The organism is Roseimarinus sediminis, from assembly GCF_050433125.1.
In the GTDB taxonomy this organism is placed as follows: domain Bacteria; phylum Bacteroidota; class Bacteroidia; order Bacteroidales; family Prolixibacteraceae; genus Roseimarinus; species Roseimarinus sediminis.
Window position 1 is genome coordinate 403,701 of the sequence record NZ_JBNPXV010000001.1, and the last position, 57,671, is coordinate 461,371.

At 41.2% G+C, this 57,671-nt stretch carries 44 protein-coding genes (2 of these 44 cut by a window edge); 19 read left to right on the top strand and 25 right to left on the bottom strand.

Features of this window, described 5'->3' with window-relative positions; all coding sequences use genetic code 11:
• Positions 1-1,195: the final stretch of a TlpA family protein disulfide reductase gene (locus tag FHS86_RS01640; protein ID WP_429410443.1), read on the top strand. 1,361 nt of this gene lie to the left of the window's left edge; 1,195 of the gene's 2,556 nt are visible here — the last part of the coding sequence; the start codon falls outside the window, past its left edge; its stop codon occupies positions 1,193-1,195.
• A gap of 547 nt (positions 1,196-1,742) precedes the next feature.
• Here the strand turns inward: FHS86_RS01640 and FHS86_RS01645 are convergent.
• Both FHS86_RS01645 and FHS86_RS01650 read right to left on the bottom strand, forming a co-directional pair.
• Complete coding sequence (locus tag FHS86_RS01645) at positions 1,743-2,837, bottom strand: chorismate mutase (protein WP_429410445.1); 1,095 nt, start codon at positions 2,835-2,837, stop codon at positions 1,743-1,745.
• Between the two features lie 33 nt (positions 2,838-2,870).
• Positions 2,871-3,767 (bottom strand): prephenate dehydrogenase, encoded by an 897-nt coding sequence (locus FHS86_RS01650; RefSeq protein WP_429410447.1) that lies wholly within the window; start codon positions 3,765-3,767, stop codon positions 2,871-2,873.
• 451 nt (positions 3,768-4,218) lie between these two features.
• Between FHS86_RS01650 and FHS86_RS01655 the strand changes: the two genes are divergently transcribed.
• Complete coding sequence (locus FHS86_RS01655) at positions 4,219-4,668, top strand: Hsp20/alpha crystallin family protein (RefSeq protein ID WP_429410450.1); 450 nt, start codon at positions 4,219-4,221, stop codon at positions 4,666-4,668.
• A gap of 46 nt (positions 4,669-4,714) precedes the next feature.
• Here FHS86_RS01655 and FHS86_RS01660 read toward each other — a convergent pair whose 3' ends face one another.
• On the bottom strand, positions 4,715-5,092 hold the full coding sequence (locus FHS86_RS01660) for a hypothetical protein (RefSeq protein ID WP_429410452.1): 378 nt from the start codon (positions 5,090-5,092) through the stop codon (positions 4,715-4,717).
• Between the two features lie 461 nt (positions 5,093-5,553).
• On the opposite strand from FHS86_RS01660, the gene FHS86_RS01665 reads away from it, so the two are divergent.
• Genes FHS86_RS01665 through FHS86_RS01685 form a run of 5 tightly spaced genes read left to right on the top strand, consistent with a single transcriptional unit; the run spans position 5,554 to position 12,563 of the window.
• On the top strand, positions 5,554-8,499 hold the full coding sequence (locus FHS86_RS01665) for an ATP-binding protein (protein WP_429410454.1): 2,946 nt from the start codon (positions 5,554-5,556) through the stop codon (positions 8,497-8,499).
• 6 nt (positions 8,500-8,505) lie between these two features.
• Positions 8,506-9,084: a response regulator gene (locus tag FHS86_RS01670; protein WP_429410456.1), complete on the top strand. Its 579-nt coding sequence runs from the start codon at positions 8,506-8,508 to the stop codon at positions 9,082-9,084.
• A 31-nt stretch (positions 9,085-9,115) separates the two neighbouring features.
• Positions 9,116-10,453, top strand: coding sequence for a UDP-glucose dehydrogenase family protein (locus tag FHS86_RS01675; protein WP_429410458.1), 1,338 nt, complete (start codon positions 9,116-9,118; stop codon positions 10,451-10,453).
• Positions 10,450-11,397 (top strand): UDP-glucuronic acid decarboxylase family protein, encoded by a 948-nt coding sequence (locus FHS86_RS01680; protein WP_429410460.1) that lies wholly within the window; start codon positions 10,450-10,452, stop codon positions 11,395-11,397. The genes FHS86_RS01675 and FHS86_RS01680 overlap by 4 nt, the downstream gene beginning before the upstream one ends.
• A gap of 29 nt (positions 11,398-11,426) precedes the next feature.
• Entirely contained in the window at positions 11,427-12,563 is a 1,137-nt protein-coding gene (locus FHS86_RS01685; protein WP_429410462.1) for a hybrid sensor histidine kinase/response regulator, read from the top strand.
• Here the strand turns inward: FHS86_RS01685 and FHS86_RS01690 are convergent.
• Genes FHS86_RS01690 through FHS86_RS01715 form a run of 6 tightly spaced genes read right to left on the bottom strand, consistent with a single transcriptional unit; the run spans position 12,553 to position 20,375 of the window.
• The gene (locus FHS86_RS01690; protein ID WP_429410464.1) at positions 12,553-15,099 is read right to left on the bottom strand and encodes a malectin domain-containing carbohydrate-binding protein; all 2,547 of its coding nucleotides are present in this window, start codon (positions 15,097-15,099) and stop codon (positions 12,553-12,555) included. The two genes, FHS86_RS01685 and FHS86_RS01690, sit on opposite strands and share 11 nt — an antisense overlap.
• A 30-nt stretch (positions 15,100-15,129) precedes the next feature.
• Positions 15,130-16,317 (bottom strand): glycosyltransferase family 2 protein, encoded by a 1,188-nt coding sequence (locus tag FHS86_RS01695; RefSeq protein ID WP_429410466.1) that lies wholly within the window; start codon positions 16,315-16,317, stop codon positions 15,130-15,132.
• Positions 16,318-16,331: 14 nt separating this feature from the next.
• The gene (locus tag FHS86_RS01700; RefSeq protein WP_429410468.1) at positions 16,332-17,360 is read right to left on the bottom strand and encodes an acyltransferase family protein; all 1,029 of its coding nucleotides are present in this window, start codon (positions 17,358-17,360) and stop codon (positions 16,332-16,334) included.
• Positions 17,361-17,381: 21 nt separating this feature from the next.
• Entirely contained in the window at positions 17,382-17,996 is a 615-nt protein-coding gene (locus tag FHS86_RS01705; RefSeq protein WP_429410470.1) for an acyltransferase, read from the bottom strand.
• A 10-nt stretch (positions 17,997-18,006) separates the two neighbouring features.
• Positions 18,007-19,218, bottom strand: a complete 1,212-nt coding sequence (locus FHS86_RS01710; protein WP_429410471.1) for a glycosyltransferase — start codon at positions 19,216-19,218, stop codon at positions 18,007-18,009.
• Entirely contained in the window at positions 19,215-20,375 is a 1,161-nt protein-coding gene (locus FHS86_RS01715) for a glycosyltransferase family 4 protein (protein ID WP_429410473.1), read from the bottom strand. The genes FHS86_RS01710 and FHS86_RS01715 overlap by 4 nt, the downstream gene beginning before the upstream one ends.
• Positions 20,376-20,503: 128 nt before the next feature.
• On the opposite strand from FHS86_RS01715, the gene FHS86_RS01720 reads away from it, so the two are divergent.
• The 3 genes from FHS86_RS01720 (at position 20,504) to FHS86_RS01730 (ending at position 26,890) form a co-directional block, all read left to right on the top strand.
• On the top strand, positions 20,504-21,415 hold the full coding sequence (locus FHS86_RS01720; protein WP_429410475.1) for a metallophosphoesterase: 912 nt from the start codon (positions 20,504-20,506) through the stop codon (positions 21,413-21,415).
• A gap of 125 nt (positions 21,416-21,540) precedes the next feature.
• Positions 21,541-26,250, top strand: coding sequence for a PocR ligand-binding domain-containing protein (locus tag FHS86_RS01725; protein ID WP_429410477.1), 4,710 nt, complete (start codon positions 21,541-21,543; stop codon positions 26,248-26,250).
• Between the two features lie 4 nt (positions 26,251-26,254).
• A complete protein-coding gene (locus FHS86_RS01730; protein ID WP_429410479.1) occupies positions 26,255-26,890 on the top strand; it encodes a hypothetical protein in 636 nt (211 codons plus the stop codon).
• Between the two features lie 4 nt (positions 26,891-26,894).
• On the opposite strand, the gene FHS86_RS01735 is transcribed toward FHS86_RS01730, so the two are convergent.
• From FHS86_RS01735 to FHS86_RS01780, 10 genes are all read right to left on the bottom strand, one after another.
• Positions 26,895-27,962, bottom strand: a complete 1,068-nt coding sequence (locus FHS86_RS01735) for a glycosyltransferase family 2 protein (RefSeq protein WP_429410481.1) — start codon at positions 27,960-27,962, stop codon at positions 26,895-26,897.
• 147 nt (positions 27,963-28,109) lie between these two features.
• A complete protein-coding gene (locus FHS86_RS01740) occupies positions 28,110-29,942 on the bottom strand; it encodes an asparagine synthase-related protein (RefSeq protein ID WP_429410483.1) in 1,833 nt (610 codons plus the stop codon).
• A complete protein-coding gene (locus FHS86_RS01745) occupies positions 29,926-30,858 on the bottom strand; it encodes a glycosyltransferase family 2 protein (RefSeq protein ID WP_429410485.1) in 933 nt (310 codons plus the stop codon). Before FHS86_RS01745 ends, FHS86_RS01740 begins: the two co-directional genes overlap by 17 nt.
• Positions 30,859-30,861: 3 nt before the next feature.
• Positions 30,862-32,352 carry an O-antigen ligase family protein gene (locus FHS86_RS01750; RefSeq protein ID WP_429410487.1) on the bottom strand — a complete coding sequence of 497 codons (1,491 nt, stop codon included), beginning with the start codon at positions 32,350-32,352 and terminating at the stop codon, positions 30,862-30,864.
• Positions 32,353-32,355: 3 nt separating this feature from the next.
• Positions 32,356-33,696, bottom strand: a complete 1,341-nt coding sequence (locus tag FHS86_RS01755; protein ID WP_429410489.1) for an oligosaccharide flippase family protein — start codon at positions 33,694-33,696, stop codon at positions 32,356-32,358.
• A gap of 14 nt (positions 33,697-33,710) precedes the next feature.
• Positions 33,711-36,362, bottom strand: coding sequence for an SPOR domain-containing protein (locus FHS86_RS01760; protein WP_429410491.1), 2,652 nt, complete (start codon positions 36,360-36,362; stop codon positions 33,711-33,713).
• A 95-nt stretch (positions 36,363-36,457) separates the two neighbouring features.
• Positions 36,458-37,216, bottom strand: coding sequence for a TolC family protein (locus tag FHS86_RS01765; protein WP_429410493.1), 759 nt, complete (start codon positions 37,214-37,216; stop codon positions 36,458-36,460).
• Positions 37,209-38,303, bottom strand: coding sequence for a sugar transferase (locus FHS86_RS01770; protein WP_429410495.1), 1,095 nt, complete (start codon positions 38,301-38,303; stop codon positions 37,209-37,211). The genes FHS86_RS01765 and FHS86_RS01770 overlap by 8 nt, the downstream gene beginning before the upstream one ends.
• Positions 38,304-38,448: 145 nt before the next feature.
• Entirely contained in the window at positions 38,449-38,814 is a 366-nt protein-coding gene (locus FHS86_RS01775; RefSeq protein WP_429410497.1) for a response regulator transcription factor, read from the bottom strand.
• Positions 38,815-38,888: 74 nt separating this feature from the next.
• Positions 38,889-42,479: a histidine kinase N-terminal 7TM domain-containing protein gene (locus tag FHS86_RS01780; RefSeq protein WP_429410499.1), complete on the bottom strand. Its 3,591-nt coding sequence runs from the start codon at positions 42,477-42,479 to the stop codon at positions 38,889-38,891.
• 210 nt (positions 42,480-42,689) lie between these two features.
• Here FHS86_RS01780 and FHS86_RS01785 point away from each other — a divergent pair, with 210 nt between their 5' ends.
• A complete protein-coding gene (locus FHS86_RS01785) occupies positions 42,690-44,090 on the top strand; it encodes an OmpA family protein (protein ID WP_429410501.1) in 1,401 nt (466 codons plus the stop codon).
• On the opposite strand, the gene FHS86_RS01790 is transcribed toward FHS86_RS01785, so the two are convergent.
• Positions 44,083-44,823 (bottom strand): class I SAM-dependent methyltransferase, encoded by a 741-nt coding sequence (locus tag FHS86_RS01790; RefSeq protein ID WP_429410503.1) that lies wholly within the window; start codon positions 44,821-44,823, stop codon positions 44,083-44,085. The genes FHS86_RS01785 and FHS86_RS01790 overlap by 8 nt on opposite strands.
• Before the next feature lie 187 nt (positions 44,824-45,010).
• Here FHS86_RS01790 and nrfH point away from each other — a divergent pair, with 187 nt between their 5' ends.
• The 8 genes from nrfH (at position 45,011) to rnpA (ending at position 51,931) form a co-directional block, all read left to right on the top strand.
• The gene (gene nrfH / locus FHS86_RS01795; RefSeq protein ID WP_429410505.1) at positions 45,011-45,586 is read left to right on the top strand and encodes a cytochrome c nitrite reductase small subunit; all 576 of its coding nucleotides are present in this window, start codon (positions 45,011-45,013) and stop codon (positions 45,584-45,586) included.
• A gap of 21 nt (positions 45,587-45,607) precedes the next feature.
• Positions 45,608-47,122: an ammonia-forming cytochrome c nitrite reductase gene (nrfA, locus tag FHS86_RS01800; RefSeq protein ID WP_429410507.1), complete on the top strand. Its 1,515-nt coding sequence runs from the start codon at positions 45,608-45,610 to the stop codon at positions 47,120-47,122.
• A 5-nt stretch (positions 47,123-47,127) separates the two neighbouring features.
• On the top strand, positions 47,128-48,351 hold the full coding sequence (locus FHS86_RS01805) for an alginate export family protein (RefSeq protein WP_429410509.1): 1,224 nt from the start codon (positions 47,128-47,130) through the stop codon (positions 48,349-48,351).
• A gap of 394 nt (positions 48,352-48,745) precedes the next feature.
• On the top strand, positions 48,746-49,201 hold the full coding sequence (rplM, locus tag FHS86_RS01810; RefSeq protein WP_429410511.1) for a 50S ribosomal protein L13: 456 nt from the start codon (positions 48,746-48,748) through the stop codon (positions 49,199-49,201).
• Complete coding sequence (gene rpsI / locus FHS86_RS01815) at positions 49,201-49,587, top strand: 30S ribosomal protein S9 (RefSeq protein ID WP_429410513.1); 387 nt, start codon at positions 49,201-49,203, stop codon at positions 49,585-49,587. The genes rplM and rpsI overlap by 1 nt, the downstream gene beginning before the upstream one ends.
• A 118-nt stretch (positions 49,588-49,705) precedes the next feature.
• Positions 49,706-50,533 (top strand): 30S ribosomal protein S2, encoded by an 828-nt coding sequence (rpsB, locus tag FHS86_RS01820; RefSeq protein ID WP_429410515.1) that lies wholly within the window; start codon positions 49,706-49,708, stop codon positions 50,531-50,533.
• 32 nt (positions 50,534-50,565) lie between these two features.
• Positions 50,566-51,387, top strand: coding sequence for a translation elongation factor Ts (tsf, locus tag FHS86_RS01825; protein WP_429410517.1), 822 nt, complete (start codon positions 50,566-50,568; stop codon positions 51,385-51,387).
• Between the two features lie 142 nt (positions 51,388-51,529).
• Positions 51,530-51,931 carry a ribonuclease P protein component gene (gene rnpA / locus FHS86_RS01830; protein ID WP_429410519.1) on the top strand — a complete coding sequence of 134 codons (402 nt, stop codon included), beginning with the start codon at positions 51,530-51,532 and terminating at the stop codon, positions 51,929-51,931.
• Here the strand turns inward: rnpA and FHS86_RS01835 are convergent.
• The 5 genes from FHS86_RS01835 to FHS86_RS01855 all read right to left on the bottom strand — a co-directional run.
• Positions 51,915-54,524, bottom strand: a complete 2,610-nt coding sequence (locus tag FHS86_RS01835; protein ID WP_429410520.1) for a TonB-dependent receptor domain-containing protein — start codon at positions 54,522-54,524, stop codon at positions 51,915-51,917. The two genes, rnpA and FHS86_RS01835, sit on opposite strands and share 17 nt — an antisense overlap.
• Positions 54,521-55,381: a FecR family protein gene (locus FHS86_RS01840; protein WP_429410522.1), complete on the bottom strand. Its 861-nt coding sequence runs from the start codon at positions 55,379-55,381 to the stop codon at positions 54,521-54,523. The genes FHS86_RS01835 and FHS86_RS01840 overlap by 4 nt, the downstream gene beginning before the upstream one ends.
• Positions 55,378-55,932 carry an RNA polymerase sigma factor gene (locus FHS86_RS01845; RefSeq protein WP_429410524.1) on the bottom strand — a complete coding sequence of 185 codons (555 nt, stop codon included), beginning with the start codon at positions 55,930-55,932 and terminating at the stop codon, positions 55,378-55,380. Before FHS86_RS01845 ends, FHS86_RS01840 begins: the two co-directional genes overlap by 4 nt.
• A 170-nt stretch (positions 55,933-56,102) precedes the next feature.
• On the bottom strand, positions 56,103-57,047 hold the full coding sequence (locus FHS86_RS01850) for a hypothetical protein (RefSeq protein WP_429410526.1): 945 nt from the start codon (positions 57,045-57,047) through the stop codon (positions 56,103-56,105).
• A 130-nt stretch (positions 57,048-57,177) separates the two neighbouring features.
• A protein-coding gene (locus FHS86_RS01855; protein WP_429410528.1) for a RagB/SusD family nutrient uptake outer membrane protein crosses the window boundary here: on the bottom strand, positions 57,178-57,671 show its final stretch. Its footprint extends 1,354 nt past the window's final position; the window shows 494 of its 1,848 coding nt (coding positions 1,355-1,848); its start codon lies beyond the right edge, outside the window; the stop codon is at positions 57,178-57,180.

A 57,671-nucleotide genomic window follows, 5' to 3' on the forward strand; every position in this document is an offset into this window, starting at 1 on the left:
TGCTTTCATTACCCCCAGTGCAATGAACGACCCGTTGCTCTTGCTGTCATCCAATTATTACTTTCTGGTGAATCGTTTGAAGTATGCTAAATTCTTAAGGCCATCTTCCACTTCGCTGACACCATCTCTGTTAGCCGAGTTTCTTGATTCGAAAGGGATTGAGCTGACAGAAGATGAAAATAACATGCTGGCTGAAGAGAAAAAGGCCATGGATGGCAAAGCGATGGAAAAGTGGAAGGCTTTCTCGGCGCAATATAACAAGGAGCATCAAGCCTTTGCAGAAAAACACAAGTCCTTACTGGAAGAACTCAATCAGCAGGAAGATTTTGTATTTTGGCACGATATTGAAAAAGCCTTTGCCGACAAAGGAGTGGAGCTTACAGGCGAAGAACTGAAGATGATCGGGGCAGCAAAAGCCATTTCAGGAAGGGAAGAACAGCTGGCTCAAAAGAGCAGGAAATCCAACAGCGAGGCCCTGCATGCCTTTTATCAGAAATACCAGACTTACTCAACAGAATGGCATCAACAAGAACGACTGAAGGCCCGGAATGCTGTTTTAAATCAGCAATTTGGCATTGGACGCGGCCTCATAGTGGATGTGATGTATGTTCAGGATCAGCTGGGTTCGGTGGTCGAAGAATTAACGCCACTTGGTGAAGACCAGCTGGAGCTCATTTCCAGTGAAGTGAGCACTCCTTTTATCGCACAATATGCACGTGCATGTAACGATCGTACCATTGAAAAAATAGCCGAACTAAAAGCAAAATCAGACTATGTAGTCCATCAGACACCTGATGTCGACTCCGAACAATTGTTTGAATCGATGATGGAACCCTTTAAGGGCAAAGTGGTGTATGTCGATTTCTGGGCTACCTGGTGCGGCCCCTGCCGGAGTGGTATGCAACGCATAAAGCCGCTGAAGGAAAGCCTTGATGGCCGGCCCATTGTTTTTGTTTATATTACCAACGACAGCTCGCCCGAAGGAGCCTGGAAGAACATGGTGGCTGAAATTGGCGGTGAACACTACCGTCTGGATCGAGACGAATGGAACATCCTGAGCGAGCGCTTTGGTGTTTCAGGAATACCACATTATTTGCTGGTCGATAAGGAAGGCAAAGTAGCCAGGAACAACGGGATGCCTTCGTGGAACAACGACGAAATGGCACAGCTCTTCGAAATCTTTATAAATAAGTAGTGTCGATTTCAGCAAAGAGGCTGCCTTCAAAGGGCGGCCTCTTTCGCTTTTCCTGCAAGTCTGTTAAGCCGCGTATCACAGCCGAAAGGAAATAATGTCAGGCTGATTGCAAGGCATCTGAGCGTTTTGAGTAAGCGCTTCTGTACTTTTGTAACCGGCGTTTAGGTACGCTGATATCGGAGGTACATAAACGCTGACACCGGAGCTACATAAACGCTGATACCGGAGTTACATAAACGCTGATACCGGAGTTACATAAACGCTGATACCGGAGCTACATAAACGCCGATACCAGGGTTACATAAACGCCGATACCGGAGCTACTCTACCACCGATACCGGAGCCAGCTTAGCACTGATATCGGAGCTGGCTTAACGCCGATTTCCTACGTTTACTTCCGTATGGTCCAAAAGCAGGTGAATGCCTGAGTTGATGCCTGGCGGATATTGCCTGCAGTGCTGGAAGTAAAGCCGGTATCGGGGCCGACAGGCTTTCGCTCGTTTTTTAAATACAAAGGGGAGCTGCCGGCAGCTCCCCTTTGTTTGTTTTAGTCTTCTTTATCGATGAGCTCGGTTTGCTGACGGACCGAATCTTCGTGAATCAGTTGGAACAGTATTTTCACAAAAGTATCATCAAGTTTCAGCTTGCCGGCAGTTTCAATGCGCTGGTTCATCATTTTGGTCCAGCGGTCGATTTGCAGGGCCATCACGTTGTTGTTCTTCTTGTATTCGGCAATCTGGGTCACAATTTCGGCACGGGCCGAAAGGATTTCCATGAGCTCGGTATCGAGGGCATCGATGCGGCTTCGGAGCTGGTCGAGCTTACTTCCAAATTCGGCATCTTCGATGTTTTGTTTTCTGATCACCAGTTTGTCGATCAGTTTCATCAGGTCGGCCGGGGTAAATTGTTGTGCTGCATCGCTCAGGGCACACGAAGGGTCGATGTGCGATTCGATCATCAGGCCATCGAAGCCCATGTCGAATGCTTTTTGCGAAATTTCGCCCACCAGTTCGCGTTTACCGGCGATGTGACTGGGATCGCAAATAATGGGCAGGTTGGGCATGCTGCGTCTTAGCTCGATGTAGGTTTTCCAGCCCGGGTAGTTCCGGTACTTGCTTTCCTGATAAGGTGAAAAACCACGGTGTATGCCTACCAGTTTTTTTAGCCCCATGGCATTGAGCCGTTCCAAAGCTCCCATCCACAGCGACAGGTCGGGATTCATGGGGTTCTTCACCATTACTACCTTGTCGCTGCCTTTGAGTACATCGGCAATTTCCTGTACTACAAAGGGGCTGCCGGTTGAGCGGGCACCAATCCACAAAACATCGATGTCGGCTTTCAGGCACTCTTCGGTGTGTTGTGCATTGGCTACTTCGGTACCAACCATCAGCCCGGTTTCGGCCTTAATTTTTTTCAGCCATTCGAGGCCGATGGAGCCGATTCCTTCAAAGCTTCCGGGGCGGGTGCGGGGTTTCCATACGCCTCCGCGAATTACATGTACGCGGGGATCTTTGGCTAATTCACGGGCAGTGCTTAACGACTGCTCTTCGGTTTCGAGGCTGCAGGGGCCTGCAATCAGCAGCGGGTAGGGACTTTCGGGCATCCAGCTGCTCATCGGTGTAATATCTAACGCAATGGTCATGTTGTAAGTATTTATATTTTCAATTCAACTTTTTTATTTCGTATACATTTTGGTGGTTGTCGATTTCTTCCTTACCAGGTCCTGGCTTTCGCCATTCAGCAGGTCGCGTATTTTATTGGCCTTGTACATCAAATCGTACATGTGCTGCTGATCATCCTCCAGCAGGCTTTGTTTAAACTCTTCGAGATGGCGGATGTACACATTCAATGATTCAACAACGTAGGACTGATTTTGCTTAAAAATGGGGCCCCACATTTCGGGAGAGCTTTTGGCAAGGCGGGCTGTTGAACGAAAGCCACCACTTGCCAGGTCGAAAATGATTTTCCGGTCGTTGGTGTCGAGCACGGCATTGGCCAGGGCAAAGGCGGTGATGTGAGGAAGATGCGATACATGGGCCGTGGTGTGGTCTTGCTCGTCGGCGCTCATGTAGGCAAGGTCCATCCCCATGTCGTGGTACATCTTTTCGATTAAAGCCAGGTGTTGAGGACGACTTTTTTCCTGATCGCAAACAATGCAGATTTTTCCCTTAAAGAGTCCTTCGATGGCAGCATCGGGGCCCGAATTTTCGGTTCCCGACATGGGGTGGGCTGCAACATAGTTTCCTCTCATGGGGTGGTTCTCAACTGCTGCGCAAATGTTGAGCTTGGTTGAACCAACATCGGTGACCGATGCGGCGGGGTGAATTTTGTCGAGAATTTGAGGCAGTACCTGTTCTATTTTGTCGACCGGGATGGCCAGCAATACGATGTCGGCTTCGCTCACACCCTGTTCAAGGCTGCTTCCACGGTCGGCCAGGCCAAGTTCCAGTGCCCGCTTAAGATGGGCTTCATTGTTGTCGACCCCGATGATCTCAGTGGCAAAACCTGAATTCCTGAGGTCTTTTGCCATTGACCCGCCTATGAGTCCCAGGCCTACAATTGTTATTTTCATCTGTTCTGAAATAGGTTCAAAAAAAAAGGGCTCCGTGTTCCGGAACCCTATAAACTGTATCTTTTCATTAAGCAACACAAATCTATACGATTCCTTTTTTGGTACCGAAATAATAATAGAAATAAAAATAAGTGTTGCTATAAGTGCTCATTATCGAATGATTATGGCACAAATATAATTTATTATTCAAGCGATGCAAGCACTGGCGGCCATAAAAAATTAGCTGGTAAAATTCAATTAACATGATCAGCTTTCCTGTTTTTGTGTCAATAAAGAATGTTTAAAAGCGGAAAAAATGTCGTAAAAGGTTGATTAAAAGTGAAAAGACGTCAGGTTTTACTGGTCGAAGACTGTCAATATTTCTTATTTTTTGTGGTGGTACAGGCTTTGATTTGTGATGATTCGAGTTTGATTATTTAAATGTTGAATTAAATAGAAGGAGGATTTAGCCATGACACTAGTTAGAAGAAGCAACAATTATTTTCCATCATTTCCAACATTCTTTGATCGTTTTTTCAATGACGAACTGATGGATTGGGGCAGTCGTAATTTTTCATCGACCAATACCTCGATTCCTGCCGTAAATGTGAAGGAAGATGACACCAAATATGCCATCGAGGTAGCTGCCCCCGGAATGAAAAAAGAAGATTTCAATGTAAAACTTGAAAACGATGTACTGACGATTTCTTCTGAACAAAAAAACGAAACAGAAGACAAACAGGAGGGTTACAGCCGGAAAGAGTTCAGTTATCAGGCTTTCCAGCGTTCGTTCACCTTACCCGAAGGCCATGTCGACAGTGACAATATTTCGGCCAGGTACAGCGATGGAATTCTTTACATTGAACTTCCCAAGCGGGAAGAGGTGAAGCCAAGGCCACCGAAAATGATTGACATTTCGTAACTTAAGATTGACAAAAAGAAACCGCCTTTTGGAGGCGGTTTCTTTTTTATACGGCAGTGGCAAACTTATGACTAAGCAATGTAATTGCTTCTTCGCGGGTGGAGCACACCTGAACATTCCGCCCGGTAAGTTTGATGAAGCCCTTGTAGAAAATTTGCATCAACCCTTTGAGCCCGATCACAGCACTTTCTTTAACAAAGGGTGAGTTCCCGTTTACATAAGCAATGAAGGCATTGTAAATTTCGGTATTAAAATGCATTCCTTCGAGGTTGGTTATGGTATGAATCGATCGTGGACGCTGCTTCTTTATGTAAGCGCCAAACACCTCAATTTGCTTAAAAATTTGTTCTTTTGATTTCAGATTGGAAAAATCGAGATAGACAATTTCCTCTTTCCCTGAATTGATAATTTCTACTTCTCTCATGGTTACGGTTTAAAAGTAAAACTGGTTTTTTGGTTAAATATAATACCAAAAGCATGACAAAGTCAATAAGGTTTTAGTGAGTGGCTCAATAAATTGAGTGATTATTGGTTTGTTAATGATGAATATTTAAATCGTTGCCCAAAGCAATTAATGAAATTTATCCTTTTTGCAAGGCAGGTCTGGTATTGTGACGTACGATCAATTAATTAACAATGTTAGAATTAATGTGTCATTTTCTCTCTGTTGCTATTTTAATGGTTTAAATATTTTATGCTAAGATTGAATTTTGACATTTATTGTGAATTGGACAACCAGGGCAGGTAAAACGAAACCAGGAATATATATTTAAAAATAATTATTGGGAAAAGATTTCTCGATACGGATAGTTTAGCAACATTTACTTAAATTACAGTCTGTTTTTGTTATTAGACAATTCGAATTGTTTTATTAAGGCATAATTTATGGCAAGTGAAAAACAAAAAAGGCTAGAAGCAGATGAGCTGGAGAAAGAAAAAAGTCTGGTGTTTAATAATTCCGGGCAGCAATCTGAAATTTTTAAGCATCAACCAATCGAATCATCCCAAATGGATTTGAATGCGATCATCAACTGCGTTCCCGACCTGATTTGTAAAACCAATATGCAGGGCTTAATTACTTTTGCCAACACCAAACTGATAAAAAACCTTGGCTTTAGTTCAGTCGGTGAGCTTATTGGCAAGAATGTTTTCGATTTTATTGATGATGAATACAAAGAAAAAGTGAAGGCTTATGTTGCCAGGCTGATAAAAAAGAAACAATGCTTAGGCTATTACGAACTTACTTTTAAAACACTCACAGGGGAGGAAAAGCTTCTACGAAGCAACATTCACCTGTTTAACGAAAATTGCCCCGGTTGCACCGATCGTCAGGATGCGATACAGAAATTACAGTCATCGCTTGAAAATAAGCTGGCATTAACTTACAATGAAGTAATTATCATTTCACACGATATAACCGAAGAGCGACTATCGAAAAAAAGGAACAAGGAACAAAGCCGCAAGCTCGAAAAAATACTCAAGCAACAAGTCCTGCTCTCAAATGTAGCCGTTGAGCTGAACACGTTAAGCAGTTTCGATGAAAAAGTAAATAATTCGCTTAAAATAATTGGTGAACACCTTGGAATAAGCCGTTTATATATTTTCGAAAACACCCCCGACATTACGGCCACATCAAACACATTTGAATGGTGCGGCGAAGGGATTTCGCCTCAAATTGACGAACTTCAAAATATACCGTACGACGAAGCAATACCTTCGTGGAAATATATGCTGATGAACGATGGGATTGTGTATTCTGAAAACATATACAATTTGCCCGACGATGTAGTTGCAGTACTTGAGCCACAAGGTATTAAATCTATTGTGGTACTTCCCATTACAGTTGATAATTCGTTCTTTGGTTTTATTGGATTTGATGAATGCGTTCAAAACCGACACTGGGAAAAGTCGGAACTAGAACTTTTGAGAACTTTAGCCAGTATCATTTCAAATGCTTATGAACGAAAGCGCATCGAAGAAAACCTTCAGAAAAGCGAGCAGGAAAACAGGGCAATTATCGATGCCATACCCGACTTTATTTTTATTCATGACAAAGAAAACAGGGCGAAGAGTTTAAAACGTTCATCGGTTCAAAACCTGCCTTTTCATTTAAACAATAACCCCGTTGGCAAGCTCCCTTCGGAATTGTTCAGCAACGATTTTGCCAGGCAATTTGAATCGGCCCTTAACGAATGTCGCAGCAACGATGTTTTCCAATTCGATTATCAATACGAGATTGACAGTCTGATGCGCGACTTTGAGGCACGTATGATACATATTAAGGATGACGAAGTGATTACGATTATCCGCGATGTGACCAGCATTAAGGAAAACGAAAAGCAACTAAAAATAGCCAAAGAAGAGGCAGAACAAATGTCAAAGGCAAAGAGCGAGTTTCTGGCCAATGTATCGCACGAAATACGCACACCCATGAATGCAATTCTAGGCTTTAGCGAAATATTGCTCGACAAAGTGGAAAACCCCAAACACAAAGAACAAATCAAAGCCATCATCAGTAGCGGCCGCACTTTATTATCGTTGATTAACGACATACTCGATTTATCGAAAATTGAAGCAGGAAGACTCGACTTTGAGTTCGAGCCCATGAATTTTAATCATAAAATAGACGAGATACAGCAGTTGTTTAACCCAAAAGTACAGCAAAAACAACTAGCGCTTGAAATAATCACATCACCAAATGTGCCCAAATTTATTTTAATGGACGAAGTACGTTTTCACCAAATTTTATTCAATATTGTGGGCAATGCCATTAAATTTACCGACAGGGGCTATGTGAAAATCGAATCAAAAATTGTAAATCAAAACAAAAACAAATTCGACTTATCCATTGAAATTGAAGACTCAGGCATTGGGATACCTAGTGACCAACTCGATAAGATTTTCGATGTATTTACCCAACAAAGCGGTCAAAGCAACCGCTCATACGAGGGCACAGGGCTTGGACTGGCAATCACCAAAAAGCTGCTTGAAAAAATGAACGGCGAAATTTTGGTAAAAAGCAAAGTTGGCAAAGGAAGTACTTTTACCATTTTGCTTTATAACGTAGAAGAAGCCGAAGGTGGTCAGTCGCCAGACAAACCCTCCGACACAACCGATAATAATTTGATATTTGAAAACAGTACAATTTTAATTGTTGACGATATTGACTTCAATATTCAGGTAACAAAGCAATTACTTGAATACGAAGGCTTAAATTTTTTGGAATCGAACAGTGGAGAAAAAGCCATTGAAATGTTGGAGTTTGAAAAACCCGATTTGATATTCATGGACATCAGGATGCACGGCATGAGCGGCATATCGGCAACCGAAATAATAAAAAACCGCCCCGAATGGAAGGAAATCCCCGTTATTGCACTCACCGCTTCGGCCTTGCAGCATGATGAGCACCAAATCAAAAAAATGTTCAACGGTTATATCCGCAAACCAGCCAGTAAAAAGGATTTATTGAATGCCGTAAAGCAATTCCTGCCTTACAAAACCGAAAAAGAACAAACCCCGCATACCGAAGATATTTTAAGAACCCGCTTGAGCGATCCAGCCAATCGGGAACTAATAGCGCAAATGACACAAGAATTAGAAAAACAATTTATTCAAAAGTGGCATAGCATTAAAGGCACTTTGGTAATTTTCGAAATTGATGAATTTTGTACCGATTTGGCAAAATTCAACACCAAGTACCAGTGCGTGATATTGCAACAATACATCGATATTTTAAAAGACAGCGTAAACGAGTTTAATGTAGAAGAGATTGAACAAAACTTAAACGCATTTGAGGTATTAATTAACAAATTCAAAACTGCGCTAAAATAAAAAAACATGGCAACCATACTTATAGTTGACGATAACAAAAAGAACCTACAGGTACTCGGCAATATATTGGCAGAAAACAAGTACCGTGTGGCCATGGCCATTGATGGCACAAAGGCTTTAGAGCTTGCCCCAAAATTACGCCCCGACATCATTTTGCTTGATATTATGATGCCCGGCATTGACGGTTTTGAAGTATGCAGTACATTGAAAAAAGACACATCCACTTGCGATATTCCCATTATTTTCCTCACTGCAAAAGTTGATCTGGAAGATGTGGTTAAAGGCTTTACTGTTGGAGGTGTCGATTACATTACCAAACCATTCAAAAAAGAAGAATTGCTGGTGCGCATCAAAACCCAGTTAACACTTTTAGAACATCGGTGCAAAATTGAACAACAAGCCAAAGAGCTGAAAGAATTAAATAGCTTTAAAGATAAAATATTGGAATCGATCGGTTCGGGGCTTAAAGAAGCCTTGGATAATTTTTCACAAAACACATCAAATGAACAAGAAATTCATCGATCAAAGTCAATTGATGAATTAATTCAATTACTAAACGAATTAAAATCAATAACATACAAATAATAAGAATTCAAAAACCTAAAACATATTCAATATGAAAATTGCAGTTATCGGAACCGGTTATGTAGGTTTAGTTTCAGGCACATGTTTTGCCGAAACAGGTGTGAATGTAGTGTGTGTCGATATCGATGAGTCGAAAATCGAAGGTTTAAAAAAGGGCATTGTGCCCATTTACGAGCCTGGCTTAGAGGAAATAATCAAACGTAATGTCGAAAAAGAGCGCCTGACTTTTTCGACCAACCTGAAAGAAAGCATTGCCGAAGCCGAAGCGGTTTTCATTGCTGTTGGCACTCCTCCCGACGAAGATGGCAGTGCCGACCTTAAATACGTTTTGGGTGTTGCACGCGAAATTGGCGAACACATGGAGCAATATTTGGTTGTAATTACCAAAAGCACCGTTCCGGTAGGTACATCGATGAAGGTGAAGGCCGAAATTGTAAAAAAATTGGCAGAGCGCGGCGTTGATATTGAATTTGATGTAGCCTCGAACCCCGAATTTCTAAAAGAAGGAAATGCTGTTGACGACTTCCTTAAACCCGACCGTATTGTAGTTGGCGTTGAATCAGAACATGCCGAAAAAGTAATCCGTAAGCTTTATAAACCCTTCCTACTCAATGGCCACCCAATATTGTTCATGGACATCACCTCGTCGGAAATGACCAAATATGCAGCTAACTCAATGTTGGCCACCAAAATCAGTTTTATGAACGATATTGCCAACCTTTGTGAGCTGGTAGGCGCCAATGTTGACCATGTGCGCAAGGGAATTGGTTCCGATGCACGAATAGGCAACAAATTTATATACCCAGGCACAGGTTACGGAGGTTCGTGCTTCCCAAAAGATGTTCAGGCTTTGGTAAGAACGGCAAACGAATATGGACATCCGCTTGAGATACTACAAGCAGTTGAAGCAGTGAACTATCGTCAGAAATCTGTTCTCGTGACTAAAATTAAAAAGCATTTTGGAAATAATCTCTCCGGAAAACGCTTTGCCATTTGGGGCTTGTCGTTCAAACCTAAAACCGACGACATGCGCGAAGCACCATCACTGGTTATTATTGATGAATTGATTAAAGCTGGTGCCGAAGTAGTGGCTTACGACCCTGTTTCGATGCACGAAGCCGAGCGTATTTTAGGCAAAAAGATCAGTTTTTCAAAAGACGAATACGATACCTGCATCGATGCCGATGCGCTGGTTGTGGTAACCGAATGGGCAGAATTCAGGATACCAAATTTCAGGGTATTGGGTAAACTGCTCAAAGAAAAAACCATTTTCGATGGACGTAATATTTACGACATGGAAGAAATGCAAGAATTGGGGTATAACTATTACAGCATTGGCCGTAAGACAATTAAAAACCAAACAGTATGAAAAGGATACTAGTAACAGGTGGAGCCGGGTTTGTAGGCTCTCACCTCTGCGAAAGACTTTTGAACGATGGACACGAAGTGATTTGTCTCGACAATTACTTCACCGGAAAAAAAAGCAAGATTGTACACCTGTTAAACAACCCATATTTTGAATTAGTAAGGCACGATGTAACCATGCCCTACTTTATTGAAGTTGATGAAATATACAATCTGGCTTGCCCTGCTTCTCCTGTACATTATCAATATAACCCCATCAAAACCATCAAAACATCGGTGATGGGGGCAATCAATATGCTTGGATTGGCCAAACGCATCAAAGCAAAAATACTTCAGGCTTCGACCAGCGAAGTATATGGCGACCCCGAAATTCATCCACAAACCGAAGATTACTGGGGCCATGTTAACCCAATAGGAATCCGTTCGTGTTACGACGAGGGAAAACGTTGTGCCGAATCGTTGTTTGTAAACTATCACGAGCAAAACAATGTGAATATCAAAATAATACGCATTTTCAATACTTACGGACCAAAAATGGAGCCCAACGATGGGCGTGTGGTATCAAACTTTATAGTACAAGCATTGCAAGGCAAGGACATAACTATTTTTGGCGATGGAACACAAACCCGCAGTTTTCAATACGTAAGCGATTTGGTTGAAGGAATGGTGCGCATGATGAACTCTCCCGCCGATTTTCATGGCCCTGTAAACATAGGTAATCCCGGCGAGTTTACCATGCTCGAACTGGCACAAAACATTATCGACCTTACAGGCACTAAATCGAAAATTGTTTACCTACCCTTACCGGCTGACGACCCAACTCAGCGACAACCCGATATTTCGCTCGCAAGGGAAAAACTGAACGGCTGGGAACCTAAAGTACCTCTAAAAGAAGGTTTGATAAAAACAATTGATTATTTCGACAAGCTGTTAAAAACCCAAAAATAAAATTGACAGCAAGTTAAAATTTCAGACATATGGAAAATAGCGAAGACGTCTTTGTTCCAACAATCTTAGTTGTTGACGACAATAAACGTAACCTTCAGGTTGTAGGGAATATACTGCACAATGAGAAATACAAAGTAGCAATGGCTATTAATGGTTTAACTGCACTTAAATTAATTTCGCAGTTAAAACCCGATTTGGTATTGCTCGACATTATGATGCCCGAAATGGACGGCTACGAGGTATGTAAAAAACTGAAAGAAAACCCCGAGACAAAAGAAATCCCTGTAATTTTCCTTACAGCAAAGGTCGAAACCAACGATATTGTAGAGGGCTTTAATCTAGGCGGAGTCGATTACATTACCAAACCATTTAAGCAAAAAGAATTACTGGTTCGTATTAAAACACATCTCGACTTACTTAACAGCAAACGCAAAATTGCGACTCAAGCCAATGAACTTCAGGCATCCAACATTTTTAAAGACCGCCTTTTCTCAATTATTGGGCACGACCTGCGTTCTCCGCTTTCATCGATAAAATTCACTATCGATATGATGAAAAGCGGGGTTATAGAATTTGGTGACGATTTTTTTTATGAAATACTCGGACAGTTGGCTAAAACCACCGACGAAGCCTATTCATTGCTCGAAAACCTTTTGGGTTGGGCAAAATCACAAAGTGGCAACCTGCCAGTAGTACCTGAAGTATTTTCGTTAAAAGATATGGCCGAAAGCGTTGCTCGACTGCAAGAATTAAACTTAAACAATAAGAACATAGAGCTTTTGTTACATATTAACGATAACATTAATGTTTTCGCCGATAACCAAATGATCAATACTGTTTTACGCAATTTGCTTTCGAATGCCATTAAATTTACACCCAATGGTGGAACAATTCAAATAATGGCAAAAGAAGCGCACGAAAACATGGTTGAAGTGGCTGTTATCGATTCAGGAGTTGGGATTTCGGAAGACAACTTAAAACGTTTGTTCAATAATTCTAATCCTTTGAAGACGTATGGCACCAACAACGAAGCCGGAAGTGGCTTGGGACTGATACTGTGCAAGGATTTTGTCGAAAAAAACGGGGGCACATTAAATGTTAAAAGTGACGAAGGAAAAGGAAGTACATTCTCTTTCGACATTCCATTACTGGCAATTAGCGAATAATCAGTTTAAATACTTTACTAATGCCATCGTGGCCTGACATGTGAAGAAGATATGTACCATTTTTTATTTTGTTTCGATCGATGTTTACCTTTAGAAAGTGGGGATTATCTGCAAAAATGGGAAAATCATCAAGCTTTTGCCCATTTGTATTATAAATTTTAAAGTCATAACCCCCAATTAAAGTATCACTTAACGAGAAAACATAAAACCAATCGTTTACCGGATTAGGGAAAAGATGGTACGTAGTATTTTCGGGAAGATTGAACTCTTTGCCCGGCAAATAGCCAAATTTAATTTCAATACCATTTAGTTTTACCTGATTCTGCAAGGGTAATAAACGAATTTCAAGTTGACTTTGGATAGATGTAACAAAAAAAGTCTTCTTTAACGCATTAAACCCGGCATATTTGTAAATTGAAAAGTTCTCCGCCTCGATATCACCATTGATCTCAATTGAAAAAACCGACTCCTTTGTATCTAAAAAATCCTTTTCGTTTTCCGCAAAGAAAAGATTTACGGTATACATTCCATTTTGACAAGGAAAAATCCAATGCATAGCTTCGTTGTTTAAAGTATAATTCCATGGCCCAAAAATACATGAAGGGGCCGAGCTTGTATTTTTACCATTCCAGCTATGACTACCTGTACTGTGATTTTTCGACAATTCATAATACAACGGATTGTTGTAATTACCTTCCCACTCTGTTGGTTCATCATCAATAGAAGGACCACCGCAATTCACCCTGTAAACTACATCGCCCTTACTCAATTTAAATGTTTCAACAATTACTGTAAACTCGACAACTTTAGGCTCATTAAACCCATCGGTTGCAATAATTTGCAATTGATTGTACACCCCCTCATCAGCAAAGTGGGGATAAAGTTCTATCATATATTCTTGCATATCGTTGCTGAGCAATTTAACAAATGGAGGGAAGTTTTCTGCTGTAATTGTAAGCCTGTCCCCATCGGCATCGGAGTATGAAATTGGGAATTGCTGCCGCTTATTAACCACCACCTCAACGATGTTAGAGAAAGTCAGTATTGGAGGGCTGTTGTCTTTGCTCCTTACTGCAATATTAAATTGTTTGCGTGCTTTTGCATGGTGCGAATAATCACTCGCCGTTAATATGATCGGATATATCCCTTCGTGCTCAGCCTTTGGTGCCAAGTGTAACTCAAACTTTCCATTCTCATTATTAATAATTTGAGTAAACTGAGGTAGTGTAGAGAGCATGATCTTAACCGAATCGTTGTCGAATGTTTCGGCAGTAAAAAGCAAAATAGTATCGGCACCGCTTTCAATAACTATGTCATCAACCAACCCAATACTGGGCGTATAATTAAACTTGTGTCCCAGCCCTGTTTGAGGCCCCAATACTTTGTATTGATCGGGGTTCTGAATTGCCAAATTGAAATCACCATTTTCCGGATCGACAATAAGCAATGGCTCAATCTGCACTATTGCATTATTTTGTACTACGATGTTGGGATTTCTGGGCGATATGTCGTGGTAAAAATCGCCAATACCCTCCCAGTAATTATCCTCTATTCGCATGGGATTTAACTCATTGTAATTCACCACCACATTTTCGCGGGTAATATTGCTAAAATAGTTATTGTTTACAACAATCTCGGCCAAGGCATCTGTCACTTTCCTGTTGTCGATAAACAATCCTCGGTTGTTGGCAATGTAATTGTTGTAGATGTTGATATCGCCCGAACCAAATTCGATAAAACCATTCTCGTGAGCATTCATCACAATGTTGTTGTAGAAATTCCCTATGGTATTATCGCCAATTTGTATGTTGTTACCCTGACCGCCCTCCATTGTCAATCCCGAATTCAGAATCAAGTTATTGTAAACCTCAACATCATCGACCATATTTGCTATTTGAATACCCTCTCGCCCATTGTTGTACATGATGTTATTATATACACGCACATGCCTGAACTCCATACCGGGTGTTCTTGTTTCACCAAGATACATGCTTTCGGTTACATTTTTGATCAAACAATTGTGTATGGCTAGTTTCTCGAAAACCGGAATGGGTTCGGGGGGCTTGCCGTAATAATCATCTTTTACTACAATACCAAAAAAACCCTGATGGTCGATCTCAACGTGTCCAATTTCGATGTTTGATGATTGACGGTTTACCGATATTCCACTATTGATAGCTGATAGCTTAAAGCCATAAACACTTTCGGTAGTGCCACTGCCTATAAATTTTATGTGCTTGCAACTTCGAAATTCAATGGCACTCTGATTATTCGTTGAATTAATATTAACAATGCCTCCTTTGTTGATGATTGTAATCGGTAAAAGTTCATTGCCTTCAAGCTCTGAAAATAGAACACTTTCCGTTCTGCCACTTTCAATAAAGATGGTATCGCCTCCTTTAGGCGAAGGAGTAAAATAATTGGGTGTAACAAAAACAGGCGAGTTTTGATTAATTGTAAATGACCTTACTTCCCCTTTTAATTGAATCAAAACCACTAAAACCCCAAATATGAATAGAAAAGCCTTCACCAACATTATAACCCTCCAATTTAAACCGAAGCCATTTTATCCCCTTTTTGCCCGCTCCCATTTAACCGACTGTTTGCCTTTTAAATATCTGTTAAACCCTAAATAAACAGATAAGTTCATGATAAAAAAGTAATACGGGACAAAAAGCACCTTCACCTTTATTCTGCGGTTTTCGAGAAACCAACCGGTAAGTGCGGCCGCATAAAACAAGGCTTGGCCGGCAAGTAATAGCGGATAAATATTCAACGTAAACAAACCCTGATTAACAGCCAATATTGCGTTGAGCGGTATAATCAGCAAAAGCAAAAGTGGTGTAAGTGTCCACCTCAGAACACGGTGAGATATGTACTGGAACGATAAAGTACCATATTTGAATATATTGAGTAATGAACGAAGCCTCACAACCGATTGGATGCCGCCCGCGGAAATGCGGATTTTACGTTTCAATTCTTCTTTAACATTGGCCGAAGCTGTTTCAATGGCGTAGGCATTTGGATTGTATTGAATAGTGAACCCCTTCATGGCTACACGCAAGGAAATAATAAAATCGTCGAGCAGGGTATCTTTTTCAACCTCTTGCCAAAGTTCGGTGCGTATGGCAAACAGTTCGCCTGCGGCACCAACTACCGAGTAAAGTTCGGCATCCCACTTTTTCAAGGTCGATTCGTATTTCCAGTACAAACCTTCGCCTGCACCGGCAGCGGCATCGGCCTCTTTTTTATGAATGCGCTTTTCGCCCGACACACAGCCCACTTTGGGGTTTCTGAAAAGCTTTACAATTTCGAGGATCGAATCTTCGCCTAAATCGGTATTCCCATCGGAAAAAATGATGATGGGGGTTTTTACAAACTGCACACCACGGTTCATGGCAGCAATTTTGCCTCGGCGTTCGGGTTGGTGATAAACATCAATGCCGTCGTAACTTTTCAACAGTTCAGGTGTTCCATCGTCCGATCCATCGGTAACCCAAACATGCCGCACTTTTTCTTTTGGGTATTTCAAACTAAAAGAATTTTGAACCTTCTGATGCAGGTAATCTTTTTCATTATAAGCAGTTACAAACAGCGTGACTTCCGGCTCATAGTCCTTGTTACCGGTAAACGGTTTGTGCAAGCCTGTAATGCGCCTGAATTTGATGATCAGGTACAGCAAAATCCCATATCCCAAATAGGAATAGAAAATCACAAACAGGAATATCCAGAATAAAATTTCAATTGTTGTCATATTTTCTGCATTTATTATTTCTTCTGCTTAAAACTTCTCCCTAAAAAAAGCAAACGGGTAATACCAAACCTCTTGAATATTTCTTCGAGTATTATTGGCAGGAACAAGCCCAGAGCCAATGATATAAAGAAAACAACGGGTGTATAGGTAAGCCCCAATTTGTGCAAGATTATACGCCCGCCCGAGGTTCCGAACGAATGGAACAGGTAGATGGTGTAGGCATAGCTCCCCATCCAAACCAGCCATTTTACCGAGAAATTGATGCGTAAACAAACAACAACACCTGTAACACCGATTATTAAACCCAGACCTCCGCTTGATGAAAGATTGTAATTAATTACTTGATACCAAATGAGTTGTTGAACTACTAAACCAGCTATAAGTATTACAGCACAAAGCCAAACAAATACCTTATTGCTTAATTGTTGCTTAAATCGCTTAATGCCAATACCAATAACAAAAAATGGGAATAAATAAATGGCACCTTTAAAACCAAAATAATTGGGGAACTCTTGTGGAATAACCATATCCCGAATGAGCAGAAAGAATAAGGTCACGAAAAAGAAGACCAGAAATCCACTGAATTTATTGATCAAACCATAGGCATCGACAAAGGAAATGAGCACAAATACAATAAAGAGCGATTGCAAGTACCAATAAAAGGTATATGGAAACACAAGTATCCTCCAAATGTCTTTTAATTCGTACGAAAAATTGGTTCCCGGAATAACCGACTGCATGGTGTAATATATTCCACCAACCAAAAATAGCGGAAATAAAAGCCTCCTGATTTTCTTGATATTAAAATCGATGATTTGCCCGTTTTGTGCTGGCCACAAAGCATAAACCCAGCCTGAAATAACCGTAAAAAGAGGCATTCGTAAGTACTGAAACGAATAATACAAATGGCGGAGAAACGAATCGTCGGCCACTTTCATGCCCCCATCGGCAGCTGAACCAATAACATGTCCCATCACAACCAGTATAATTGCCAAGCCCCGCAAGGTCTCGATCGATGTGTCTTTTTTTGATGAAATTGTCATACCCATTTACTATCTATTGTTTTAAACTCTCTCCCATTTCTGGGTTTTGTGGTTGAACTGTTTGATCACTTTCGCCGGGTTTCCTACTGCAACCGAAAAAGGCGGGATGTCTTTGGTTACCACGCTACCTGCTCCAACCTGGCAACGTTTGCCAATGGTTACACCAGCCAGTACCACCGAGTTGGCACCAACATGGGCTTCATCTTCGATAACCGTGGGACGAATGTCGAGTGCTTGCTGACTCGAGTTCTTTCTACCATCGGCATATCCATGATTGAAGCCCGAAACGAAAACATGCTGCCCCAAGCCTGAGCCATTTCCCATTGTTACCGGACCTATAATAACCGAACCAATACCCACCCGTACCCGGTCTCCTAGTATGATGTGGCCCGAACCGTTGTTGATGGTGCAAAAATCTTCGATGGTGGTCAATGCCCCGATTTCAAAGCGGTTCCATGGAAAAACATCCACACGCGACCTGCGCCTGATGGTAGAACCTTTGCCCCTTTTGTGAAAAAACGGGTTCACCAACCAACGCACCCATAAGCGAGGACGCGGGTTGCGTTTTGGAGAGATGCTCCAAAGAACCAATGCTTTGATCTTCTGGTTCGATTTAAGTTTTTGCTTAATTCCCATGCTATTTGTTTTAAACGGTTATTCCCTTCTCGCTTGCAACTATTTTGATATACTTATATATCTCATTCAAATTATTTTCCCAACTATGGCTGACTCCAAAAGCCCTACGTTGCTTTTCTTTGGTTAAATTATTTTCGGCCAAAGCTTTCTCGGCCAAAACAACATAATCTTCTTTGCTTTTACCTAAATAGGTATAGTCTTTAAAGTATTCCATGGCTTTTGTGGCCGATGCCAGTATGGGTTTCCCCATGGCAAGGTATTCATCAATTTTGCGCGGATAGTTACCAATAGTGGCATCGTTGATCAGTTGCGGGTTCATGGCCACATCGAATCCTTCAATGTAATTGGGCAACTCCGATGAATCGCGGCTTCCCAAAAAATACACATTTGGCAATTGGTGCAGTAATGAACTTTTAAATTGCTCATCTTCGGGGCCAACCAACACAATGCTCCAGTTTGGCCGTTGTAATGCCATGTATTCAATAATTTCGATGCTCAAACGTCGTGAGGATAAAAACCCAACATACCCAATTATGGGTTTTGGTATAGATTGAAGGTCGGCAGAAACTTCAATTTGCCGTAATTCATTGTTGAACAAGGTAGTATCGCAACCTTGTCCCACCATGTACGAATGTGGGTTAAATTGAGCGCCATATTCGGCATACAAGGTTGAATTGTTTACCACTAAATCAGACAAGGCGATTAGCTGTGGCTCAATGCGCACGCCATGTTTTCGCCAATAGGGGTTTTTAGTCAAAAAGTCGCGCATGTAATAAACCGAAACACTTGGTTTGAGCAATTCTTTAAGGTGCAAACCGAGGAACATAGAGCTATCATTAAACAGGATAACATCCTTAAAACCCAATCGTTGAATAGCCGATTGAATATCGGAGGCAAATTTCTTTGAATTGCTACGGTTAATAAAATCGAACACCGACTTGATTTTCATCCAGTTGATCGATTCAATTATGCTTTTAGGATAGAGGTTCCAAAGGTTGTCATCCAGCTTAACCAAGTCTGGGTCATTACCCTTTTTAACCCGAAGCCGTTTTTTGATTTTATCGGTATGCCGCTCTTTCCATCTCGAAATCCGGTCGAGGGGTGAATTTACATACAAAACACGGTTGTGCTTGGCCATTTCGGTAGCAATGTTCTTACAATTGCTTCCAATTTCGATATCCCAAGGCTGAATGCCTATAATAACAATGTCTTTTCCCTTCATTGTTTTTTCGGTTTTTCAAGTTCAGCAACAACTTCGTTATAAATAGCCAAATAGTTTTCGGCCATTTTTTTCCATGAAAACTGACTAGCACGCTCCAGTCCTTTTTCAATTAGCTGACTCCTTAATGCGCTATCGTTTAGAATTTCTTCGATTGCAGCTTTGATATCGTTGCTATTTTGAGGATTGACGAGCAAGGCTGCGTTGCCTGCCACTTCTGGCATCGACGAGGTGTTTGAAGTGATAACAGGCACGCCGCAGGCCATGCCCTCTAGTATTGGAATTCCAAAACTTTCGCGCAACGAAGGGTATAGAAAAATGGTTGATTGCGAAATGATGGCAGGCAAATCGGTATTCACCACATAGCCGGTAAGGTGAATGTCGGGACGCATTTCGGGATGACCAATTTCAGTTAAAATGGCTTGTAAGGCCGATTCTTCGTAGTCGAGCATGACCAACTTGTATTTTTCAGTGCTCGTTGCATTGAATTCGGCAAAAGCTTTAAGCACATTGGGCGTGTTTTTCTTGGGGTCGGTATTGCCCAAAAAGAATATGAAACGTTCGGGTAAATGGTACTTTTCCTTCGTTTTTTGAAGTACTACGATATCGATAATTTTCTTAAAGTGCTCGCCAACACCATTGTAAACGGGTACTAATTTTCGATTATCGAGTTTGAAAAAATCGGCAATGCGCTGTTTTTCGAAATTGGATACCGTGCTAACGCGTAAACTTTTTCGAATAACAGGAGGTACAACGAAACGCCGGTAAACATTGCCCAGTTTTTGGTACCATGTGCCACCTTTTTTGAGAAGCATGATGCTTTCCATGTAAATAATATCGTGCAAAATAGTTACCAAAGGTACTGCTGAAAAAACGGGGCCGGTATTGCTGGTACAGTGTAAAAGCTGGCACCCTTCGCGTTTTGCCGCACAGGGTAAGGCAAACTGTTCCCAAGTGGGGTAAGGCCCGCCGCCCAGCTCAACTATTTTGAAATTGGGCGCAGGTGGAATGCACCCTCTATCTTCGTCGGGTTTCACAAATATAACGTACTCATTTTCTCTATCAATAAGTTGCAAGTTCTTGATCAGTTCAAGTGCAACCATGTCCATTCCGTGTTTCTTTTTACGAAAAAGTCGCTGGCCTTCAATCCCAATACGCATACTCCTATTTTTTCCTTAATTTACAAAACATATCCAATCAAACAGCATTTAAAATCTGTTTTTTCTACATTGAAATGCTATGATTCAGTTAGAAAAATCGGAAATTGTTAGTTCAAAATGTAATTGCCATGAAGCAAGAACGAGTTATATGGGCAGCTGCGAGGTTAGCCATGGAAAGCAGCCAAAAAAAGAACAGGCGCAACGGTTCGAGTGGAATTCGCTATTGGGCCAGTTTCGAAAAGGTATTGGGCCTATTTGTTTGGCTGTTGCGTGTTACAGGCTTACATAAAAAGGGAATTCAAAATGCCATAAACATCAACTGTGTTCATCATTCAATTGCATTCGAGAGTTTACCGGCAAGTTTCCACAAGTTCAGAATTTTGCACCTTACCGATTTACACATCGATGGCAATCCACTTATGCTTGATCCTCTGATTGAACAAATTTCAAAAGTTGAATACGACATTTGTCTAATTACCGGCGACTTTCGTTTTTGCACTCATGGCAAAATATCGGGGTTAATAACGCCGCTTAAAAAATTGATTGAAATTATTAAAGCCCCTTATGGAATTTATGCCACTTTAGGCAACCACGATTCGCAATCGATGGTTGAGGTTTTTGAAAAGATGGACATTGTCATGCTGATCAACGAATCGGTTAAAATCAGAAAAGACATCGATGAGATTGTGTTGACCGGCATCGACGATGTACATTATTACTACACCGACAATGCCATACATGCCATGGAGCAATCGCCCGATGGTTTTAAAATTGCGATGGTGCACTCGCCCGAAATGTTCGATATAGCAGCTGATAACTATTACAGCTTGTATTTATGTGGGCACACCCATGCCGGACAAATATGTTTACCTGGCGGAAAACCCGTTTTCAAACACCTATACACAGGGAAGAACCTCACCAAGGGATTTTGGAAACTAAACGGGCTCATCGGCTATACTAGTGCAGGTTGCGGCACTTCGGGCATACCAATCCGGTTCAATTGCAAGGGCGAAATTACCTTGTTCACTTTGATAAGCTGATCTATAAAATATAATTTTGGCGTGATTAATTATGCCCTAAAAATGCGCCCTGTTTTTAACCTAGTCTCTATTAGTTTTTTTTAAATTTATCGGGTTCGCAATTTACACAATCATAAGGGGAGAGAATGAAAAACAACATCAGTCAGCTAATCGACATTGAAAAACTGGATGCCTTACTCGAAGGGTTCAACAAAACAACAGGATTTGTTACTGCAATTCTTGACCTCGAGGGCAACGTGCTGTTCAAGTCGGGATGGAGGCAAATGTGCACAGAATTTCATCGCATCAATCCTGAAATATCGAGAAAGTGTGTCATCAGCGACACTGAATTGGCCAATAAAATGGGCCAAGGTAAAAAGTTCCATTTTTACAAATGCTTAAACGGCTTGATCGATGTTGCGGTTCCTATTATCATCGACGGAGAACATGTTGCCAATCTTTTTTCTGGGCAATTCTTTTTTGAAGAACCCGATGTTTCCTTTTTTAAAAAACAGGCTGAGAAATATGGTTTCGACGAAGAAAAATATTTAGCAGCCCTCAAAAAAGTGCCTGTAGTATCGGAGGAGAAAGTCAAAACTGACATGGACTTCCTGCTTGATATGACCCTGCTTATTAGTGACTTGTCCATACAGAAAGCAGCACAGGTTGAAATGAACAAGCAAATCAGTGAGTGCAAAAACAAATTTGAATCGGTATTTGAATCAGCAAATGTTGGAAAATCAATAACCTTGCCCACGGGCGAAATGTATGCAAACCAAGCATTTTGTGATATGTTGGGCTATTCACGAGAGGAATTGCGGAACAAAAAGTGGCAGGATTTAACCCCTGAAGATGAGGTTCTTGTTATTCAAGCTTTTCTGAATCCCCTGCTAAATGGAAAAACAGATTCGGCCAAGTTCGAAAAAAGATATATCTGTAAAAACGGAACCTATATTTGGGCCGATGTAAATGTTTCACTCCAATGCGACGAAAATGGCAACCCACTTCATTTCATTACTACGATCATTGATATCACCGAAAACAAGCAACTAAAAGAGGCTTTAGAAAAACGTATTTTAGCCCTTACCCAACCAATGGATAATTCAGACGGAATTGGTTTTGATGAATTGTTCAACATATATGACATCCAACGGTTACAGGATGAATTTTCCTTAGCAACAAATGTGGCTTCGATCATTACTCATCCCGACGGAACTCCAATCACAAAACCTTCCAATTTCTCCCGCTTATGCAGTAAGATAATCCGCAAAACCGAAATCGGGTGTGCCAATTGTTTCAAATCGGATGCTGCTCTTGGGCAGCCAAACTCCGAAGGCCCTACTGTACGACCTTGTTTGAGCGGCGGACTATGGGATGCCGGAGCTGCCATTCATGTGGGCAATCAACATATCGCAAGCTGGATGATAGGACAGGTACGCGACGAAGAGCAAAGCGAAGAAAAGATACGAGAATATGCTGCACTTATTGGTGCCGATGAAGATGATGCAGTAGCGGCATTTCGAGAACTACCTTCCATGTCGCGCCAACAGTTTGAGCAGGTCGCAAAAACCCTATATACCCTTGCCAATTTATTTTCAAACACGGCATATCAGAATGTAAAACAAGCCAGATTCATTACTGAACGCAAACAAGCGGAAGAAAAAGAAAAGGAACTGCTGAAAAAATTCGAACTTATTGGACTGCATTTGCCTGGCGTTATCTACCAGTTCCGGCTCCGTGCCGATGGTTCATTCCATTTCCCCTACGCTAGCCATGGAATTTCCAACATCTATGGAGTAAAACCCGAAGTAGTAGAACAGGATGCTGCCGAAGCTTTTAAAGCTATCCATTCCGATGATTTACTACGGGTTAGCACATCAATCAACCATTCTGCCCAGACCCTTACACCTTGGCACGACATGTACCGTGTTATTCAACCTACTGGTAAAACAATATGGGTAGAAGGGAACTCTACACCACAAAAACTAGAGGATGGTAGCATAATTTGGCACGGATTTATTCAGGATGTTACCAAACGCAAACTCATAGAAGAATCCCTAATCAAAAGCGAAGAACGATTTCAACTTGCAATGCGTGCTTCAAACGATGGATTGTTTGACTGGAACCTGATAACCAACGAAATTTATTACTCTCCGAGTTGGAAGAAAATGCTCGGATATGAGGATCATGAGCTTCCGAACGATTTTTCGGTTTGGGAAACCACTACCTCCCCAGAAGATGTTAAGAGATCATGGGATCTTCAACAGAAACTTATCGCCAAGCAGGTTGACCGTTTTGAGATGGAAATCAAAATGAAACACAAAAACGGGCATTGGGTAGATATACTGTCGCGAGCAGAAGCCATCTTTAATGATAAAGGAAAAGCTTTAAGAATAGTTGGCACCCACACCGACATCACCATACGCAAGCAGACTGAAATAGCACTTCAGGAAACCATTAACCAAAGAGATCTGCTTGCCAAACACGTACCTGGTGTACTTTATCAATATCGCCTCCGACCAGATGGCAGCTCTCATTTTCCGTATGCAAGCGATGGAATAATGGATATTTATGGAGTTACACCTGAACAGGTGCTTCACGATGCAACTTCCGTTTTCAAAGTGCTTCACCCCGAAGACATTAGAAGGGTTACAGAAACCATTCAGGAATCGGCCCGAAGCCTTAAGGCATGGTACGATACTTACAGGGTAAACCATCCTAATGGCCAAACCATTTGGGTCGAAGGAGAATCAACACCTCAAGCGCAAGACGATGGGAGTATCCTTTGGCACGGATATATTCGCAATATTACTAAAAGAATGCAAGCCGAGGAACAACTCCGCAAGCTGTCGCAAGCAGTAGAGCAGAGCCCTGCCAGTGTAGTCATCACAGACACCAAAGGTTATATCGAATATGTGAACCAAAAATTTACCGAGGTTACTGGCTATACAGCCAATGAAGCTATTGGCCAAAACCCAAGTATTCTCAAGTCGGGCGAACAGTCGGAAGCATTTTATAAAGAGCTGTGGGAAACCATATCTTCGGGCAAAGAGTGGAAAGGAGAGCTACACAACAAAAAGAAAAACGGAGAATTGTATTGGGAATCGGCCAGAATATCGCCCATAACCAATGAAAAAGGTGAGATTCTAAACTACCTTGCCATAAAAGAAGATATTACAAAATTGATGCAAGCCGAACTAAACTTCCGGCATTCTATCGATCAGTCTCCACTTGGCATCCGGATTGTGTCACTTAAAGGAGAAACCGTTTATGCCAACCAGGCTTTCCTCAATATATTCGATTTCAATTCGTTTGATGAATATGCCAGAACCCCGGCCCAAAAACGGTATAGCGTAGAAAGTTACAAGGAACACTTGGAAAGAAAAGAAATAAGGAAGGAAGGAAAAGAAGTTGCCGATTACGAAATAAGCATAAGGCAGAAAAATGGAAAAATAAAGCATGTAAAAGTATGGCGCAAAGAAGTAATCTGGAATAGAACTAAACACGTGCAAGTTATTAATCAAGATGTTACCGAACAAAGGAATCTCTATAACGAGTTACTGATCGCCAAAGAAAAAGCCGAAGAAAGAGAGGATCGAATCAAAATTCAGAATCAGGACATTTTATTCAACAACGAACGTCTTGAAAGTTTATTAAGAGTATCACAATTCCAAACAGAATCAGTTCAAGAACTTTTAGATTTTGCTTTAAAACAAGCAGTTGATTTAACTAAAAGTAAAATTGGATACATCTATTTTTATAACGAAGAGAAAAAGCAGTTTATTTTGAATTCTTGGTCGAAAGAGGTAATGAAAGAATGTGCAGTTGCAAGCCCACAAACTGTTTACGATTTAGACAAAACCGGTTGCTGGGACGAGGCAGTTCGACAAAGAAAACCAATAATGATCAATGATTATCAGGCCAAAAACCCTATCAAAAAGGGGATCCCTGAAGGTCATGTTAAACTTGAAAAATTCTTAACAATCCCAGTAATCTTCGATGACAGAATTGTTGCTGTAGCTGGTGTTGGCAATAAATCTACCAATTACGACGACACTGATATACGTCAATTAACCCTTTTAATGGACAGTGTTTGGAAAATGTCGGAACGTTTGATCTTAGTTAAAGATTTGCTTTCAGCCAAAGAAAAAGCCGAAGAGAGCGACCGCCTCAAATCTGCTTTCCTTGCCAATATGAGCCACGAAATACGAACACCCATGAATGGTATACTGGGTTTTATGGAGTTACTACAAGAGCCTGATTTGGAGGAAGAAACAAAAAAGGCCTACATTGATATTATGAGCAAAAGCGGGCAGCGCTTGCTGAATACCATTAACAACATTATCGAGATTTCTAAAATTGATGCACAACAGGTGAAGATTAATAAAGACCAATTCTGCATTGTTACCTTGCTCAAAGAACTAAGCGACTTTTTCCAGGCCGAAGCAAAAGCAAAAGGCATAAAATTGCATGCAAAGTTGCCCGAACATGCTCTAGTCATAACATCGGACAGAACAATGCTTGAATCGGTATTTACCAACTTGATAAAAAATGCACTAAAATTTACCCCGACAGGAGAAATTGTACTTGGCATAGAACAAAGCAGCAGTCATTTAACCGCTTACGTAAAAGATACGGGTGTTGGTATTGATGCCGAAAAAGTTGAGAACCTATTTCAACGATTTGTTCAGGGCAGCGAGTCAAACTTAACACGCAAGTTCGAAGGGAGCGGACTCGGATTAAGCATTACCAAGGAATATGTGAACCTTCTGAACGGTAAAATATGGGTCGAGTCGGAAGTGGATAAAGGCAGTGTTTTTTATGTAAAATTTCTGAAACCGGAACAAATTGATTAACCTGATGCTTACGAAAAGAACCGAATGTGTGCGGCTTACCTGGGCAGGAAGATTACTTGTTTTGCTGGTGTTGTTTATTTTACTGGTTGTTGTGGGTCGCATTCTTCCCTATTTCCTTAGCCCCAACAAACCAATTAATGGCCAAATTCTGGTGCTCGATGGTCAAGTACCTGATTATGCCATTGAACGGGCCATTGAAATTTTCAATAAGGGAAACTACGAACTAATTGTAACAACTGGAAGCAAAATATCTGAAGGATTTCATGTTTCAGCTTTTAAAACCATGGCCGATTTGTCACGAGGCACTTTTCTGGCACTGGGCTTCGACTCAACAAAAGTGATTGCACTGCCAACCCAATTTGTTGAACGCAACCGTACGTTCAATTCGGCCAACACCCTAAATCAATGGTTAATTGCAAACAGACCAGATGTCAAATCCATCGATGTCTTGGCCATAGGTTGCCACGCAAGGCGAAGTTGGTTCCTTTTCGACAAGGCCAACTGCAAGCAGGTTCGGGTAGGTATTATCTCAACCCCACACCGTGGTTTCGACATTGATAAATGGTGGAAAAACAGCATCGGCACCCGCATTGTGCTTAGCGAAACCATTGCTTACTTTTTTGTGAAAATCAGCACCTGAGTATTTATTTTTCAACCCCATGTGCCGTATGAATGAATTTTTTATTTGCACCTTTCAATTTGAATAGCGATAAAAACATCAAAATAAATGCTTTAGGCAACGAAAAAAAAGCGATCAAAGTCTTTTGGGTATAAAAAGAAATTGGCACTGCTAGCACAAACGAAACATATACTAGAATTGCCAGCGCCAACCATGTCGTAAATTGAAGTGCTAAAATATCTTGTGCTCCAGGCAGCAATGCAAGGAAACCAAAAACCATGGCAAATAAGGTGGTTAGTCCCAACAACAATACCCTTGGAGGTGAAACCATTTGGAAAACCTTATCGAAGAAATCGACATTCCCCCTAACAATTAAGTGTTTTAGCCCCGAAAAAAAGTACCGCCTGAAATAAATGAATTGTGCCGAAAGCCATCTCTTTCTTTGGTTCGCAAATACGTCAGGTTTTTGTACTTTTTCATCGAGAACCAAGGCATTGTTCAAAAATTCTATTTTTATATTATCGCGCAGCAATTTCAATTCAAGCTCCTTGTCAAAACCACCAATGGCATTTACGTTGGCCATGGTGGTTTTAAACAGATGGTAATCAAAAGCCATACCCGATCCGATTAAGGCCGATGACAGACCTAAATTCCGATGTCCCTTTCGAAAAATATGGTTGTTCACTTCCTCGCTTATTGCATCGAGAACGGCAAAATGGGTATTGAGATTTTTGGCAACTCTATGGCCTTGAACCACTTTAAAGCCACAATTGAAAGCATGGTTTATTTTTAAAAGAAAATCGTTCATCATTAAATTATCGGCATCCAATACCACTGCAACATCAAAGTTGTTGCCAATGGTTTCCATGGCTTTGTTCAATGCTTTCGACTTGGTGCTTTTTTCAAATGAAACCTCAACCAAGATAATCGACAAGGCTTTTAATGCATCAATTGTTTCTTGTCGAAATGAATCGGCAATCACAACCACATCAAACAACTCTTTTGGGTATTTCTGATTGAGTGCATCATTGGCCACATCAACAATTACCGCATCTTCTTTGTAGCCAGGTATAAGCACTGCCATCTTTCGCATTTCATTAGCTTTCACTTTGGTTTTCCTGGGCGGGAAAATGGCGGCAAACGAAAAAATGAAAACATAAACTGCTGCAAAGGCAAAATATATAAATATAATATATTCGGCTAGGTGTACTAAATCAATAATCCATTCCATATACGTAAGTTATAACAGTTCGTTCAGATTTGAAATTTCCTTTCCTTCAAACATCATCTCCCACCAAACAGTGAGCATTAGCAAGTTGAAATACTGGAAGGCTTTCACCTGCGAATACCAGAACCAGTAAGAAGGTTGTTCTGCCAAATGGTCGTACCCGGTCAAAAAAGCCCTTACTTTATCAGCATTCAGCAGTTCATTGCATATTGATGATTTCGCTACGATCGATTGGAACAGCTTTCTATTCTCGTTTGATTGGAAAAATATTGGAAGGGGAGCAAAGCCGCCCTGCTTTTTTCGGTTGGTAATTTCAGTGGGCAGTTTGGGTTTTAGGTACGACTTATGCAGGTATTTCGAAACGCCACGACCTTTCGATAAATCAACCAAGCTTCCCCTGAATTTTAGTTCGCGTGGAACGGTTGACAGGAAATTGTACATCGCGGTCGACATGTAGGGGAATGTAAGCTGGTTGTTGTGCAAAGCCGCCATTTTTGAAGCCTTAAACAAAATCACTTCATTGATTACCTGCATGATGTCGCCAAAGTAATTGTGAACCATAAAGAATTCATCGAAGCTTTTTACACCTTTTGGAAGCCTGTTTAAATAGGGTGGTTTCTCCATTCGCGAGTTAAAATTCAGAAGTATTTGTGCTTCGGAGGGTGAAAACCCAAAATTATCGCTCTTTAGAATATTATAAATCTTGTCGTTATGAAATTTTATCCTAAAATACATGTTGTCTTTGTCGAAAGCCTTAGCCGCCAAAGTATGCGAAAGTAAGTTTTGCAAAGGTGCAAGTCCCATCTTTTTTAAACGGTAATTCAATGCCAGCTCTTTACCTGCAGTTCCATGTAGCTGATCGTTGCCATCGCCGCCCAAAATGATGTCGGGTTTACTATCGCCAATAAGTTTCATGGCCAAATAATTCACCATTAACCCGCCTTCCTGAAACGGATCGCCAATAAAGCCTATAATATTAGGCAGTTCCATAATTTCAGAACCGTCAATTTCGTAATCCTTATACTCAGCTTCATAATGCTTGGCTAGCAGTTTGGCCAAAGGTAATTCGGACCATGGATTGTTTTTAAACCCGATTGACATGGTTTCCACATTGCCTTGATAAAAATCGCGCAAGGCACTAATGTTTCCACCCGAATCGTATCCGCCGCTCATGAGCAAGCCCACTTTTTTCTTACCAGCTACCCGTGCTTTAATCGATGCTTTGTGCAAGCGTTCGTATTCTTCTATTGCTTCATGCTCCGACATTTTAAGGGTGTTGTAATTGCTTTTGAATTGCTCGAAGCTGCATAGGTTTTCTTCTTGTATATGCCCGTTCTCAATTTTCAGATAACAACCAGCGCCAAGCTTCTTAACGCCTTTAAGCGATGTTTGCGGTGATGGGATGTAACCCATTGTCAGAAATTGAGCTAAAGCAGATAAGTTGGGTTGGGGGTCAAAAGCATTAATCGATTTGAATGCAAACAGGTGACTTGCAAAATAGTGTTCGTTGTAAAAAAATTGTGGACCGGCACCATGCCTGTCGCGATAAGCCAAAAACGAAGTATCGGAAGAAACGATCAAGGTATAATCGCCATCGATTTGCTTAAAAAAATCGGCCCCTTTGTTTAAGTAGTTTTCTAGTATCCAGAATGAATCAGAGTTTGTCTTATTTTGAACATCGGCATGAAAAACCCGCCCCCAAAGCAACAATGTTAATCCATTTATTTGCGCCATTTCAAATCCTGCCCCCAAATAAAACCCGGTTTCAGTATTCCGTTCTAAAACGTTATGTACAGACATTTCAGCACCACCGAACGATCCGATAAAATTATACCTTGTTTTCATAGTTACTTAATTTTGGGTTGTGATGTATATTCTTATAATGGAAAAAATTCCAAGTAAACGCTTTAAAAATTGGCACAACAAGATCAAAACGGCGTTGTAAAATATATTGCACAAGCGACTTAGGAAAAGAAACCAGATTAAAATATATAAAATTGATTACACGGGTAAGCCCTTTTGAGTTTCTCCTTGAATAGAGAATCCTATTTCGGGCTATATAATAAATTTTCAAAGGGCTCTCTTTACCAGTCGAAACTGATTCTTTATGAAAAACAACCGATTGTGGCTGATAATACACGCTGTAACCTGCTCTTTTTATACGCACACACCAGTCATGTTCTTCATAATAAAGAAAGTAGATTTCGGTCATCATCCCAACTTGGGTTATTACTCTTCGGGGCACCATCATGGCAGCACCATGTATGGCATAAGTTTCTTTTGTTTCGTTATATTGCCCAATGTCTTTTTGACGGTAACCAACCAAATTTTGCCTCATTGTGTAAGGGTTCATTGGATAGTACCCGGCATATTGAATGGTATCGGGTCTATGATAGAATAAGATTTTGGGGCTTACCATTCCAATAGTCCGATCGTTTTCTAGCAGTTTCACCATTGGTTCCAAAAACCCCCTTTCCACCTCAGTATCGTTGTTGATAAAAAGCAGGTAATCGCCCTTTGATACCCTTACTCCCAAATTATTGCCTCCTGCAAAACCAATATTCTTTTCACTCTTAATCAACATAATATCGGGGTGTTCGGTCTTTAGGATATCAGGCTTATCGTTGGGTGAGGCATTGTCAACTACAATGATTTCGATATTTGGATAAGTAATATTGCGCAAAGAATTGAGCAATTCGAGCGTTATTTTGCTTTGATTGTAATTGATTGTTACGATTGAAACCAATGGCATACTCTCCATAATTCAACTTTTTAATTGTTTTTCAAAACCTTGCGCCAACTCTTTTTCTTTGATTGCCTCGTTGTCGAATTTGCGGGCCAGAAAGAGAAAACCGATGCTCGAATAAATTAAAATTCCGGTTGGCATTTGGCCTAAAATACCGTTTCCATACGATGCAACCATGATCCCAAACATACCACAAACCAAAGCGCTCATTTGAGCCCTGACCCAATCGTCGCGTATTTTAAACATGATAATATACGAAGATTTTATTACAATATAAAAAAGGATAAACAGGTGAAGAGCAAGCCCTACAATTCCTTGTTCGGCCCAAATGGCAACATACCAGCTATCGGTTGGGGTATTGGCCAAAAATGTGTTTGGACTAAAACGCTGCCCCCAGTTACCAGCCGAACCTATACCTCCCCCAAACGGGCGGGTAGCCATGTACGCTTTAAGTTTTCGTTGGTTTTCGAGACGTACTTGCAACGAGGCATCGTTGGGGTCGAAAGCCGTACGCATACGGTTTATGGTATAGTTGCCACTTCCAATGGTAGTAAATTTGAAAAAACCAAAAACAGCTATTCCGATAATTGCACCAATAATTAGTACTTTAATATTTTTACGAAGCAACACATACAGTGCAAAGCCCATAAAAGGAACAGCAATAGCACCACGTGTGCCCGAAATCATCATTCCATATAAGCCTAAAAAAGATACAATTGCAAAAATGATTTTTAATCGTATTGATTTTTTTTGATTCAGAGCAAGAATACCAAACACTACACCTGCATGACCTTGAGCTGCACCAAATTGACCAGCATCGGAAAAAAAGGAGAATACACGAAGTTTACCAAATAAGATATGGGTTAACTCTCCGCCACCATCGAGCCAAGCTTGTTCCCAAGGATCGGGACCAATAATTTTTTGTTGAATTCCTTTAAGGGTTGCCAAAACCGATAACACTGCCCATATCTTCAGAAGTAAACTTAAATCTGTTCGTTTATCAAAAATGATAGAAATGATTGGTATAGTAAACAACATATAAAGTGAAACACCACGCATAGCATAGAACCAAGCAGCCCTACTAACTGCCTCGGGATTTATGAGCTGGAAAAGAGAATACCCAAACCAAATGACAGCCAACAAAACAGCATCATTCTTCGCATTTTCCCAAGGAATTTTTCTGAAAAATGAGATAAAAAAAAGTGATAAATATATAAGAACAAAGTGGGCATCGATAACCAATCCTAAAGGCAAGCCTTTAATGTAACGCATTGAACCTAATATGATAAAATTCAGAACATACGTACCAATTAAACCAACTCGTGGTACCATAAAAATTGAGAATATATATGTTAGGGCAAAAGGCAACATGATTATCCCTACCCCGGCAGTTAATCCCCCTTTGGCAACCATATAAGCAATCAAACCTAATATACATAATAAAACCAGCATATATATGGGCTTTTTCAACAAACTACTTCCATATGTATTTTGGAATGAACCTTCCATAAGTTAAATGTGATTTCTGAGGTTTCTGAAAAACACTAAACCTTCGGATACTAAACCCCTTAAGCTCAGTGTCATTTCGCGGCTCAAATAATAATAACCTAACACAATGCCAATTAAAGTGAACAAAACAGTTACGATGGCAACAGCTTCGATAGATTGAAATACAAAAACGGCAATAAAATCGCCCACAATATTTGCACCTGCCATTATCATTACCTTATTGAAATTAAACCGTGGTTTATTGATACTATCGAGCGCGACGCCTGTAAACCGATCGATGGGCAAAAGAATTGAATAGATGGCAAAAATACGGAATACCATTGCTATCATGGGAAGTGATTCTTTATATTCGCTACCACCTAGGAATAGCACCAAGGGTTCGGCCAATATAAAGCAAAGTATTGCAACAGGAATAAAAAGGAGCGTAACTACACTGCTGTATCCATAAAAAATCTTTTTTAGCCCTTCAATATCTCCATCGTGGCTTTTTTTCGACATTTTAGGATAGGCAGTTATCGAAAAGCTTCGTAAAGGTATGCCCAAAAGGTCGGTCAGTTTCAGTGGTATTGCATATTGAGCAATGCCTACTGAACCTAGAATCGGACTGAGACCTATAATGATGGTATCGGCACTCCGCAACAAGCTACTTCCAATTAAGGTACCCATTGAGTAACGACCAAAGTTTAATATCTCGCGTGTTGTTTCTTTCGTTGCTTCTTTAAGTTGTGCAAAACCATCCCATCGTTTTATAAATACCAATAAGCTTGGCAAAAGGTTTGAAATGAGATTGGCAATAACAATTTCGAATAAGCCCCAATGCAACCACAGGTAGTTCACCAAAAGAAAAACCACGAAACTGCCAATATTAAGTAACCTGATGTACAGGATGAGTTTAAAACGTTGCTCGGCCTGAAAAAGCGAAACCGAGTTGTTCCAAGATAAATTGAGCAAAGCCAAGATGGGATACCATTGCAAGAAGAGCAAATAGCCATTGTTTATATTGAACTCAAAAGCATTAACAATAACCAAGCCTGTCCAACAAAACAAAGTCATGGCCCCAACCAACCAAAGGCCAATTTTGTAGCTTGCGCCCATATACGACCTGTTTTTTTCGATATTGCCACCCGAAGCAAAACGCACCAATGCATTGCTGGTAAGGCCAAACCTAAGCATATCGAAAAACGTAGCGATTGTTACATACAGTACCCAATTACCAAAAAATGCTTTTTCGAGGCTTCGTGTAAGAATCATAAAACTGATCAAACCCAATGAAGCCGCAATTAGGCTAGTGCTTAGCGACAGAAAATTCTTCTCCCTAATAATTTTATATATCTTGTTCTTCATTCTTAGCTAAGCATTTATTCAGGTGTTTCGGTGGTCAATACAATTGATGCATTGGCGTTGGGTACAAAATCGTTCACTTCTTTGCGCATTTTTTCAGCCTCATTGCGTGTGTTGTACGAACCAACAACAACTCGGAACAAGCCACCGTTCAATTCAACAATATTGGGTTCGAAACCAAACTGTTTGTGTAAATAATAGCATTGCCGTGCATTTTCTTTACTTCGGAAAACACCTACAACAACCTGATGTTGAACCACACCTTGTGTTTGTTCCAATTGCCTAATTGGCTGTTCAACCTGAGGTTCCATTTCTTGAATGGGCTGCCCAACTAATGTATCGTTATTATCAATTGTTTGAGGGAAACCTTCAAACATTTTTATCTCCATTTGCTTTGCTTTTTGGGTTTTGTATTTTGGATAAACTACAAAGTAACCAACACCTGCAATAAGCAACAATGCAAAAGCTAATACAATCCATTTAATTGAAAATGAATTCCGACTTTGGTTTTCAGTATCTTTCGATGTTTCGTAACGCGACCCTAAATTTTTTCTGGAGAAGAATTGAAGCCTGAGCACATTTTTTACCAAACGTCGAACAAAAGTACGATGCCTGGGCAGATCGCCAATTACCGACTCCATTTCTTCGATAGGCACCCCATTGAGCAACAACTGTGGATTGTTGTTCTTGGTAAATTCAACTATGTCTTTAATGGCATTCTTATCGGCATTGCTCCATGGACGGTTGGCGCGAGCCACCAAAAATGAATGGTGCGAACTTTTGAATAGCTTTATTGGGTAGGTATTATTCAAAATACCTGGAATTTCAACAAATACGTAGTCATAACTCTTCAAATCGACTCCCGACCAATCGGCAACGAGCTCAGTGATGGAGGATACCCTGTGGAAAGAATGGTCTATGTTATAATAAAGAATATTAGATGATGTTAAAGACTCCTCATCGTCGGTTTTTGGTTTTAGCAACAAAACATTATAACCAAATTGGCTCAGTTTCTCAACCAGTAATTCACTCAATAACGACTTTCCTTCTCCTGTCAAAACGCTAAAAATAAGATTGATATCTGGCTTAGGTTTTTCGTTTGCTGCTTCGGTATTTAATATTAAGCGACGCGAAACGATATCGAGCCCCCGGTTTTTCACATATTCAACATCAACACTCTTATTGAGCCCCAAAACTGGGAAAATGGCGGCCACCTTAAGTCCAATAAAGTTCTCGGCACGAAACGTATTACGGATATTTTGATCGAGAAACTCGAGTGCTATGATTGTAAATGCTGGTATTATGAATCCGATCAAAAAGGCCAATACCAGTAATATTTTGCGTTTGCTTGGTTCAGCTACAATTGGGAAAAAAGGTGCAGCAACTATTTTAAGGTTTGAATTTAGTTCAATATTTTGCTGTTTCAGTTTGGCAAGGTTAAGGCTTTGCAAAAGTGCCAGATACTCCCTTTCGGCTACATCAATTTTTCGCTCGAGCCGTTTCATGGTAGCTCCTAGTGGGGCATAATCGGAGAATAATTGGCGGAATTCATTTTGCTTCTGGTTCCCAACAATCAGTTTTGCCTTTGCTGTTTCGTGCTCAATCATTTTGTTGAGCCATTCGTTCAACACAGCACCAGAAGAAACTCCTTCGGTGGTATTTTCAATATTGTACTTCTGGGTAATGGCGTTGTTTAATGTTTGTTGCAGTTCAAACGATTGTGTTTGCAGTGCCGACAACTCCGAAATTAAATTATTCTCTTGATCGGCATCCATTCTCTCGGCATTAGATTTTAAGGCAATTTCGAGGTTAACCTTTGCCAATTGGTTTCGCAAACTGATTATTTCGGTGCTGTTTAATAGTGTTTTTTCATAATCATCCATTTTATTTTCCAAAGCCTTCATGGCTGAAATGGCTGCTGCATTCTCCATCTGAATTTCCATGTAGGTTAGGTTGGTTTGTTCTCTTTCAGATGCAATGTGCTTTGTTTGTTCATAATAGTTCACAATGTTGTTGGTACGATTGAACTGTAGTAGTTCGTTTTCAGCTTGATTTAACCTTTCATTGGCATCGTCAATTTGTAACTGAAAATATTTTACTACGGCATCGGACTGATTGACCTTTATGCCCGAATACTCTTCAATAAAAACTTCAATTAATATGTCGAGTGTTTGCTTACAGATGCCGGGATCGTCTGAGGTAAACTGTATCTCAATTAAATCGCTCGATTGTACCCTGGTAACTCTTATCTTCGATCGAATGCCTTTAGAGCTGTAGTGCCGATGATTGTAATTGATAAATTCGTAAATAAAGTTTTCGTGGTCAGTCTCTTTAAATTCCTTTAGATTTTTCAGTGTTTTTTTAAAATCACCCCTAATTACCAATGCCTTTACCTCGGGAGGCACAATCTTCATCAGTTCGTAATAGTTTTGTTTTTCGATGATTTCTTTGCGTGGTTGTTCCAGCAAAAGGTGCGATGCCAAAAGTCTTAGGCCAACCTCTTCAAGCGTGCTCCTTGATGTTATAATGTTAATGAGGTTATCAAAGGCCGTTCGTGTTCCAAAAAGATCCATTTTCGATTCTTCCAAAGAAACAATGGACGAGCCTGTTGCAATTCCGGTATAAACCGATGCATTGGTTTTATACGATTTGGGCTCATTTTGGGTCATAAAAAACACAATTGCTACAACAATTATTGGCGAAACAACCAATAAAACAGCGTGTTTTAATAAAAGCCGTATAAAGTAGATCAAATTCACAATTACTATTCTCCAATTTTAATTTTCACCCCAACAGTTTCTTCGAGCAGTTTTAATGCCACAAAATATTCCACTTTTGTGTCTTCCAGATTGGCAGTAGCTCTTGATAGCATGTCGTTCAATCGGGCATACTCATCAACGGTTAATTTTCCATTCGTAAAATCTTTTTCAGCCCTTATCATTTGTACCCTGTAAACCTCAACCGAATTGTTAAGAATTACAATGTTGCGATATGCTTTCACCAAGTTACCATACTGAACAATAACAAGTTGCCGAAGTTCTTTCAACGTTGACTCTTTCTCGAGCAAAACCAGATCGGCTTCTACTGAAGCTAATTTCACCTTACTTTTATCGGCAATTGAAGACAAAGGAATTTTAAGAAAGATCCCAAGATTGTAACGTGTTTGCTCAGTGGTACTAATTGCCGGATCCTCAACACCCAAATCGCCCGTAACAATTAGGTTGTCAAAAAGGCCATATTTTGCTCCAGCTTCGAAACCCAAATTACGCATCCACTCCCTTTTTTCCGAATTGACCTTCAATTGGTTAATCACTAAATTGGCATCGTGGATTTTCAATAACGGAGAGTTTTCTTCAGCTTGTGCTTGCAAAGTAGCTAAAGCCGGCAACCTCTCGGTAATATCTTTGCCCGAAATAGTATTTGATATCAGCTCATCGTAAGTTTGTCCTCTCACATTTAAGTGAAAAAACAATAATAAAAGGAAGATTACACCTGCTAATACCCTCATCATTTTCTTATACATTTTCTTTTTGAAAAACTGCCGGTATGGTACGTAAAATGATCCATATATCTTTCCAGAAGGCATATTTGCTGTTAGCAATTTCAACATATTTATTGTCGAGTCCCTTGCGTTCTTCTGGCGACATTTTTGAGCTACGGCCACGTGCCTCAACTTGCCACAAACCTGTTATTCCTGCTGGTCCGTTAAAACGGCTGGTCCATTCGTCGGTAGTCAGCAATTCAGCTTCGTACAAAGGCAAAGGCCTGTTACCCACAATTGACATATCACCTTTAATTACATTGATCAACTGTGGGAGTTCATCGATACTTAATTTGCGTATAATATGCCCCACTTTGGTTATGCGTGGGTCGTTATCAAGTTTAATGAACGCTTTTTCCTGCTTGCTTTTTTGCTTATTCCTGAACGATTTCTCATCAACGGTATCTTCGTCGCTGAATAACAAGGGAGCATCGGCATTGACACTTTGGTTAATATTGATGCTTTCAGCATCCTCAACAGACTTGTTCTCCGACTGGTATTGATTGAGGTGTTCAAATTCTTTTAATCGCTTATCGGCATCGGGGTACATGGAACGCAGCTTCAAAAAATTGAATATCTTATAACCAGTACCAACTCTTTTCGATATGTAATACACTTTACCTTTCGACTCGAGCCTAATGGCAATAATAATCAGAAGCAAAAAAGGCGAAGCCATAAGCAATGCCAAAGAAGCAAAAAAGATATCGAAAGCACGTTTAAAGAAACCTATTTTGTATTCTTGGACCTGAGCAGGTTTATTAAAAGGCTGAATGGTTTTCACTTTTGGCTTAAACTCTAATAGAAATTTTATCCGATCGATTAATTTCTGTGCGAAAGCTATTTGATCAAGTATATTCGCATCGGGTGACGGTTTTATGTAATAATCGTCGATACGAGCTTGCATTGCAGCCTTACGGGTATTTTTATCAAACTCATTATCAAGAAGAATAAAAGGTGTTTTTCTTTCCTTATCGAAGTTTTTTATGAAATCGGGAAAGAAAGACAAACCCTTTTGCCCTTGTAGATCTTGTTCGCAAATCACACCATCAAAACCTGGTAGTGTTTTCATATGTTTTGTTGCTTCAAAAACATTTTTGCATTGGTTTAACTTAATAAAATCGTTCAAAGTATTAAACCTATCGCTAAAATTTTTATCATTCCCGATATAAACTATACGCATTGCATTCTGGTTTTTTAATTCATGAAAAAGATTTTTAACGCCCTAAAACTTTTTCAATCCGAATAAGTAGTTCTTCGGGGTTGAAAGGTTTCATTATGTAGTCTTCGGCACCTGCTTTGAGGCACAGAATACGGTCGTTACTACTATCTTTACTACTAAGCACAATTATTGGTACATCGGAGAAGTAGCCGCTATTTTTAACTTTACCAATCAACTCCAGGCCATCCATGTTGGGCATTTGCAAATCGGTAAGAATAAGGTCAGGGATATTGCCTTCCTGTAGCCACATAATAGCCTCAATGCCATCAGAACGTACTTCCACTTCATACTTTGAACTAAGAAATCTGGTTAGCAAATCACTTATCGACGATTTGTCGTCAACTATTAGTATCTTTTTCATAACTGCTAAGTTTATTTTTCAAATACAAGAGATGTTTCCAATTTAATTACTTTTTTACTGATATTTGATAATTATTATGAACAAAAATTTGCCTCTATTTCGTTTAAACAATTCTGTACATTTTCAAAATCGAATGCATCGATATATTTTTTTAAGGTTTTTGCAGTACGCTCCAATTCAGCCACTTGGTTTTCGGATGCAAATTGATGAATCCTGTTTGCCATATCCGATAGATTATCAAAGAGCATAAACAACTTCTGTTCAGCGATCTCGACAGCAAACAATGCTGAAAATATTTCAATAATTTTCGAATCTACTTTAGTTGTGCTTACAGTAGGTTCTGGGTCATCTAAAGCAACCTGAGATTGCTTATTATTTTTCAATTCGGCATTATCACTAAATTGAAGAAACTTTTTCAGCATAGCAATAATTTCGTTCTTTTTTACAGGTTTATGCATGAACTCATCAAAAATATATTTGATTGCATCCACTTCGTTTTGTAAGGTTGAAGCAGTAAGTGCAATTACAGGTATTGATCTTGTTTTGGGGTCGGATTTTAAAATTTTGGTAGCTTCAAAACCATCCATTACTGGCATTCTGACATCCATCAATACCAAGTCGGGGTTTAGTTTTCTTACCATATCAATAGCTATCTTACCATTTTCAGCTTCAAGCAATTCAAAACTATATCGGCTTAAATAAGCTTTCACTAAAAAGCGGTTATGCTCCACATCGTCAACAATTAGTATTTTGGCTGGGGCAAAATTCATTTCATTAACATCCCAAACATACGATTCTTGCTTCGAGACCCTGTCTGCCACAAAAGGAATATTGTTGAAGTAAAGTATAAAACGGCTTCCGCGCCCGACTTTGCTTTCCACTTTTATTTCACCTCCCATAAGTTCCATCAACCTTTTGCATATTGCCAAGCCAAGTCCTGTACCACCATAGGTGCGGTTATCGTGTCCGCTCTGTTGACTAAAAGCATCGAAAATCCGGCCGAGGTCGTGTGCTGGTATGCCAATGCCGGTATCTTCAATACCAATTTCAAAAAATACAGTGTCGTATTTTTTATTGAGTAATGTAACTTCAATTGAAACATGACCTTCTTTTGTAAATTTCACGGCATTTCCAACAATATTCAGAAGGATCTGTCTTAATCGTACTTCATCAATCAACACTGTTGTTGGCATTTCTACATCGAATTTTACCAACAAATCAATTTGTTGCTTACGTGCTTTTAGCTCAAAAAGTTGTTTTATTTCGTTTACCGTAATCTTTAAGGAGGTGTATTCTGGTTTGATTTCAAGACGTCCTGCTTCAACCTTTGATAGATCGAGGATATCGTTAATGAGAGATAACAGAGTATTTCCACTACTTAAAATTGTATTTAGAAATTCGCGGTGCTTAGGATCATCAGTTGAATTAAGCATAATTTCACTAAAACCAAGAATAGAATTCATTGGTGTGCGTATTTCGTGGCTCATATTGGCAAGGAATTCCGATTTTGCTTTATTAGCCATCTCTGCGGCGTGTTTGGCCAACAATAGGTTTACTTCAGCTTCTTTTTGTTTAGATATGTCGGTAAGTACAGTTAACAACAGTATTTCACCTTGGCTCTCAATGGTTTCACCCGATAATAAACCGGTTAATACCTCCCCTTTTTTTGTCCTTATTTGCACTTCCAACTTATCTAATTTACCGGAATGACGATAGGCATTGACTGCCTGTTTATAGTCGTCTGAATCGAAAAACAAGCCCAAATCCTTCGCTGTTTTTCCAATAATTTCTTCCTTTGAATAGCCTGATGCGCTAATAAATGCCTTGTTCACATCGAGGAAAATATTTTCGGGTAATTTTGAAACAGCCATTAATGCAGGGTTGTTTTCAAACAACTTATTGAATTTAAGAAGTGCTTCCTGTTCTTTCGATAAGTCTTTTGAAATACGGAAAATACAAGGTTGACCGTTCCAAGTACCCTTCCAAATACGTGTTTCTACCGGAATTAAGCTTCCATCTTTGCGTTGAAGTGGCAACGAACAGAAATTTCGTTTATCTTCAAGTATTTCTTTAAAGCCGACCATCGCCTGATCCATCATCCCTGGTGATACAACGCCCAACATTCCCCGTTCTTTTAGTTCATCGAAATTGTACCCAAGCTTTTGTTCAACGGCAGGGTTCGAGAACAAAACAGCACCTTCGGTTGTGCCAATAATTATTATATCGTCGATAGTTTCAAAAAAAGAACGGAAGTTTTCTTCGCTCTCGCGCAGGTTTTGTTCAGCTATGGTTTGTTTGGTGGTATTGCGTACCATGCATACCAACTTATCTTTTGCAAATGCAATAATTCGTGCATGATAATAATGCATTTCGTTGTTTATAGGAAGCTGATAGTTCAACTCTGAAACCTCATTGCTGTTCTGCGTTTTTTCAATGGCTTTATCGAACATTATCACGACTTCGGGTGGCAAAACGGTTTTAAATTCTTTGCCCATAAAATTTTCGGGACTTGTATATAAGTCGTTAATTTCTGCTTTATAATCAACAATAAACCCTTTTCTATCAACAACAAAAAGCATATCGGGAACACTCTTAATCAAGGTTCGATGGTATTCTTCGCTCTTTGCCAAATCAAGTTCCATTTGAACATTAGTAGTAATATTTCTGATAATATACAGCTTGCTCTCCTGCTTTCTTTTTATATCATGAACAAAAACAGAATACCAAAACTGTTTATCAAATATTTCAACTTTTACATTTTCAATGTTCTTATTATCATTAATATATCTATAAAGCGGATGTAGCGATATGTCTGTAAATTCAATAGGTAGTCCAATTACATTCCTGCTTCGTACACCTAGAATTTCCATTGCCGCCCTATTAATATCCTGGATCCTTTTCTGATGATCCAAAACCAATATTCCATCATCAAGGTTTTCGACCAACATATCGCGGGCAATGGGAGCAAGACTCAACAACCTGCTGTAAAGTATTACTGAGGCCATTACGACACCGGTAAAAATGATGCTCAAAGGGGTAATATTAAGCCCGGGAACAGGATTTAATCCACTAACATAAAGAATTGAGGCAGTCCATGGAAACAAACCACCAAAAAAAACAGCAATGGCTTGCCATCGGAAAAGCTGTGAAAACTTAACAACAAAACTATATAAAATATAAGTCGCAACCAGAAATATCAGATAGCTATATGCTGTATACCCCGTCAAAAACCACGGTCCATGCGAATATAGCATCAGATTAGTTTGCTCTGATATAGAAGAAAAGTCGGTCCAGATTAAATGGTGCATTTCATTTGTGAAAGCTAATGTGGTAGTTATCAATGGCACAATTAATAAAAGCAAAATATTCCGGGGCTTAATATATTTCTCCTTGCGGGTAAAACTGAGCACAAACAACAAATACATAATAGGTACTGTTGGTGCAAAAATATATTCGATTTTTGACCAGAAAATTTTCTGGTGTTCAAGTATAGCTGCACTTTCGAACATGGCTGCCAACGACCATAATGCAGTAACCAACATTAAAAAATGAAGTTCAAATGCACCTTTTGCCTTCCTTCTTTGTAGTGATAGAAATGCTACAAAAAATGAAATCATTGCACTTGTGAAAAACAAGATTGAATATATACTAAAAACGTAGTGCATAATATACGGTATATTATAGTACAATACAAATTATTAAAATGATAAAATTCCTTTCCAATTTAATAAAATTAGACAAGAAATAATATGAGATAAAGAAATATCATGCATGTAAAATTGCATCTGGTTATACAACAATATTTACCTACTTTTATTAATTGATTAGATTTTGGTTTTTTTTCATAATTTCGTACAGATAGTTTTTAACAAACGATGGCAAGAACATTTATTATCATCATTTTGGCTATTTTCCTTGCTTTTAAGCTTTACCCCCAAGACCGACTCAACTCTTTAGGGGCATTTTTTGATTACGGAACGATCCAATACAGAGGCGAGTTGGGTAATCAACTTGGAAAGTTCGCACAATGGCAAGGTGGATACGGACTGGGATTATCCTACTATTTATCTCCTTCATTTAATGTTGGATTGCGTTCAGGTTATAATTACCTCAGTATTAATAATTCGGAAACACCACCGCTATCAATGTTTGGAAATTCTTATACAGTAACTGGAAGCATTGAATATAAGTTTTCGAATGGATATTTGTTAAAAGAGAATGACCTCTTTCAGCCATACTTAAAAACGGAGATTGGAATGATGTACGGTAGAACCTGGGGTAAAAGTCAGGATTTAAATGGAATGACTTACTCATTAAACCTCAGTAATGCTTGTTTATACCTGGGTGGAGGCTCTAAGATCAGGCTTGGAACTAAATTGCAAACATTCATCGAATTTGGCAATTTTTTAACATCCGCTGTAGGAATAGATGGAGCAAAGAGTTCTCCCAATAAAGACTTGCTTTTCAGGATCAATGCAGGTGTAATTCTTTTATTTGGAAGGATGAAGGATTCAGATAATGATGATGTTGCCGATAAAATTGATTTATGCCCAGACACGCCAAAAGGTGTTATTGTGGATGAAATCGGATGTCCCATCGACCGAGATAATGACAGGATTGCAGATTATCTTGACCAATGTCCTGACGAATATGGTACTAATATTACACGAGGCTGCCCTGACCGTGACGGAGATGGAATACCTGACAAGGATGACGAGTGTCCTAACGAACCGGGGATAGTTGAAAACAAGGGGTGTCCCGATATAATTCCAGAGATTGAGCCAATTTTTAAAGAACAAAAGCTACCAGCAGGCATGACTTATGACAGTGATGGTGATGGTATTGCTGACCATATAGATGAATGCCCCAATATTCCCGGTTCCCTTGAAAACAGAGGTTGTCCCCCTGTTGCTAAAGTGGCAAGATGGAAAACTGACATCGTAATACCTCCAGTCCATTTTACTTCGGGTGGAACATTTATTACGGATTTTTCTCGGGGCAGGTTAAACAGGCTTATCGAATTTTTAAATGAAAATCCAACGCTAAATGTGTGGATGTTTGGGCATACAGATGCCATAGGGTCAAGCGATATTAACCAGAAGATTTCAGAGATACGAGTTGAAATTGTTGCGAATTACCTTATAGAAAAAGGTATAAGCCCGGCTCGTATACATTCAATAGGGTTTGGGGAATCTTTTCCGGTTTCGTTTGGAAGGACCAGTGCAGATATGCTCCGAAACCGACGAATTGAGTTTTACTTATTTGAATTTAAGTAGATTGTTCTAAGTTTTTAACAGCTGTTATCAGCAAAGGGATCGACTGTTCTGTAAGTTCGTTTCCTGCAAAATCGCCATAGCTTTTCACACTGCAAAAGCCGGCATCGGTAATGAGTCGCCTGATTTGAGTATGGCTTACCGGGTAGAGTTTTACCGAATTGTCCAGTGTTTTACCGTTGGCTTTAATCGTTAAACGCGTATCGAAAAGAATGCTGTTATTTTCGGGATAACGATACGAGCGCTCAAAGCGCAGCACTTCATTGTCAATTAGCGGGAGCTGTTCCAGCTTTCTTCTCAGAATATTTTCATAATGCAGCACCTGGATCATTAATTTTCCACCTTGCTTCAAAAGAAGATAAGCAGCATTCAAAAATTGCGCGATCTCATTTTCATCGTTCAGATGCACCAGGGTATTGCCGAAACAAAGGAGGCCGTCGAAGGTGTTGGCAGCATAGTTTTCCTCCATTTTTAAAAGATCCCCGCTTGTGAAACGAACCACCTTGTTGTCATCTTTCCGACGTGCCAGTTCGATCATTTGTGTATCAAGATCAAAGGCATCGACTTTAAAGCCGCTTTTAGCCAGTTCGATAGCCAGACTGCCGGTAGCACATCCGGCGTCAAGCAGGTGCAATGATGTTGTGCCGGTTTCCTGCTTTACCCAGTTTAGCTGTTGCTTGTTCAGAGGGAAAATGTAGTCGTAATGGTCTGCAATTGAGGTGTAAAATTCCATCATCTTTAATTCATAAGTTGTTGCAAATAAACAAGAATTTAAATGTAAAGTTGTCACAATTGTTACAATAAACTACTTAGACTCGGTTTAACTTAGGGCCTGACTATTGACATCCTGATTGTTTCATTGTAAATTATTGCCTGTTATTGTTCAGCGAGTAAGAAAATTGAAGAAAAACCAAAGATTAACCATGAAGATCATTAAAAACCTTATTCCGCCTGACCCATGGAAACTGCCTGTAATTGTTATGCTGGGCATTTTTTCAGGATTGGGCATTTTTGTTTTTCATCTTTCCAAGGCTCCGTCTTATCTGTCCGACAAGCCCGAAACCTGTGTAAATTGTCACATCATGGCACCCCAGTATGCCACCTGGAATCACAGTAGTCATCGTGAATGGACCAACTGTAACGACTGTCATGTGCCACACAATAATGTGGCCAACAAGTACTTTTTTAAAGCCAAGGACGGTCTGCGGCATGCCACCATGTTTACGCTGAGGCTCGAACCACAGGTAATCCACATTAAGGACGCAGGCCGCGAAGTGGTGCACAACAATTGTGTACGCTGTCACGAAAAGTTATTGAACGACGACAAGCTGGTCCGCATAGATCCCTGCTTCAACGATCGTCGGGCCGATCGCCTTTGCTGGGATTGTCACCGCGAAGTACCCCATGGTAAGGTGAGAAGCCTTTCGAGCGTGCCCAATGCACGGGTTCCGGTACCTTCTTCACCGGTACCCGAATGGATCTCAAATTTCATGAAGTAGCAACTAAAAACCAAAAATCATATGAAACCAGTTACACAAGTTATTAAGGAAAAGCCGATCGTTGGTTGGCTGTTGTTTTTTGCCACCGTAGTGATCGTTTTTGTTTTGGGGCTGTTGGCTTCGTCGATTATTGAACGACGGGCCGAATCGGTCTTTGTTTACACCCCCCAGGTTGAACATTCGCAGTTTGAACCCCGAAACGAGGTGTGGGGTGAAAATTTTCCCCGTGAATACCAGTCCTTTCTTCAAACGCGCGACACTTCCTTCCGAAGCATGTACAATGGTTCGGCTCCGATTGATATGCTTGAAGTAGATCCGAGGCTGGTAGTTTTATGGGCCGGCTACGGGTTTTCAAAAGCTTATGAGCAGGCACGCGGACACGGATATGCCATTGATGACATACGCAATACGCTCAGAACCGGAGCTCCCATGAATGGTGAAAAGAGCCCCATGCCCAATACCTGCTGGACCTGCAAGAGTCCTGACGTTCCCCGCGTAATGAACGAAGTGGGTGTGGCCGAGTTTTACCGCGGAAGTTGGGAAGAACGGGGTCATGAAATTGTAAATTCAATTGGCTGTGCCGACTGCCATGATGCCAAAACCATGAATCTTCATATTTCAAGGCCAGTACTTGTTGAGGCGTTCGACCGTACCGGTAAGGATATCAGTAAGGCCTCACATCAGGAAATGCGCAGTTTGGTTTGTGCCCAATGTCATGTTGAGTATTACTTCAACAAGGATAAAGTGGAAGGAGTAAACTACCTTGTGTTGCCATGGGACAATGGATTCTCGGTGGAAGCCATGGAGCGTTATTACGACGATATGGAATTCTCTGACTGGACCCACCAATTAAGTAAGGCGCCCATGCTGAAAGCCCAGCATCCGGGCTATGAAATTCATTCAACCGGCATTCATGCTCAACGAGGCGTTTCGTGTGCCGATTGTCACATGCCTTACATGAGCGAAGGCGGACAAAAATTTACCGACCACCATGTTCGCAGTCCGCTTAGCAATGTGGCCAATACCTGTCAGGTTTGTCACCGCGAGGAAACAGAACAGTTGGTGCGCGATGTGTACGATCGTCAGCATAAAATCATCGAAAACCGCGATCAGCTCGAAATGTTGCTGGTAAGGGCTCATGTTGAAGCTCAAAAAGCCTGGGAGCTGGGAGCCAGTGATGATCAGATGAAAGATATACTGATGGACATCAGGCATGCACAATGGCGCTGGGATTATGCCGCTGCGAGCCATGGTGCTGCCTTCCACTCACCTGTTGAAGTGGGCCGGGTAATATCGACCGGTATTGTCATCGCCCAGGAAGGCAGGGTAAAGCTGGCAAGGGTACTGGCAAACCTGGGCCATAATGAGGAGCTTCCCTATCCCGATATTTCGACCAAAGCCAAAGCACAGGCCTTTATTGGTTTGCCCATGGATCAACTGAATAAAGATAAACAGGAATTTTTGAAAACGGTGGTTCCCGTATGGGATGAAAAAGCCAGTCAGCGGGAACAAACTTATTCTCTTACTGAATTCTGAAAACCATGAGAAGCATCATTCTGACATTGTTTATTTTGGCAGCTGCTGCCTGTCATGTTGTTGCTCAGGTAACGTTTTCGGGTGAATTACGTCCACGCACTGAATACAGTCATGGCTTTGGAACCCTGGCCGGCGATTTTCAGGATGCATCCCTCTTTACAAGCCAGCGCACCCGGCTTAGTGCCCAATTTAAAAATGACCTGCTTAGCTCACGTGTTGTATTGCAGGATATGAGACTATGGGGGGCGCAGGCGCAGTTGACAGGAAACGAAGACTTTGCGGTATCGATACATGAGGCCTGGGCCGAAACCGGACTTGTTGGCAAGTTATACCTGAAAGCTGGACGACAGGAGCTGGTGTACGACGATTCGCGGATCTTAGGGAATGTTGGCTGGGCGCAGCAGGGCCGAACACACGATGTGGCGGTACTGAAATGGCTTGGAGAGGCAGCAATTCACCTGGGCTTTGCTTTCCATCAAAATGCCAACCGACAGAACAATATTTTCGATGGCAACGATGCCTACAAAAGCATGCAGTTTTTATGGCTGAACAAGAAGCAGGAAGACTGGTCGGCCAGTTTGCTGTTGCTGAATAACGGTGTTCCCTTGCATGTTGCTGGTCAGGGGCAGGAAACCATCTACAGTCAAACGCTCGGTACCCATGTGAAGTATCGTCCGGCAGAAAAAATTCAGCTGAACCTGAATGCCTATTATCAGACGGGTGAGCTTGTTTTAACCGGGGTTCAGCGTGATCTTTCAGCTTATAATTTGCTGGCCGAAGTGTTGTACAATGCAGAAGAATGGCAATTTACAGCAGGCTATGAAATGCTTAGCGGGGATGATGTTAACAATTCAACAGTAGGAGCGTTTAATCCTTTGTACGGAACCAATCACAAATTCAACGGGCACATGGATTATTTCTACGTTGGAAACCACCTGAATTCGGCCGGACTGGGTGATGCTTACCTGAAGGCAGCGCTGAGCAGGGAAAAAATCAGCACGGCGCTGCATGTGCATTTTTTCAGTACGGTCGGCGATATTGGATTAAGCGAAGGCGGTTATCTGGGTACAGAAGCTGACTGGTCGCTCACCTGGACTATCCATCCGAATGCCAGTCTGGCTGTAGGTTATTCGCAGTTGTTTGCCAGCGAAAAAATGGAGTTGCTCAAAGGGGGAAATGCCAATGAAACCCAAAACTGGGCCTGGCTGATGCTGACCTTTGGTTTTTAAGTTGAATTGAATAGAACAAATGACGATCGCATTTTGAAGTGTCACGATGCGATCGTTTTTTTATGTTTTCGTTTTTCGTTGGCAGCAACAAACAGGATGCGATGGAAGTCAGACGGAAAACTTACAGCCTCCTTCTCAGTTGCTTTTTCACATAAAATCCTTATAGTTACCCGATTATTTTTAAAAAAGCGTTTGTTTTTACAAAAAAAGAAAATACTTTTGCAGTCCCGATTAATTAACGTTCCTGCGGTGTGGTAATTTGTTGATTGTGAACAACAAAACAAAAGTTACTAACAGGTTGATTCTTAGCAGCCTGCTTAGCAGCAGATTACAGGCGACACACCCTAATAAAGCAGGGCGAATTATTGTTGGATTTTTAAAACTTGAAATTCAAGTGGATACATTAAGTTACAAAACCGTATCAGCCAATAAGGCCACTGTAAACAAAGAGTGGGTTGTTGTAGATGCTGAAGGACAAATACTGGGTCGTATGGCCAGTCAGATCGCTATGATCCTGAGAGGGAAGAAAAAAGCAAGTTATACCCCTCATGTTGATTGTGGAGACAATGTGATTGTGATCAATGCTGAAAAAGTAGTTTTAAGCGGCAATAAGCTTTCTCAGAAGCAGTATGTTCGTCACTCGGGCTATCCGGGCGGACAAACTTTTCAAACTCCTGAGGACATTCTGAAAAAGTATCCTGAGCGTTTGGTAGAGAAAGCGGTAAAAGGCATGTTGCCTAAAAGCCGTTTAGGACGCGAACTTTTCAGAAATCTGAAAGTTGTTGTTGGCCCCGAGCACAAATACGAGGCACAAAAACCCAAAGTTATTGACTTAAACAGCATTAAATAATGGAAGTAATCAACGCATTAGGTAGAAGAAAAACTGCAATTGCCCGTATTTACATGCGCGAAGGCAGTGGTAAAATCACAATTAACGACCGCGATCTGGAAAATTATTTTCCACAGAAAACTTTGCAGTATGTGGTACTTCAACCATTTAACCTGCTCAATGTTGCCGGACAGTACGATGTGAAGGTGAATCTTGACGGTGGTGGTTTGAACGGACAGGCAGAAGCCCTTCGTTTGGCAATTGCCCGTGCCATGGTAAAGATTAATGCCGAAAACAAACCTGAACTGAAAAAAGCTGGTTTCATGACCCGTGACCCACGCGAAGTGGAACGTAAAAAACCAGGACAACCAAAAGCACGCAAGCGCTTCCAGTTCTCGAAACGTTAATATTATTTGTAAAACCATATTTTGTTTAGTATCTAAATTCACGCGATTTCTGTTTCATTTTGAAACAAACAGGACTACCCGTGGATTGATATTACAGAATGTAAACAAACATTGAATTATGCCTAAAGTACAATTCGAAGAGTTATTGCAAGCAGGTGTACACTTTGGACACCTCAAAAGGAAGTGGAATCCCCACATGGCTCCATACATCTTCATGGAGAAAAACGGCATCCATATTATCGACCTTCAGAAAACGGCGGTTAAAATGGATGAAGCTGCTCACGCCCTGAAGCAGATTGCCAAATCGGGCCGTAAGATATTGTTCGTAGCCACAAAAAAACAAGCCAAAACAATCGTTTCTGACCTTGTAAGTGGAGTGAACATGCCCTATGTAACCGAGCGCTGGCCAGGTGGTATGTTAACCAACTTCCCAACCATTCGTAAAGCGGTTAAGAAAATGACCTCGATCGATAAGTTAGCAAAAGATCCAAGCAACTGGAATAACTTGTCGAAACGTGAAAAACTGCAGATTACCCGTCAAAGGGCTAAACTGGAAAAGGTACTTGGATCGATTGCCGATCTGACCCGTCTTCCTGCTGCATTGTTCATCGTTGACGTAATGAAGGAGAAAATCGCAGTTCGCGAAGCTCAGCGCCTGGGTATCCCCGTGTTTGCCATGGTTGATACCAACTCTGATCCAAACGGTCTCGATTTTGTGATTCCTGCCAACGACGATGCTTCTGATTCGATTAAACTGATTGTAGGCGAAATGTGCGAAGCCATCCGCGAAGGACTGGGTGAACGTAAAGCCGAAAAGGACAAAGAATCCGCTGACAAGAAAGAGTCAAAACCTAAAGCGAAAAGATCGGCTGCCAAAAAGGCTGAAAAAGTTGAAAAAACTGAAGATGCTGCCGACGAAGTAAGCGAAAAGGAAGACAAAGAGTAATTTATTGATTCACCGATTAAAACTATAATAGAATGTCTATTTCTGCTTCAGATGTAATGAAGTTGCGCAAAGCAACAGGTGCCGGTATGATGGACTGTAAAAACGCCCTTACCGAATCCAACGGTGATTTTGACGCTGCTGTTCAGATTATCCGTGAAAAAGGAAAAGCAATCGCCAATAAACGTGCCGACCGTGAGGCCAGCGAAGGTGTTGTATTGGGTAAAGTGGCCGGAAACAAAGCCGGTATCATTGTACTCAACTGCGAAACCGACTTCGTTGCCAAAAATGATGGCTTCGTTGAACTGGCTGGCAAAATGCTTGATACGGCATTGGCTTCAAGTGCTACCACCCTTGATGAAGTGAAAGAACTCACCATCGATGGTCGTACGATTGCTGATCACGTAATCGAACAAACTGGTATCATTGGAGAAAAGCTCGAACTGAGTTACTTCAAAACCATCGAAGCTGAATCGGTTGTTGCCTACATTCACCCCGGTAATAAACTGTCGACCATTGTTGGTTTTAACCAGCATGGGGTTGATACGCAGGTAGCCAAGGACGTAGCCATGCAGGTTGCTGCCATGAATCCTGTAGCTGTAGCCAAGGACGATGTACCCGCCGATGTTGTTGAGAAAGAACTCGAAATTGCCAAGGAAAAATTCCGTCAGGAAGGAAAACCTGAAGACATGCTCGACAAAATTGCACAAGGTGCCCTGAATAAATTCTTCAAGGAAAGCACCCTGCTGAACCAGGCCTTCGTGAAAGATAACAAGTTAACCATTGAACAATACCTTAAAGGTGTTGATAAGGGCTTAACAGTTACTGCTTTCGATCGTTACGGTCTGACAGACTAAGCAATACCTATCAGCTAAATAGCAAACGCCTGGACGCAACGTTCAGGCGTTTTTTAATTCGCTTCAGTAGCATAGGAAGAAAGGACAGCGATTTGACTTATTCTTCTTCATGATTAATCTTTATCTTCGTAAAAAAATTCAAATGCAGGGACGAGCGAGCTTCAAAAAAGAGGAAAGACTGTGCAGCAAAATAACGATCGATCGAATATTTGCTGAAGGCATCCCACTTTTTGTGTTTCCATTCAGACTGCTTTATCTACCGCTCGAGAAAAGTTCCGATTCGCCAGCAAAAGTACTCTTTTCGGTACCTAAGAAGAAGTTTAAAAGTGCGGTACAGCGCAACCTGCTTAGAAGAAGAATGCGGGAAGCCTACCGGCTTAACAAAAATGCGCTCCTGGAGCAGCTTTCTGAACAGGGAATGGCCCTTGCTCTCGTTATTATTTACACCGACAGGAAAGCCTGCAGTTATGCAAAAATTGAAAAGCAGTTAATCAAACTTTTAGCACTCCTTCAGGATAAAGTGGAAGTTAAAAAATCAGTTTAAAAAACAATACCGGAGTAAAAGGAACCGCTTCGGTATACAGACTGATTGCACCCAGCTCCCTGCTGATGGTAATTTTTCGAAGGTTGTCGTGTTTGAGGTTATGGGTGTCGAGTAAATTGAGCACCGAAATTCCGCTTTCACCTTTAACAGAACTGTTGCCGAATTGATAGGTCAGTGCAGCATCGACGCGGTGGTAATCGATCGAAGTATCGTCGAAGGCCTGCTCTATCAAATGTATGCCCGAGCCGTAAACATAGTTGGCCGAGAAGAAAAACTGACGGTAATTGAATAAGGCCGAAAGCTTCACTTCGTGGTTTTGATTGTGCGGAGCAGGCGTGTATTCGGGCAAAGCCATTTGTGGAGCAGCAAGTCGTTCAAGCGCAGTGCTCAGGGTGTAGCTGGCCCACACAGAGTGCTTCCCAATTTCCTTTTTAATGTAGGTGTCGATCCCAAAGGCTTTTGCATCGCCCCTGTAAAGGATCACCTGACCTTTGGTTCTTTCCTGTTCAGCAGGTATTTGTACCCTCCTGCTCAGCTTTTCCGTTTTTTTGTGGTAGGCTTCGATATTGAAAGTGAAACCGTTGGAATGGTAGCTGAGGCCACTGATAATATGTTGCGATTGTAAGGCTGGAAGTTGCTTATTGGCAGTTACCCAGAGGTAGGTATAGTTTAATTCGCGGTCGACATTGCCCATCAGGTACATGTACTGATTAAAGAGCCCCCACGAAGCATTGATTTTAAATTGCTTATTCAACTCATATTTCAAACTTACACGAGGTTCAGCCAGCAACTGCTTTCTGTTCAGTAAATAGCTGGTTCTTAATCCGGCATTGAGGCTAAGTTGTTCACTCAGTGGAAACTGATCGTTAAGGTAGACATAGGGACTAAAATCGGCGTACTGATTGCTTGTATCGATGGAAACAACATTGTTGTATGAAGTGACATCACCAATAAAACTTTGATTGAAAAAGAAGCCCGTGCCTGTTTCCAGTTGGTGACCTTTTCCTGTCGGAATCAGATGTTCTATTCTCAATAAATGTTCACTGGCATCGTTGCTGTATCCTTTTTGTCCGTTACTGTATGAAGTTCCGTTGCTTAAATTATCGATGGCCGTAAGCTCGCTGGTCGATTTTGAATAGGCCGAGGAGGATAGCGTGGCACGGGTAATTGCGCCGTTGGACCATGTTCTGTGATAATACATCGACCCACCATTTTGCCGGTTGTCTTCAGTGGCTTCGTACATCACTTCAAGCGGAACACTTTCATCTCTCCCCAATCGGCCCCTGGTGCTTCGTGTAAGGCTTGCATCAGCATCCAGACCAAAGTAATCGCCTCCTGCATACAGACTAATGTAAAACAGATCGTTGTTGCTCAATTGCAAGGTGTATTTCAGGTTGGCATCCCTGAACTGGTAATCGTTGGGATATACATTGATGTCGGGGGCGGTGCCGAATCGTGTATTTCCTTTTCCATCGCTGTTTAAAACCGGACGGGTGGGTGCAAAAATGTTGAAATCGTCGGAGTTGTAAAGCTTGTAATAGGTTTGCCGGTAGGCAAATATTAAGGATGATCGGCCAAATAGCGGGATCTCTGCCATTCCGTTCAGGGTCGTATTGTTGATGTTGAAGCTAAAAACAGGACGGGAGAAATCACCATTCTTTCCGCTTAACAATATAAGTCCTCCGACCCTGTTTCCATAGCGAGCATCGTAACCACCCTTATGTATCTCAATATTTTTAACAAGAAAGGGATTGACCACACTGATGTTATCATTAAAATTTTTCAAACCAAACAGGGTAAAGCCGTCAAAGCTTACCTGACTTTGACCTTCATAGCTACCCCAAATCAGTAAATCGGAAGCTTGTTCGCCGGCTGCCTGAATTCCCGGCATCAGGCGCAGCAGGTTGAAAACAGAATTGTCGCCCTGGCCCGGCAAAAATCCGGCAATGGAAGTATTCAATTTCATCTTTCCCGGCCGATCGCCCGGGAGGGTGGCTCTTTCAACTGTATTTTGCAGGATGGTAATTTCGGGCAGATTGTGCTGCGAAGGACTTAGTTCAAATTGCTTGTCGATACTGGCGTAAAGCAGGGTGTCGAAGATAAAATAACCCAGATGAGAAATTTGTAAGCGAAAAATGCTGTCGGCCGTCGCCGTATAGTTGAAGGCGCCCATTACATCGGAAACCATCGCCTGATTGTTGATAATGATATGGGAATAGGGAAGGGGTTCCCTACTGCCCCTTTCAACAATCTGCCCCGAAAACCTGAATGGAGGAGGTGTTTCTTGCTTCGCTTTTTTATTGGGAACAATGATCAGTACCTCACCCGACTGCTGGATCTGAAAGGGCAATTGGTGCAGTATGGCCTTTAATGCGTCTTTTTTATTGGTATAGCTGCCATGCAGACTGATCGTAAATCCTGCAAGCGCATTTTCATTAAAGGAGAGTTGAAATCCATAACTGTCGCGCAGTTCGTGAAGCAATTCATTGAGAGCTTGCTGATCCGCTTCAATGATGATCGCCTGATTTTGTGCCAATACCGTAAACTGGAAAAAGGCCAGGACTGCAACTATCAATAGGACGTTTCTGATCATTCTTCTCCTGGTAAAATCAGGTATTCATTTGCAGATTGCTTTTCGTATTTTAGTCCCATGGCGGGACAGATGTATGCCAGCACCGCTTCAATGTTTTGCTCTTTGTTGAAATTACCGGTATAGCGGGCAGCATGTTGAACGGTTGTTTTAATACTTACATCGTATTGTCTTTCGAGTTCGCGAAAGACTTCATTGAGCGGGCTTGCATTAAAAAGAAAGATTTGTTGTTTCCATGAAATTTCAGGATAGGTATCAATCTGATGCTGTACATTAATTGTACCTCCAGGGCCAATTTCGGCCATGCTTCCGGGTTTTAAAACAGCATCGTGGCTGCTTTTCGAGCTGACTTTCACACTTCCGCTAAGACATACCACCCTGTAGCTTGTTTCCCTCGAAAAAATGTTAAAACTGGTCCCCAGTACTTCGGTTTGCCCCATGGTTGAACGTACAGTAAATTTTCTTCCTTTTTCGACCTCAAAAAGGGCTTCGCCTTCAAATTCGATGCTCCGGTCAAAACGCCACCAGTAGGGATGGAAATGCAGTTCGGAGGCGGCATTCAAATGTACGGTGGAGCCGTCGGGGAGCATGGCCATCTGATGCACGCCCGCCGGGGTACTGATGCTTGTTGAATAAAAACGCATAAAGAGAAGGCTGCCCGAAATAAGCAGCATTAGAATGGCAGCTGCAGCCATAAGCGGGCGGAAAACATGTGAAAGCACTTTCCTGCTTTTGGTTTCAACGAGTTGTCCTTCGATGGTAGCCCAAACATTTTCAGCGCTTTTTTTCCATACAAAACGCCCACCGCTTAAGAAGTGATAAGCCGGAGGTGTTGTTCTATGTTGATCGTTTGTTTTCACTTTGTTTTCTTTATTTCTGCCCTATACTTAAAGCCTGTTATGAACCATAAAATTAGTGTGCTGCTGTATTTTCTGAGGGCATGTTTCATGTGGTCGAGGGCCTGACTCATTCTCTTTTCAACGGCTTTGACGCTTAAGTCGAGGCGTTCGGCAATCTCTTTGTATTTCAATTCATCGATGCGGCTCATTAAAAATACCACTCTTTGTTTTTCGGGCAAGTTATTTAAAGCTGTTTCATAAGCTGATTTTAATTCTTCATAACTTATGTCGTCGTATGGAGTCTGACTTTGCTCCTGTACTTCATAATTCTTAAAAAAGTTGAAGGCCACCTTATCTTTTCTGTAACTGGAAATAAAGAGATCGTTGGCAATTTTAAAAAGCAGGCCCTTCACTCTTTTGGGATCGATGTCGTTTTGTTTTTCCCAGATCCGAATGAAAGTATCCTGGGCTATGTCGGTCGATAAATCTTCGTTGCCCGAGCGGTAAAAAACATAACGGCGAACTTCCTCAAAATAGGTGTCGAACAGGGTTTTAAAGGCTTGCTTTTCCAAAATGTTGTCTTTCGGTTTACCCAAAGATAAATGAAAGTTTTCAGTTTTTGTTCAGTTTTATTCTCCCTGTTTGATCGGGCTTGCTGCATCAAATGGATGAAAGGCTTCAACGAAAGGCCATAAAAGGAGAAAATACTGCATGTCGCTGATTACTGACATGCAGTTTCTTTTTATTTTCCTTTAGACCGTTGTTTTTCTTTGTATTCGTCGAGTCGTGCTTCCGGATGGCGGCCCTGAAGCTCAATTTCTATGGTTTCGCCATTGGAAGTAAGTGTGGCGATATTGTCGCAGCTGCCATCACCGAAGTTTAGCGTTGCCAATACTGTATCGTTTTCAGAAAAGCTGACAAGGCCCTGCACATAGTAGCGGCATTCGCCGGTACGCAGTAAAGGCTCTTTTATTACTTTGAGCCAGGTCGATCCGCCTTCTACCTGCATTTGAACCGATCCGGTGATTTCAATCAAGTCATCGGCATGTTCCATTGGGGTATTGATTCCTTCGAGCCAGTTTCTTAGCTGGATGCCACTTCGGTGCATAATTGTTCCATCGGGAAGTACAAAAGTGATATCACTTTCGGAGCTCATTGTGCGACTATTTTCGTTGTCACCGTTAAACACTTGCCGGGTGGTGCCGTCAATGGCTACCGAGTCGATTACACAAGCCGTATAGGTGACAAGGCGTGTTGCACCGTTGGTGCTGCGTGGGGCCGATAATTCGATGCTTACCACACCACTGATTATTCTTCCGTTATGCAGGGTGGTACTGTCGCCGTAATCGATGGTGATGACGATGGGGTAACCCGTGGCAGCAGTATCGATGCTTACATCAGGCATCAATTGTTCGTTGTAGCGGGCAATTTGCTTCCCATGCAGCAGGTGATTGCCCTTGTTGTAACGTGCCAGTTGTCGAAGCAGGCGTTCCGACGAAGCAAAGAATTCGGCTTCATAGCAGGCCTCTTCATACACTCCTTCGGTGAGCAGGTCGTTGACTGCAATTTCGGCCGATTTGAGTACCATGTCTTCCTGATCGTTTGAATCGAGAAGGGAAGTGCTTTCGTTACAGGACATCAGTCCCAGTGTTAGCAGTGCAAGCAGAATAAAGTGTGTAGTTTTCATTGTCGTATTTTTTGAATGAATAAATGATTGTTTACCTATCATCCGAAGAAGGATGACTTTACCCTACTTTTTATTGCAAAAAAAAGGTTGCCGGGAAACCGACAACCTTCAAAATATATTTTAGCAACTACTATTCGAAGTAATGAATGTACCAGTTGTTTTCGTCGAGCAATAAGTTATACATGGCTTCGCGCATTGAGGCCGGATATTTTTGGGAAACTTTTGCAGCGAGGTACGACGGATCGTTCCGCCTTTTGGCTACGCGCATCAGGTCGTAAAAACGCTGTCCTTCGTAGGCCAGTTCACGAGCTCTTTCATCCATGATTTCATTTTCAAAACGGTATTGCTTTACCAGTTGTTTGCCGGTGAGGTCCTGCCAGCCAATCACTTCGTTGGTAAAGGGGTCGAAGTTGAAGACGATGTTACGGAGCATGAGTGGATCGAGTCCAACACGCCCGCGAACACCCATTTGGCTGCGGGTATTCGAAGCGTCAAAATTACTTCCGTCGTTGATGATGTTCAGGGCGTTTTGTGCATACGAACGCACTGTGCCTGTATTCTCGTCCCAGAAGCTCCAGTAGTTATAAATTTCGGACAACAGAAGGTTGACATCGGCAGCCCGGT

Excerpts from the sequence above, each read along its gene's own strand:
- FHS86_RS01755 (WP_429410489.1), bottom strand. The coding sequence starts at position 33,696 with ATGAAGAACAAGATATATAAAATTATTAGGGAGAAGAATTTTCTGTCG.
- FHS86_RS01760 (WP_429410491.1), bottom strand. The coding sequence starts at position 36,362 with ATGACCCAAAATGAGCCCAAATCGTATAAAACCAATGCATCGGTTTAT.
- FHS86_RS01850 (WP_429410526.1), bottom strand. The coding sequence starts at position 57,047 with ATGAAAACTACACACTTTATTCTGCTTGCACTGCTAACACTGGGACTG.
- FHS86_RS01695 (WP_429410466.1), bottom strand. The coding sequence starts at position 16,317 with ATGACAACAATTGAAATTTTATTCTGGATATTCCTGTTTGTGATTTTC.
- FHS86_RS01720 (WP_429410475.1), top strand. The coding sequence starts at position 20,504 with ATGAAGCAAGAACGAGTTATATGGGCAGCTGCGAGGTTAGCCATGGAA.
- FHS86_RS01745 (WP_429410485.1), bottom strand. The coding sequence starts at position 30,858 with ATGGAGAGTATGCCATTGGTTTCAATCGTAACAATCAATTACAATCAA.
- FHS86_RS01680 (WP_429410460.1), top strand. The coding sequence starts at position 10,450 with ATGAAAAGGATACTAGTAACAGGTGGAGCCGGGTTTGTAGGCTCTCAC.
- FHS86_RS01670 (WP_429410456.1), top strand. The coding sequence starts at position 8,506 with ATGGCAACCATACTTATAGTTGACGATAACAAAAAGAACCTACAGGTA.
- FHS86_RS01775 (WP_429410497.1), bottom strand. The coding sequence starts at position 38,814 with ATGAAAAAGATACTAATAGTTGACGACAAATCGTCGATAAGTGATTTG.
- FHS86_RS01715 (WP_429410473.1), bottom strand. The coding sequence starts at position 20,375 with ATGCGTATTGGGATTGAAGGCCAGCGACTTTTTCGTAAAAAGAAACAC.
- FHS86_RS01665 (WP_429410454.1), top strand. The coding sequence starts at position 5,554 with ATGGCAAGTGAAAAACAAAAAAGGCTAGAAGCAGATGAGCTGGAGAAA.
- FHS86_RS01740 (WP_429410483.1), bottom strand. The coding sequence starts at position 29,942 with ATGAAAACAAGGTATAATTTTATCGGATCGTTCGGTGGTGCTGAAATG.
- FHS86_RS01790 (WP_429410503.1), bottom strand. The coding sequence starts at position 44,823 with ATGATGGAATTTTACACCTCAATTGCAGACCATTACGACTACATTTTC.
- FHS86_RS01655 (WP_429410450.1), top strand. The coding sequence starts at position 4,219 with ATGACACTAGTTAGAAGAAGCAACAATTATTTTCCATCATTTCCAACA.
- rpsI (WP_429410513.1), top strand. The coding sequence starts at position 49,201 with ATGGAAGTAATCAACGCATTAGGTAGAAGAAAAACTGCAATTGCCCGT.
- FHS86_RS01690 (WP_429410464.1), bottom strand. The coding sequence starts at position 15,099 with ATGTTGGTGAAGGCTTTTCTATTCATATTTGGGGTTTTAGTGGTTTTG.
- FHS86_RS01805 (WP_429410509.1), top strand. The coding sequence starts at position 47,128 with ATGAGAAGCATCATTCTGACATTGTTTATTTTGGCAGCTGCTGCCTGT.
- FHS86_RS01780 (WP_429410499.1), bottom strand. The coding sequence starts at position 42,479 with ATGCACTACGTTTTTAGTATATATTCAATCTTGTTTTTCACAAGTGCA.
- FHS86_RS01675 (WP_429410458.1), top strand. The coding sequence starts at position 9,116 with ATGAAAATTGCAGTTATCGGAACCGGTTATGTAGGTTTAGTTTCAGGC.
- FHS86_RS01785 (WP_429410501.1), top strand. The coding sequence starts at position 42,690 with ATGGCAAGAACATTTATTATCATCATTTTGGCTATTTTCCTTGCTTTT.
- FHS86_RS01710 (WP_429410471.1), bottom strand. The coding sequence starts at position 19,218 with ATGAAGGGAAAAGACATTGTTATTATAGGCATTCAGCCTTGGGATATC.
- rpsB (WP_429410515.1), top strand. The coding sequence starts at position 49,706 with ATGCCTAAAGTACAATTCGAAGAGTTATTGCAAGCAGGTGTACACTTT.
- FHS86_RS01835 (WP_429410520.1), bottom strand. The coding sequence starts at position 54,524 with ATGATCAGAAACGTCCTATTGATAGTTGCAGTCCTGGCCTTTTTCCAG.
- FHS86_RS01735 (WP_429410481.1), bottom strand. The coding sequence starts at position 27,962 with ATGCGAAAGATGGCAGTGCTTATACCTGGCTACAAAGAAGATGCGGTA.
- FHS86_RS01725 (WP_429410477.1), top strand. The coding sequence starts at position 21,541 with ATGAAAAACAACATCAGTCAGCTAATCGACATTGAAAAACTGGATGCC.
- FHS86_RS01685 (WP_429410462.1), top strand. The coding sequence starts at position 11,427 with ATGGAAAATAGCGAAGACGTCTTTGTTCCAACAATCTTAGTTGTTGAC.
- FHS86_RS01650 (WP_429410447.1), bottom strand. The coding sequence starts at position 3,767 with ATGAAAATAACAATTGTAGGCCTGGGACTCATAGGCGGGTCAATGGCA.
- FHS86_RS01730 (WP_429410479.1), top strand. The coding sequence starts at position 26,255 with ATGCTTACGAAAAGAACCGAATGTGTGCGGCTTACCTGGGCAGGAAGA.
- FHS86_RS01750 (WP_429410487.1), bottom strand. The coding sequence starts at position 32,352 with ATGGAAGGTTCATTCCAAAATACATATGGAAGTAGTTTGTTGAAAAAG.
- FHS86_RS01770 (WP_429410495.1), bottom strand. The coding sequence starts at position 38,303 with ATGAAAACACTACCAGGTTTTGATGGTGTGATTTGCGAACAAGATCTA.
- FHS86_RS01645 (WP_429410445.1), bottom strand. The coding sequence starts at position 2,837 with ATGACCATTGCGTTAGATATTACACCGATGAGCAGCTGGATGCCCGAA.
- tsf (WP_429410517.1), top strand. The coding sequence starts at position 50,566 with ATGTCTATTTCTGCTTCAGATGTAATGAAGTTGCGCAAAGCAACAGGT.
- nrfH (WP_429410505.1), top strand. The coding sequence starts at position 45,011 with ATGAAGATCATTAAAAACCTTATTCCGCCTGACCCATGGAAACTGCCT.
- FHS86_RS01660 (WP_429410452.1), bottom strand. The coding sequence starts at position 5,092 with ATGAGAGAAGTAGAAATTATCAATTCAGGGAAAGAGGAAATTGTCTAT.
- rnpA (WP_429410519.1), top strand. The coding sequence starts at position 51,530 with ATGCAGGGACGAGCGAGCTTCAAAAAAGAGGAAAGACTGTGCAGCAAA.
- nrfA (WP_429410507.1), top strand. The coding sequence starts at position 45,608 with ATGAAACCAGTTACACAAGTTATTAAGGAAAAGCCGATCGTTGGTTGG.
- FHS86_RS01700 (WP_429410468.1), bottom strand. The coding sequence starts at position 17,360 with ATGACAATTTCATCAAAAAAAGACACATCGATCGAGACCTTGCGGGGC.
- FHS86_RS01765 (WP_429410493.1), bottom strand. The coding sequence starts at position 37,216 with ATGTATAAGAAAATGATGAGGGTATTAGCAGGTGTAATCTTCCTTTTA.
- FHS86_RS01705 (WP_429410470.1), bottom strand. The coding sequence starts at position 17,996 with ATGGGAATTAAGCAAAAACTTAAATCGAACCAGAAGATCAAAGCATTG.